Annotated in this window: 59 protein-coding genes (2 of these 59 running past the window's edge); 25 read left to right on the forward strand and 34 right to left on the reverse strand. The window is 68.9% G+C overall.

The genetic code is table 11. The features are described from left to right. On the reverse strand, positions 1-209 hold the start of the coding sequence (locus CVO96_RS07405; protein WP_103311675.1) for a cytochrome P450. The gene continues 1033 nt to the left of window position 1, outside the view; 209 of the gene's 1242 nt are visible here — the first part of the coding sequence; its start codon is at positions 207-209; the stop codon falls past the left edge of the window. Next, positions 206-736, reverse strand: coding sequence for a MarR family winged helix-turn-helix transcriptional regulator (locus CVO96_RS07410; protein WP_165795233.1), 531 nt, complete (start codon positions 734-736; stop codon positions 206-208). The genes CVO96_RS07405 and CVO96_RS07410 overlap by 4 nt, the downstream gene beginning before the upstream one ends. Before the next feature lie 104 nt (positions 737-840). Here CVO96_RS07410 and CVO96_RS07415 point away from each other — a divergent pair, with 104 nt between their 5' ends. Continuing rightward, positions 841-2037 (forward strand): cytochrome P450, encoded by a 1197-nt coding sequence (locus CVO96_RS07415; protein WP_103311677.1) that lies wholly within the window; start codon positions 841-843, stop codon positions 2035-2037. Positions 2038-2111: 74 nt separating this feature from the next. On the opposite strand, the gene CVO96_RS07420 is transcribed toward CVO96_RS07415, so the two are convergent. The 4 genes from CVO96_RS07420 to xpt form a co-directional block, all read right to left on the reverse strand. Beyond that, a complete protein-coding gene (locus CVO96_RS07420; protein ID WP_103311678.1) occupies positions 2112-2603 on the reverse strand; it encodes an AmiS/UreI family transporter in 492 nt (163 codons plus the stop codon). A gap of 304 nt (positions 2604-2907) precedes the next feature. Continuing rightward, positions 2908-4470 carry an acyl-CoA carboxylase subunit beta gene (locus tag CVO96_RS07425; protein WP_103311679.1) on the reverse strand — a complete coding sequence of 521 codons (1563 nt, stop codon included), beginning with the start codon at positions 4468-4470 and terminating at the stop codon, positions 2908-2910. Positions 4471-4545: 75 nt separating this feature from the next. Continuing rightward, a complete protein-coding gene (locus CVO96_RS07430) occupies positions 4546-5034 on the reverse strand; it encodes a YflT domain-containing protein (protein ID WP_103311680.1) in 489 nt (162 codons plus the stop codon). Positions 5035-5249: 215 nt separating this feature from the next. Further along, positions 5250-5831 (reverse strand): xanthine phosphoribosyltransferase, encoded by a 582-nt coding sequence (gene xpt, locus CVO96_RS07435; protein ID WP_103311681.1) that lies wholly within the window; start codon positions 5829-5831, stop codon positions 5250-5252. A gap of 146 nt (positions 5832-5977) precedes the next feature. Here xpt and CVO96_RS07440 point away from each other — a divergent pair, with 146 nt between their 5' ends. Together CVO96_RS07440 and CVO96_RS07445 are read left to right on the forward strand one after the other, a co-directional pair. Then, positions 5978-6907, forward strand: a complete 930-nt coding sequence (locus tag CVO96_RS07440) for a phosphotransferase family protein (RefSeq protein ID WP_103311682.1) — start codon at positions 5978-5980, stop codon at positions 6905-6907. 40 nt (positions 6908-6947) lie between these two features. Further along, positions 6948-7460, forward strand: coding sequence for a hypothetical protein (locus CVO96_RS07445; protein WP_103311683.1), 513 nt, complete (start codon positions 6948-6950; stop codon positions 7458-7460). Positions 7461-7554: 94 nt separating this feature from the next. On the opposite strand, the gene CVO96_RS07450 is transcribed toward CVO96_RS07445, so the two are convergent. The 4 genes from CVO96_RS07450 to CVO96_RS07465 form a co-directional block, all read right to left on the reverse strand. Continuing rightward, on the reverse strand, positions 7555-8490 hold the full coding sequence (locus CVO96_RS07450; protein WP_165795234.1) for a quinate 5-dehydrogenase: 936 nt from the start codon (positions 8488-8490) through the stop codon (positions 7555-7557). A 35-nt stretch (positions 8491-8525) separates the two neighbouring features. Beyond that, a complete protein-coding gene (locus CVO96_RS07455) occupies positions 8526-9350 on the reverse strand; it encodes a cytochrome c oxidase assembly protein (protein WP_103311684.1) in 825 nt (274 codons plus the stop codon). After that, positions 9347-10018 carry an SCO family protein gene (locus tag CVO96_RS07460; RefSeq protein ID WP_243398208.1) on the reverse strand — a complete coding sequence of 224 codons (672 nt, stop codon included), beginning with the start codon at positions 10016-10018 and terminating at the stop codon, positions 9347-9349. The genes CVO96_RS07455 and CVO96_RS07460 overlap by 4 nt, the downstream gene beginning before the upstream one ends. A gap of 76 nt (positions 10019-10094) precedes the next feature. After that, positions 10095-10670, reverse strand: coding sequence for a copper chaperone PCu(A)C (locus CVO96_RS07465; RefSeq protein ID WP_103311686.1), 576 nt, complete (start codon positions 10668-10670; stop codon positions 10095-10097). A 162-nt stretch (positions 10671-10832) separates the two neighbouring features. Here CVO96_RS07465 and CVO96_RS07470 point away from each other — a divergent pair, with 162 nt between their 5' ends. The 6 genes from CVO96_RS07470 to cax all read left to right on the forward strand — a co-directional run bounded on the left by CVO96_RS07470 (position 10833) and on the right by cax (position 18787). Beyond that, positions 10833-11840 (forward strand): LacI family DNA-binding transcriptional regulator, encoded by a 1008-nt coding sequence (locus CVO96_RS07470; RefSeq protein ID WP_103311687.1) that lies wholly within the window; start codon positions 10833-10835, stop codon positions 11838-11840. 151 nt (positions 11841-11991) lie between these two features. Further along, a complete protein-coding gene (gene lexA / locus CVO96_RS07475; protein ID WP_103311688.1) occupies positions 11992-12687 on the forward strand; it encodes a transcriptional repressor LexA in 696 nt (231 codons plus the stop codon). Beyond that, the gene (locus CVO96_RS07480) at positions 12684-13892 is read left to right on the forward strand and encodes a Y-family DNA polymerase (protein WP_103311689.1); all 1209 of its coding nucleotides are present in this window, start codon (positions 12684-12686) and stop codon (positions 13890-13892) included. The genes lexA and CVO96_RS07480 overlap by 4 nt, the downstream gene beginning before the upstream one ends. Before the next feature lie 4 nt (positions 13893-13896). Then, positions 13897-14142: a DUF6504 family protein gene (locus CVO96_RS07485; protein ID WP_103311690.1), complete on the forward strand. Its 246-nt coding sequence runs from the start codon at positions 13897-13899 to the stop codon at positions 14140-14142. Between the two features lie 354 nt (positions 14143-14496). Further along, positions 14497-17619, forward strand: coding sequence for a DNA polymerase III subunit alpha (gene dnaE, locus CVO96_RS07490; protein WP_103311691.1), 3123 nt, complete (start codon positions 14497-14499; stop codon positions 17617-17619). Between the two features lie 28 nt (positions 17620-17647). After that, positions 17648-18787 carry a calcium/proton exchanger gene (cax, locus tag CVO96_RS07495; protein WP_103311692.1) on the forward strand — a complete coding sequence of 380 codons (1140 nt, stop codon included), beginning with the start codon at positions 17648-17650 and terminating at the stop codon, positions 18785-18787. Here cax and CVO96_RS07500 read toward each other — a convergent pair. Continuing rightward, entirely contained in the window at positions 18768-19547 is a 780-nt protein-coding gene (locus CVO96_RS07500) for a HepT-like ribonuclease domain-containing protein (protein WP_103311693.1), read from the reverse strand. The genes cax and CVO96_RS07500 overlap by 20 nt on opposite strands. Before the next feature lie 38 nt (positions 19548-19585). Here CVO96_RS07500 and CVO96_RS07505 point away from each other — a divergent pair, with 38 nt between their 5' ends. The 3 genes from CVO96_RS07505 to CVO96_RS07515 all read left to right on the forward strand — a co-directional run bounded on the left by CVO96_RS07505 (position 19586) and on the right by CVO96_RS07515 (position 21631). Next, the gene (locus tag CVO96_RS07505) at positions 19586-19969 is read left to right on the forward strand and encodes a 4'-phosphopantetheinyl transferase superfamily protein (protein WP_103311694.1); all 384 of its coding nucleotides are present in this window, start codon (positions 19586-19588) and stop codon (positions 19967-19969) included. Between the two features lie 257 nt (positions 19970-20226). Continuing rightward, on the forward strand, positions 20227-21051 hold the full coding sequence (locus CVO96_RS07510; RefSeq protein WP_103311695.1) for a Cof-type HAD-IIB family hydrolase: 825 nt from the start codon (positions 20227-20229) through the stop codon (positions 21049-21051). Positions 21052-21085: 34 nt separating this feature from the next. Continuing rightward, positions 21086-21631, forward strand: a complete 546-nt coding sequence (locus CVO96_RS07515) for a hypothetical protein (protein WP_103311696.1) — start codon at positions 21086-21088, stop codon at positions 21629-21631. Here the strand turns inward: CVO96_RS07515 and CVO96_RS07520 are convergent. From CVO96_RS07520 to CVO96_RS07575, 12 genes are all read right to left on the reverse strand, one after another. Beyond that, positions 21613-22008, reverse strand: a complete 396-nt coding sequence (locus CVO96_RS07520; protein WP_243398209.1) for a hypothetical protein — start codon at positions 22006-22008, stop codon at positions 21613-21615. The two genes, CVO96_RS07515 and CVO96_RS07520, sit on opposite strands and share 19 nt — an antisense overlap. Positions 22009-22079: 71 nt before the next feature. Then, on the reverse strand, positions 22080-23312 hold the full coding sequence (locus CVO96_RS07525; RefSeq protein WP_103311698.1) for a class I SAM-dependent RNA methyltransferase: 1233 nt from the start codon (positions 23310-23312) through the stop codon (positions 22080-22082). Positions 23313-23493: 181 nt separating this feature from the next. After that, the gene (locus tag CVO96_RS07530) at positions 23494-24024 is read right to left on the reverse strand and encodes an N-acetyltransferase (RefSeq protein ID WP_103311699.1); all 531 of its coding nucleotides are present in this window, start codon (positions 24022-24024) and stop codon (positions 23494-23496) included. 31 nt (positions 24025-24055) lie between these two features. Further along, positions 24056-24508 (reverse strand): GNAT family N-acetyltransferase, encoded by a 453-nt coding sequence (locus CVO96_RS07535; RefSeq protein ID WP_103311700.1) that lies wholly within the window; start codon positions 24506-24508, stop codon positions 24056-24058. 150 nt (positions 24509-24658) lie between these two features. Beyond that, complete coding sequence (locus tag CVO96_RS07540) at positions 24659-25186, reverse strand: GNAT family N-acetyltransferase (protein WP_103311701.1); 528 nt, start codon at positions 25184-25186, stop codon at positions 24659-24661. 70 nt (positions 25187-25256) lie between these two features. Then, a complete protein-coding gene (gene argH, locus CVO96_RS07545; RefSeq protein ID WP_103311702.1) occupies positions 25257-26654 on the reverse strand; it encodes an argininosuccinate lyase in 1398 nt (465 codons plus the stop codon). Further along, positions 26651-27196 carry a GNAT family N-acetyltransferase gene (locus tag CVO96_RS07550; protein WP_103311703.1) on the reverse strand — a complete coding sequence of 182 codons (546 nt, stop codon included), beginning with the start codon at positions 27194-27196 and terminating at the stop codon, positions 26651-26653. Before CVO96_RS07550 ends, argH begins: the two co-directional genes overlap by 4 nt. Beyond that, entirely contained in the window at positions 27193-27678 is a 486-nt protein-coding gene (locus CVO96_RS07555) for a GNAT family N-acetyltransferase (protein WP_103311704.1), read from the reverse strand. Before CVO96_RS07555 ends, CVO96_RS07550 begins: the two co-directional genes overlap by 4 nt. Then, positions 27675-28112, reverse strand: coding sequence for a DinB family protein (locus tag CVO96_RS07560; protein ID WP_103311705.1), 438 nt, complete (start codon positions 28110-28112; stop codon positions 27675-27677). The genes CVO96_RS07555 and CVO96_RS07560 overlap by 4 nt, the downstream gene beginning before the upstream one ends. Then, on the reverse strand, positions 28112-29338 hold the full coding sequence (locus CVO96_RS07565) for an argininosuccinate synthase (protein ID WP_103311706.1): 1227 nt from the start codon (positions 29336-29338) through the stop codon (positions 28112-28114). The genes CVO96_RS07560 and CVO96_RS07565 overlap by 1 nt, the downstream gene beginning before the upstream one ends. 258 nt (positions 29339-29596) lie before the next feature. Beyond that, positions 29597-30064 (reverse strand): hypothetical protein, encoded by a 468-nt coding sequence (locus tag CVO96_RS07570; RefSeq protein WP_243398210.1) that lies wholly within the window; start codon positions 30062-30064, stop codon positions 29597-29599. A 75-nt stretch (positions 30065-30139) separates the two neighbouring features. Beyond that, complete coding sequence (locus CVO96_RS07575) at positions 30140-31258, reverse strand: pyridoxal phosphate-dependent aminotransferase (protein WP_103311708.1); 1119 nt, start codon at positions 31256-31258, stop codon at positions 30140-30142. 103 nt (positions 31259-31361) lie between these two features. Between CVO96_RS07575 and CVO96_RS07580 the strand changes: the two genes are divergently transcribed. Continuing rightward, the gene (locus CVO96_RS07580; protein ID WP_103311709.1) at positions 31362-31667 is read left to right on the forward strand and encodes an EthD family reductase; all 306 of its coding nucleotides are present in this window, start codon (positions 31362-31364) and stop codon (positions 31665-31667) included. 60 nt (positions 31668-31727) lie between these two features. On the opposite strand, the gene CVO96_RS07585 is transcribed toward CVO96_RS07580, so the two are convergent. Then, on the reverse strand, positions 31728-32969 hold the full coding sequence (locus tag CVO96_RS07585) for an MFS transporter (protein ID WP_133161762.1): 1242 nt from the start codon (positions 32967-32969) through the stop codon (positions 31728-31730). A 293-nt stretch (positions 32970-33262) separates the two neighbouring features. On the opposite strand from CVO96_RS07585, the gene CVO96_RS07590 reads away from it, so the two are divergent. Further along, complete coding sequence (locus tag CVO96_RS07590; protein ID WP_103311711.1) at positions 33263-34375, forward strand: GGDEF domain-containing protein; 1113 nt, start codon at positions 33263-33265, stop codon at positions 34373-34375. Positions 34376-34390: 15 nt separating this feature from the next. Here the strand turns inward: CVO96_RS07590 and CVO96_RS07595 are convergent, their stop codons facing one another. Together CVO96_RS07595 and CVO96_RS07600 are read right to left on the reverse strand one after the other, a co-directional pair. Continuing rightward, positions 34391-35197, reverse strand: coding sequence for a CPBP family intramembrane glutamic endopeptidase (locus CVO96_RS07595; protein ID WP_103311712.1), 807 nt, complete (start codon positions 35195-35197; stop codon positions 34391-34393). Beyond that, the gene (locus CVO96_RS07600) at positions 35194-35694 is read right to left on the reverse strand and encodes a winged helix-turn-helix domain-containing protein (protein WP_103311713.1); all 501 of its coding nucleotides are present in this window, start codon (positions 35692-35694) and stop codon (positions 35194-35196) included. Before CVO96_RS07600 ends, CVO96_RS07595 begins: the two co-directional genes overlap by 4 nt. A 145-nt stretch (positions 35695-35839) precedes the next feature. Between CVO96_RS07600 and CVO96_RS07605 the strand changes: the two genes are divergently transcribed. From CVO96_RS07605 to carB, 4 genes are all read left to right on the forward strand, one after another. Continuing rightward, positions 35840-36106, forward strand: coding sequence for a BrnT family toxin (locus tag CVO96_RS07605; RefSeq protein WP_103311714.1), 267 nt, complete (start codon positions 35840-35842; stop codon positions 36104-36106). 4 nt (positions 36107-36110) lie between these two features. Continuing rightward, a complete protein-coding gene (locus tag CVO96_RS07610; RefSeq protein WP_103311715.1) occupies positions 36111-36446 on the forward strand; it encodes a CopG family antitoxin in 336 nt (111 codons plus the stop codon). 119 nt (positions 36447-36565) lie between these two features. Then, positions 36566-37027 carry a tetratricopeptide repeat protein gene (locus CVO96_RS07615; protein WP_103311716.1) on the forward strand — a complete coding sequence of 154 codons (462 nt, stop codon included), beginning with the start codon at positions 36566-36568 and terminating at the stop codon, positions 37025-37027. Between the two features lie 56 nt (positions 37028-37083). Continuing rightward, on the forward strand, positions 37084-40278 hold the full coding sequence (carB, locus tag CVO96_RS07620; RefSeq protein WP_103311717.1) for a carbamoyl-phosphate synthase large subunit: 3195 nt from the start codon (positions 37084-37086) through the stop codon (positions 40276-40278). A 5-nt stretch (positions 40279-40283) separates the two neighbouring features. Here carB and CVO96_RS07625 read toward each other — a convergent pair whose 3' ends face one another. Then, positions 40284-42926, reverse strand: coding sequence for a TrlF family AAA-like ATPase (locus CVO96_RS07625; RefSeq protein WP_103313349.1), 2643 nt, complete (start codon positions 42924-42926; stop codon positions 40284-40286). A gap of 222 nt (positions 42927-43148) precedes the next feature. On the opposite strand from CVO96_RS07625, the gene CVO96_RS07630 reads away from it, so the two are divergent. After that, positions 43149-43415: a hypothetical protein gene (locus CVO96_RS07630; RefSeq protein ID WP_133161763.1), complete on the forward strand. Its 267-nt coding sequence runs from the start codon at positions 43149-43151 to the stop codon at positions 43413-43415. A 3-nt stretch (positions 43416-43418) separates the two neighbouring features. Here CVO96_RS07630 and CVO96_RS21050 read toward each other — a convergent pair whose 3' ends face one another. From CVO96_RS21050 to CVO96_RS07645, 3 genes are all read right to left on the reverse strand, one after another. Beyond that, on the reverse strand, positions 43419-43592 hold the full coding sequence (locus tag CVO96_RS21050) for a hypothetical protein (RefSeq protein WP_165795235.1): 174 nt from the start codon (positions 43590-43592) through the stop codon (positions 43419-43421). After that, positions 43589-44014, reverse strand: a complete 426-nt coding sequence (locus tag CVO96_RS07640; protein WP_103311720.1) for a type II toxin-antitoxin system VapC family toxin — start codon at positions 44012-44014, stop codon at positions 43589-43591. The genes CVO96_RS21050 and CVO96_RS07640 overlap by 4 nt, the downstream gene beginning before the upstream one ends. 124 nt (positions 44015-44138) lie before the next feature. Continuing rightward, a complete protein-coding gene (locus CVO96_RS07645; protein ID WP_133161764.1) occupies positions 44139-44519 on the reverse strand; it encodes a helix-turn-helix domain-containing protein in 381 nt (126 codons plus the stop codon). Between the two features lie 159 nt (positions 44520-44678). Between CVO96_RS07645 and CVO96_RS07650 the strand changes: the two genes are divergently transcribed. Next, complete coding sequence (locus tag CVO96_RS07650; protein ID WP_103311722.1) at positions 44679-45296, forward strand: hypothetical protein; 618 nt, start codon at positions 44679-44681, stop codon at positions 45294-45296. Positions 45297-45430: 134 nt separating this feature from the next. Here the strand turns inward: CVO96_RS07650 and CVO96_RS07655 are convergent, their stop codons facing one another. Then, positions 45431-45754: a hypothetical protein gene (locus tag CVO96_RS07655; RefSeq protein ID WP_103311723.1), complete on the reverse strand. Its 324-nt coding sequence runs from the start codon at positions 45752-45754 to the stop codon at positions 45431-45433. A 107-nt stretch (positions 45755-45861) separates the two neighbouring features. Here CVO96_RS07655 and CVO96_RS07660 point away from each other — a divergent pair, with 107 nt between their 5' ends. The 3 genes from CVO96_RS07660 to CVO96_RS07670 all read left to right on the forward strand — a co-directional run bounded on the left by CVO96_RS07660 (position 45862) and on the right by CVO96_RS07670 (position 48745). After that, the gene (locus tag CVO96_RS07660; RefSeq protein WP_103311724.1) at positions 45862-47322 is read left to right on the forward strand and encodes a glycoside hydrolase family 5 protein; all 1461 of its coding nucleotides are present in this window, start codon (positions 45862-45864) and stop codon (positions 47320-47322) included. A gap of 158 nt (positions 47323-47480) precedes the next feature. Then, complete coding sequence (locus CVO96_RS07665) at positions 47481-47897, forward strand: excalibur calcium-binding domain-containing protein (protein WP_103311725.1); 417 nt, start codon at positions 47481-47483, stop codon at positions 47895-47897. A gap of 89 nt (positions 47898-47986) precedes the next feature. Next, positions 47987-48745 (forward strand): DsbA family oxidoreductase, encoded by a 759-nt coding sequence (locus CVO96_RS07670; RefSeq protein WP_103311726.1) that lies wholly within the window; start codon positions 47987-47989, stop codon positions 48743-48745. Positions 48746-48814: 69 nt separating this feature from the next. Here CVO96_RS07670 and ftsH read toward each other — a convergent pair whose 3' ends face one another. Then, a complete protein-coding gene (ftsH, locus tag CVO96_RS07675; protein ID WP_165795236.1) occupies positions 48815-50680 on the reverse strand; it encodes an ATP-dependent zinc metalloprotease FtsH in 1866 nt (621 codons plus the stop codon). Positions 50681-51030: 350 nt separating this feature from the next. Here ftsH and CVO96_RS07680 point away from each other — a divergent pair, with 350 nt between their 5' ends. Then, positions 51031-52758, forward strand: coding sequence for a copper amine oxidase (locus tag CVO96_RS07680; protein ID WP_103313351.1), 1728 nt, complete (start codon positions 51031-51033; stop codon positions 52756-52758). A 184-nt stretch (positions 52759-52942) separates the two neighbouring features. Beyond that, on the forward strand, positions 52943-53890 hold the full coding sequence (locus CVO96_RS07685) for a DUF808 domain-containing protein (RefSeq protein WP_103311727.1): 948 nt from the start codon (positions 52943-52945) through the stop codon (positions 53888-53890). 69 nt (positions 53891-53959) lie between these two features. On the opposite strand, the gene CVO96_RS07690 is transcribed toward CVO96_RS07685, so the two are convergent. Next, complete coding sequence (locus CVO96_RS07690) at positions 53960-54373, reverse strand: pyridoxamine 5'-phosphate oxidase family protein (RefSeq protein WP_103311728.1); 414 nt, start codon at positions 54371-54373, stop codon at positions 53960-53962. Positions 54374-54482: 109 nt separating this feature from the next. Next, positions 54483-54851, reverse strand: the end of a protein-coding gene (der, locus tag CVO96_RS07695; RefSeq protein ID WP_103311729.1) for a ribosome biogenesis GTPase Der. The gene runs 957 nt beyond the window's last position; the window shows 369 of its 1326 coding nt (coding positions 958-1326); its start codon lies beyond the right edge, outside the window — the gene reads right to left on this strand; its stop codon occupies positions 54483-54485.

The following is a 54851-nucleotide window of genomic DNA, read 5'->3' on the forward strand; positions in this document are numbered from 1 at the left end:
TGCACCAAGCCCTCGGAGCGCAGCACCTCGCGGGCCACCTTGAAGTCGTGCACGCGGTAGATGTCGCGCTCGTCCTGCGCTATGGGCGCGCCCGGGGGGGTGGCGACCTCGGGCCGGCGGGTCAGCGAGACGGCGCCGTGGGGAAACGGGCACCGGCCCTGGGAGGTCGGGCCGGTGGCGGACTGGCTTTCTGGGATGGCGCTGGTCATGGGGTCTCCTTGGGGGCAAGGTCGGTGGGCAGGGCGCTCTGGCTCAGCGAGGCGAGGCGTTCGAGGCCGGCGGTCAACGGCTCCAGCCCCGGCCCGAGCGCCTGCAGTGACGGCTGAACCAGGGTGGTCACGGTCTGCAGTGCGGCGTCCCAGAGGCTCTGCCCGGACAGCGTGACCTCCAGGCGGCGCGAGCGGGCATTCGCCGGATCGGTGGTACGGGTGATGGCCTGCAGCCCCGTCAGGCGGTCGAGAATGCGGGTCATCTCGTAGCGGGGCACGTCCAGCACGCGCGCCAGCTCGCCCGGCGAGGTCGGGGCGCCCTGCACATAACTCAGGGCAATGAAGGCCCGCAGGTCGAGCCCGTGCAGGCGCAGCAGTTCGCCGTTCACACGGCCCGACAGGCCCTGCCACACCGCCCAGTAGGCGTTCAGGAAGCGCAGGGGCTGGGAGCTGGGCAGCTGGGGGCTGGGCGGCTGGGCACTGGGATCGGGCGGTCGCCCTGAGCGTGGATCGGCAGATGGAGGCACCGTTGCAGTATGCAACTGTCGGGCCGGGACGCCTGCCCCCGGCCGCAGCCCGGTGGGGGCACGGCGCCGCGCTTCCCGCCTACACTGGAGGCTCAGGAGGACATATGACGGCTCCCCGCGCTGCTCTCCCCGCCGGCCTCTTCGCCCCGGACATCCTGGCCGATCCCTACCCCATGTACGCCGACCTGCGCGCCCGGAGCGGCGCCTTCTGGCAGGCGCACCCGCAGGGCGAGGGCGGCATGTGGATGTTCACCCGCCACGCGGACGTGGAACAGGTGCTGAAAGACACGCGGCTGACCAAGGACGCCAGCAGGGTGCGCGACGTGGGCGCCCAGGCCATGCCCGGCCACATGCTCGACCGCGACCCGCCGGACCATACCCGGATGCGGAAGCTGGTGGCCCACGCCTTCACGCCGCGCGTGATCGAGGAGCAGGAGGGGCACATCCGCGACATCGCCCGCACGCTGCTGGAACAGGTGGCGCCGGGCGAGCCCTTCGAGGCCATGACGGGCTACGCCATGCCCCTGCCGGTGATCGTGATCGCGGAGCTGCTGGGCGTGCCCCCGGAAGACCGCGAGCTGTTCCGCCGCTGGTCCGGCGACTTCATCGACGGCGGCGACTTCGCCACCGCCACGCCGGAGTCGGCGGCGCGGGCGCAGCAGGGGATCATGGCGCTGGGGCAGTATTTCGGCGAACTGGTCGAGACACGCCGCGCCCAGCCCAGGGACGACCTGATCAGCCACCTCGTGCGCGCCGAGGACGAACTGGGCGCCCTGCGGCCCGGCGAGCTGGTGTCGAACTGCCTGCTGCTGGTCATCGCCGGGCACGAGACGACCGTGAACCTGATCGGCAACGGCCTGAAGGCCCTGCTCGACCACCCGCAGGAGCTGGAGCGCCTGCGCGCCCAGCCCGCGCTGATGCCCGGCGCCATCGAGGAGATGCTGCGCTACGACCCGCCCGTGCAGCGCGCCCTGTTCCGCGCCGCGCTGGAGGACGTCGAGATCGGCGGCCAGCACGTGGGGCAGGGCGAGCAGGTCAGCGCCATCATCGGGGCTGCCAACCGCGACCCGGCCGCCTTCGTAGAGCCCGACCGCTTCGACATCGGGCGCAGCCCCAACCGCCACCTCTCGTTCGGGCGCGGCCTGCACTTCTGCCTGGGCGCCCCGCTGGCGAAGCTGGAAGCCCGCGTGGCCTTCGAGGAAGTCCTGAAGGTGTTTCCGCGGATGGAGCTGAAGTCGTTCACCCGCCGCCCGAGCACGATGTTCAGGGGGCTGGGGGAGTTGTGGGTGGAGTCGGGTTGAGCCCAGAAGGGGAGGAGGGAAGCGCCTGAAGTGATCGCCTCCCCCTCCGCTTCCCGTGGCCCTCCTGTGGAGCTTTACCAGCGGCCGGTCAGCATCATGAACGATGGCAGTACCAGCGCGCCGAAGACCACGGCCAACGTGTAGAAGCCGGTGATCTGCTGCAAGGACTTTCCAAAGGCCAGCACGGCGGCGAACAGCACGAACAGCACGCCGTAGCTGAGAGACATGGCCGCCAGCCGTCCATCGGCAGCCAGGACGTTGAAGGCGAACAGCACGCACACGATGGCGCCGAAGATCGAGTAATAGCCCGCCGTGGCCGCCGAGTAGCCCCACACCAGTGCCGCCCCGACCAGCAGGTACACGATGGCGAAGGTGCCGACCAGCACTGCCGCGAAGGTGGCTCCGCCCTTGGGATCGGAGGTGAAGATGAAGAACGCGGCCAGGATACCCAGCACACCGGCGATCAGGTTCATGGGGCCGACATCCTTACCCTCCAGCCGGCCCAGCAGGAACAGCGCGTTGATGAACAGCACGGCGGCATACAGCATGAGCGCGATCGGAACCATGTCAGAGTCTCCTTGTGTCTGTAGGGCACGGAGCTACAGGGCGGTTCCCGGGCCATGACAAGACCGGGGAACTCGTCGGCCAGCGGGCAGCTGGTCTGCACACATCCAGAGTCTGGCCCGGACGCGAACCTGACCAGAGTTACAATTTGAGGCTTCTGTACGTTATGACACAGTTGGTTGGAAGCACGTTGGTCGGGGCAAGCCCCTCCGCCCCAGCCTGCGCCCGGGGATCGACAGCCGAGGAGGCATCAGGGCTGCCCAGTCACCCTCTCGGATGGCCGCACCGAACCCCTCTCATACCCGTTTACAGCGGCATATTTCCGTGCTTCTTGTACGGCCGAGCCTCTTCCTTGTCCTTCAGCATGGCAAAGGTCTGGATCAACCTCGCCCGCGTCTCCTCCATCGGGATCACGTCGTCGATGTAGCCCTTGGCGGCGGCGATGTAGGGATTGTCGAAGGTCTCCTTGTAGTGCGCGACCAGTTCCGCGCGGGTGGCGGCCGGGTTCTGGGACTCCTTGATCTCCTTGCGGTACACGATGTTCGCGGCCCCCTCGGCGCCCATCACGGCCACGGCGGCGGTGGGCCAGGCGTACACCACGTCGGCGCCCATGTCGCGGGAGTTCATGGCGAGGTACGCGCCGCCGTAGCTCTTGCGGGTGATCAGCGTGACCTTGGGCACCGTGGCCTCGGCGTAGGCGTACAGCATCTTGGCGCCGTGGCGGATGATCCCGCCGTATTCCTGGGCGGTGCCGGGCAGGAACCCGGTCACGTCCACCAGGGTCAGCAGGGGGATGTTGTAGCAGTCGCAGGTGCGGATGAAGCGCGCGGCCTTGTCGGAGGCGTCGATGTTCAGCGTGCCCGCCATCTGCTTGGGGTTGTTGGCGACGATACCCACCGGCTCGCCGTTCAGGTGCGCGAAGCCCACGATGATGTTCCTGGCCCAGTCGGGCTGGATTTCCAGGAACTCGCCGCTGTCGATCAGCTCGTGGATGACGTCGTGCATGGCGTAGGGCTTGCGCTGATCCGGCGTGACGAGTTCCAGCAGGCGGTCGTTGCGGCGGCTCGCGGGGTCGCTGCACTCGCGGGTCGGCGGCTTCTCGCGGGCGTTCTGCGGCAGGTATTTCAGCAGGTCGCGGATGCCCTGCAGCACGGCCTCGTCGCCGTCATAGGCGAGGTGGGCCACCCCGGACTTGCGGGTGTGCACGTCGGCGCCGCCCAGGGTGTCGAAGGTGACGTCTTCGCGGGTCACGCTCTTGATAACTTCCGGGCCAGTGATGAACATGTAGGAACTGCCCCGGCTCATCAGCACGAAATCGGTCAGGGCGGGCGAGTACACCGCGCCGCCCGCACACGGCCCCAGGATGGCGCTGATCTGCGGCACCGAGCCCGAGTAGATGGCGTTGCGGTAGAAGATCTCGCCGTAGCCGGAGAGCGAGTCCACGCCCTCCTGAATGCGCGCCCCGGCCGAGTCGTTCAGCCCGATCACCGGGCAACCGGTCTTGGCGGCGAGATCCATGATCTTGGTGACCTTCATGGCGTTGCGCTTGCCCAGGGAACCGCCCAGCACGGTGAAATCCTGGGAGAACACGAAGACCTGCCGGCCGCCGATGGTGCCCGAGCCGGTGACCACGCCCTCGCCGGGGGCCTCCACGCCGTCCATCAGGCGGTTGCGGGCGTGCTGGACGAAGGTGCTCATCTCCAGAAAAGAGCCGGGGTCGAGCAGCTTGTCGATGCGCTCGCGGGCGGTCAGCTTGCCGCCCTCGCGCTGCTTGCGCTGCCGATCCTCGCCGCCGCCGAGTTCCACCTTGGTGCGGCGCTGTTCCATGGCCGCGATCAGTTCCTGAAGCTCTACGCTGGGCTGGGTCATGCCCCACTGTAGCGAAAAGGGCGCCGCTGCCAAACGCTCGTTTGGTCAGCGGCGTGACCCGCTTGGAGACAACCCTCAGCGCGCCGGCATGGCGCCCAGCAGCGCCCGGGCCTGTTCGGCCACCGCCGCGTCGGCCAGCAGCACGTACTGGTCGGCGCGCATCCCGCCGATGGACGTGAAATCGCGCCGTCCGCCCGACATGGCGTAGCCCACCAGACTCCAGGCCAGACCGGTGATGGCGCCCATCACGATGCCGTAGCCGATGGCGTACAGCAGATTGCCGCCGCCCAGCCCCAGCAGCCCGAACAGCAGCCCCACGAACAGCCCGATGCCCATGCCCTGGCCGAAGCCCAGGGAGGCGGCGCGCCCCCAGTCCAGGCGGCCCGTGACCTGCTCGATGGTCTTCAGGCCCTCGCCCACGATGGCCATGCGCTCCACCGGGAAGCGCTGGTCGCTCAGGTAGTCCATGGCCCGCTGCGCCTCCGGGTAGGTGGCGTAGGTCGCCACGCTCACGCGGGCGGACTGGTCGGGAATCAGGGCGGCGCGGGGGTCGGGCTGGGTCATGGGGTCACGTCCTTTGCTCCAGCGTAGGCAGCGCCGCCGCCGGTCGTCTGAGGAGAGGGTTGAAGGGTCTTTAAAGCAGTCGTCCGAACTCCAGCGTCCGGCAAAGAGCGTCCGACGCTTCCCTTCTGTGCCCAGCAGCCTGACCGGTTCCCTGTGCCCGGTGAACTTCGCTCGTGGCGCCCGGCCAGAGCGGACATCTCTTCATGGCCGACGCTTCAGCGCCCCGCCTCCACCACGATCCCCTCCGCCTCGCTCATGCGGACGATGTTCGCCAGGGTGTGGATGGGCACGTTCAGGTCGGCGAGTTTGGCGCGGCCCTCCTCGAACTGCTTTTCCACCACGCAGCCCAGGCCCAGCAGCGTGGCCCCGCTCTGGGCGATGATCCCCGACAGCGCCCGCAGCGTGCCGCCCGAGGCCAGGAAGTCGTCGATGACCACCACCCGGTCGCCCGCGCCCAGGAACTCGGACGAGATGAACAGGTCGACCGTGCCGCCCTTGGTGCGGCTGACCGACTGGGCCGTAAACGCGGGCTCCTTCATGGTCAGCGGCTTCTTCTTGCGGGCGTACACCATCGGCACGCCCAGTTCCATGGCCGCCGAGATGGCCGGCGCGATGCCGCTGACCTCGATGGTCAGCACCTTGTTGGGGGCCAGCGGCCTGAAGCGCGCGGCGAACTGCTGCCCCATCTCGCGCGTCAGGTGGGGCAGCAGTTGATGGTTGACCAGCCCGTCGACCTTCAGGAAACCGCCGGGAAGGATGACGCCCTGCTCGCGGATGGCCTGCACCAGAGACTCCATGGGGGCGAGTGTAGCGGGAGAGACGCGCCCTGGACTGAGGAGTGGGCTCTGGACCCTGAAAGGGATCAGTTTCATACCTCATAGCCCATAGCCCAAAGCTCATAGCCATCTGCCATCCGCCATCCGCCATCTGCCATCCTCCCCCCATGCCCGACCTCCCCGACCTGACCCCGGCCGAACTGGACGCCTTCACCCGCCTCTATGGCCTGCAGGGGCCGCTGGAGCGGCTGCCGTCGGTGGGCATCGTGAACCGGGTCTACGCGGGGACACTCCGGGGGGCGCGGGTCGTGCTGCGGGTGCCCATGCCGGGCGACCACGACGACACGCTGACCGAGAGCGCCGCCGTGCCCGCCGCCTTCCAGGCCGGCATCCGCACGCCCGAACTGCTGATCTTCGACGACGAGCGCCGTGTGGTCGACGCGCCCGTGACCGTCTATGCCTTCGCCGAGGGCCGCAGTCTGGAGGGCTACGGCTGGGCCCCCGGCGACCGGCGCCTGACCCGTGCCTGGAGGGAGGCCGGGCGTGAGCTGGCGGCGCTGCACGCGGGCGTGACGGCCGCGCCCGATCCGCACGGGCGGCTGGAGGTGATCGCGCCCGTGAACACCGGGCGCACCCTCCAGCGGGTGACCCAGGGTGGCCACCTGGCCCGGCAGGAGGCCGAGTGGGCGACCTGCACGGTGGCCCGGCTGCTGCAGGAGAATCCTCCCCCCACCACCCCCGCCTTCCTGCACAACGACCTGCACGCCGGCAACCTGATGGTGACGGAGGGCGGCGAGGTCACGGCGCTGATCGACTGGGGCGACGCCGGCTGGGGCGACCCGGTGCTCGACCTGTGTTACGCCGGGCCGCTCGCCGCGCCCGATCTGCTGCGCGGCTACGAGGACGTGACCGGGCTGGACGGCGGCGCCCGGCTGCGCCTGCTGGCCTACCTGCTGAACGACGCCACCCGCCGCCTGACCACGCCCCCGAACCCGGACGCCCCGCAGCTGTGGTACACCCACCCCGGCACGGCCCTGACGCAGCTCCTGCGCGTGGCACCGCAATTCCCCCAGTGGGCAGCGGAGCTGGGGCGCTGAGCTTTCCACACGACCTGCCCGCCGAGTCATGATGTTCCCCATGAAGCCTGCCCTTCTGGCCCCCGCCCTGAGCCTGCTGCTGGGCGCCGCCCAGGCCGAGCGCGTGGAGCTGGCCGGCACCAGCCTGAGCCTGGAGGTGCCGGCCGGCTTCACGAAGATGCCGCAGGACATCATCGACCTGAAGTACTCGCGGGGCCGGCCGCCGAGCACGGTCTATTCCACGCCGGGGCCGAGCTGGGCGGTGAACATCGCCTTCGACCGCCGCGACGTGGCCGTGAAACCCGAGCAGCTGAAGGAGATTCAGGGCGTGCTGGAGAAGTCCGTGCAGGGCGTCGCCGGCCTCCGCTGGGTGAAGCGCGGCCTGCAGACCAGCCACGGGCGCCCGTGGGTCGTCCTGCAGTTCTGGGTGCAGGGCCTGGACACGACCATCTACAACGATCTGCGCGCCACTTCCGACGGCGGGAAGCTGCTGCTCGTGACCGCGAACGTGACCAGGGAGCTGTATCCGCAGTACGTCCGAAGTCTGTCGGCCGCGATGGACAGTCTGAAATGAGGCTCTGGGCTTTGAGCTGTGAGCTGTGAGCTCTGAGCGAAACTTCTTTGTCAGAGCCCACAGCTCAGAGCTCACAGCCCCTCGCCCCTGACCCCTACAGCTCGTTGATCTCCGGGCGGAAGCCCACCTCGCGGATGTACTTCAGGTATTCGGCCTCGCTCAGCGCCGCCTTCTTCCCGCTCAGGGCCACGAACATCGCCTCCAGCACGTTGGTGGCGAAGTTGCGGCTGCCGATGCGGGGCGTGGTGGTGATCAGGCGGGCCACGCCGCGCTCCTTCATCCAGGTTCGGTCGGCCCCCGTGATGGTCTGGGTCAGGATGGTCTTGCCCTTCAGGTCGCCTGGGGCGTAGCGCTTGGCGTAGTGGGTGTCTCCGGCGATCACGTCGGCCCAGGCGTAGTACCTGGTGCCCTTGCCGGCCACGGAGGTCTCCTGCTTGGCGCCGGTCGGGTAGAACCAGTCCTGCGGCAGCTTGGTGATCACCGGCAGCACCAGTTTCGCCACCCGGCGCAGCGCGGAGATCGAGCGCAGCGGGATGTCCAGGTTCAGCCCGAACACGATGTCGCCGTACACGACGTCCGCGCCGTGCTGCGCGAGGGCCTCGGCCATGCCGAAGCGGTCGACCGCCGAGACCATCAGCACCTTGCGGGCACGCCAGCCCAGCACCGGGTCGAGCTGCGCAATGGCGTCGCGCTCCAGCGTGTTTTTCAGGCCGGAGCCGTCCAGCACGGGCGTGACTTTCGCGTGGGCGACCAGCTTCTGCACGTTGCCGAAGAGGTAGCGCCGGCCGTCGGCGATCACGTACAGGTCGGCGCCGCCCAGCCCGAAGGCGTCGATGCGGCCGTCCAGCGCCTGGAAGAGAGAGGCCGCCTTCTTCGCGTCGGCGTCGGTGCCGATCCGCTCCAGGATGAAGGGCTGGCCCAGCAGCGTGATCTCCTCGCGGGCGTTGCGCTTCGAGCTGCCCAGGCTGACGCTGACGACGTGTTTGTAGCCGGCGGGGGCGGGCTGCCAGCCGCTCAGGGGATCGGTCATATGGGGGGCATTCTAGTCGCCCCCGCCTCGTCCGCTCAGGCGGGGCGTTCCGGGGGGGGGCCCTCGGTGAGCCCCACCAGCCACTGGAAGAGCTGGATGAACGCCAGCGCCAGCGCTGGCAGCCCGGCCAGCATCATGATCCAGCCCGAGAGCTGCTGGTTGTCCAGCGGGGTCAGGTTCCACAGGCACAGGGCGTTCACGTAGGGCGTGTACAGCACGCGCGGCGAGTACAGCCACACGGCGGCCACGCTCATCATGGGCAGGGCGGCGAGCAGGCCGAACCAGCCGCGCGAGCCGATCGAGGCCGGTTGCACGGCGCTCAGGGGCCGCAGGATCACCGCCCAGACGAGCAGGCTGCTCAGCAGGTAGAGCGCCGGCAGCAGCGCCCCGGCCGTGTTGGCGACGATGCTGGCGTTGAAGCCGGCGGGCACGTTCCAGTACACGATCACCGCCGTCCAGACCGCCAGCGCCAGCCAGGGATCGAGGAGCACGCCCAGCACGCGGCCCAGTCCACGCCGCGCGTCCAGCGCCACGCCACGCGGCACGCCCAGCACGAGCAGCGGCGGCACGATCTCGGCCAGCATCATCAGGCGGCCCATGTACAGCGCCATGGAACTCTGGGTCAGGGTGGCGGCACGGCTCTGGGTGGTCAGCAGCAGGAGCACCATGCCCAGGCCGAACAGCACGGCCCGCCAGACCGGCCAGCGCTCCCGGCCCTGCGGGCTGCGGCGGGCCTGCACGAAGCGCCAGCCGTACCACGCGCTCGCCAGGATCATCAGCGCCAGGGGCAGCGGCTGGGGGTTCAGGGCCAGCAGGTCAGCCAGCGTGGGGTTCAGGTTGACGGCGCCAGGCAGGCTCATGGGGTGGGGGTCTCCAGGACGTAGCGCACGTCGGCCAGCACGCGCTCCACCTGCGGAAGCTGGGTGTAGTCCCAGAGCACGCGAACCCTGCCGGCGCGGTCGATCAGATAGGTGGCGGTGGTGTGGTTGATCTGGTACCCGGCGCCCTTCACGTCCACCTTCTGGTAGGCGACCCCGTAGGCCCGGGCGACTTCGCCCAGCGCCGGCTCGGGAATCCGCACGCCGGTGCCGCTGCCGAAGAAGGGCACGTACCCGGCCAGCCGCTCCGGCGTGTCGCGGGCCGGATCGACGCTGACCAGCACGATATCGAGTTGCTTCTTCTCCTCAGGGCTCAGGCGGTCGCGCACCTTGTTCAGGTACGAGAGGGTCAGCGGGCAGATGTTCGCGCAGTGCGTGAAGCCGAAGAACAGCGCGGTGGCCCTGCCCCCCTGCCCCGGCGTGAAGGCGTAGGGCCGCCCCGTGTGTGCCACGCCCTGAAACCCGCTGGCCCGCACCCCCTGGGAGGCCGTGCCGTAGAAGGGGTATGGGCTCTGCCAGCGCGCGAAGGCCCAGACGGAGAGCAGCAGCAGCGTCACCCCGGCCAGCGCCAGCAGCGCCGAGGCGTACCAGGGCCGGGCCGTGGGCCCAGGAAAAGCGGGCGCGGCGTCGGTCGGCTCAGGCGCGGTCACCTGCGGCCGGGTCAGCTCAGGCCCTGTCAGCTCAGGCCCTGTCAGCTCAGGCCCTGTCAGCTCAGGCCCGGTCATCTCAGGGCTTCCTGACGGCGGCGCTGAGCACCAGACGGCGGCCGTCGGTGGAGTGGAGGGTCACGCTGATCGTCTCGCCCGGCTTCAGCGGCCGCTTCAGGCCCATCAGCATGATGTGGGCGCCCAGGTCGCCCAGCACCAGGTGCCCGCGGGCGGGCACGGTCAGGGTTCGGGCCGCTTCCATGCCGGTCATGGTGCCGGTGGTGACCGTATTCATCAGCATGGCGTGGGCGGCCAGCGGGGCGGTGGCGCTCCTCAGGACGACCGGCCGGGCGCTGGTGTTGGTCAGGGTGCCGAACACGCTGGTCTCCCCGGTGCCCGGCGGCACCGCCACCACCCAGGCACCCGTGGCGCGCAGGGGCAGGGCCGGGGGCTGAGGAGGACGGGCCTGCGCGGGGGACACCCGTAGCGGGGTCGCCTGCCGGGCCGACGCCGACCAGCCAGGGACAGCCCAGCCCACACCGATCCAGCCCAGACCGACCCAGCCCAGCACCCAGCCACCCAGCACCGAGCCACCCAGCGCCGCGCTGACCAGCAGGGGCAGCAGCTTCGGGCGGAGGTGGGGGGCATGGGGCATCGGGACGACTCCTCGGGAGGGCGGGGCGACAGGCAAGGCCGCGACGGCCTGACCTCCAGGCCCGCAGTCTAGGCGCCTGCGCCGGCCCGATTGTCCCCACCATCCGGCCGGCTCCAGACTGATGGAACCATTTCCAGCGCACGGGGTATCCTGACGGTGTCCATGCGTAAACCCACCATTCAGGATGTGGCACGTCAGGCTGGCGTCGGCGTCGGCACTGTTTCACGGGTGCTGAACAACCACACGGCCGTCAAGGGCCTGACCCGCGAGACCGTGCTGCGTGCCATCGCCGAGCTGGACTACACGCCCAACCCACACGCCCGGCGCATCGCGGGCGGCAAGAGCTATACCATCTCCGTGCTGCTGCCGGTGCTGACCACCGAGTTCTACGCCCGGCTGCTGGACGGCCTGGAAACCGCCTTTCAGGAGGCGCGCTACGACGTGGCGATCTTCCCGCTGCTCGACCGCTCGCGGCTGGAGCGCTACCTGGGCTCGCACACCCTGGCCTACCAGGCCGACGGGCTGGTCATGGCGACCTACAACCTGACCCAGATGTTCCACGAACGCCGCCTGCGGACCCAGCAGCCCACCGTGCTGGTCGACGCCTACGCCGACAACGTGGACTGCTCGTTCATGGACAACGTGGTCGGCGGGCAGCTGGCGGGCGAGTACGCCGCCACCTTCTCCGGCGCGCTGTACGCCGTGTGGGTCGAAACGGAGCTGGATCAGCTGTTCACCACCCGCGTCTTCGAGGATCGCCGCGCCGGCTTCACCCAGGCCGTGCAAGACGCCGGACGCTGCGTGCAGGCCGAGTACACCTCCAGCTTCGATACCCTCGCCGCGCGCAACACCGCCGCCGCCCTGCTCGACGCCGCCCAGGCCGACCCGGCGGGGCTGCCCTGCACGGTCTTCGCCTCGGCCGACCTGCTGGCCGGCGCCCTGCTCGACGAGGTGCGCGTGCGCAGCCTGACCCCCGGACAGGACGTGCGGATCATCGGCTTCGACGATCAGCCCTGGGCCGCGAGCCGGGGCCTGACCACCCTGCACCAGCCGGTCGAGAGCATGGGCTACGAGGCGGCGCAGCTCCTGCTCTCGCGCCTGGGCGGCTTTAAGGGCCCGGCCCGTGCCCGGCGCTTCGAGCCCAGATTGATCATCCGCGACACGGCCTGAAGAGGTCTAACAGTCGAACCGTCGAACGGTCGAACAGAGCCGGCGCCCCTCTGCGCCAGTGGCCGCTCGTCGACCCTTTGACTCTTAAACCCAGCCCTTCCTAAAGATCGGGGGGCTTGCCAGGGCTTTGGGACGAGGCTTACAGTGCAGCATGTCACGTGACATGCTCCGCGAATCCGGACGGGCCCAGCGGCCGCCCGCCGGCCTGACGCCCCGCCAGTGGGACGTCCTGCGAACCGCCCTGAGCTGCCAGCCCGACGAGGTGGTCAGCGCGTCGGTGCTGGCCGAGACCCTGGGGCTGGCCCGCCAGAACCTGCGCGAGCACCTGCTGGCGCTGCAGGCGGCGGGCTGGCTGGAATACCACGCCCGGCCGCGTCAGGCGGCGCTGATCATGCTCAGCTCACGGGCCCGCGCGCTGCGGGGAGGCCCGGCGCCCGCGCCCCAGGGCTTCCCACTGCTGGGCGAGGTCGCCGCCGGCCCGCCCACCCTGGCCGAGCAGCAGGTGGAAGGGCTGATTACCCGTCTGGATGACCTGCTGACCATGCGCGACGGTGATTTCCTGCTGCGCGTGCGCGGCGAGAGCATGACCGGCCTGGGCATCTTCCCCGGCGACGTGGTGGTGATCCGCCCCGCCGAGGTGGCGCAGAACGGCGACCTGGCGCTGGTGCTCATTCCCGGCGAGGAGGCGGCCACCCTGAAACGCTGGCAACGGCGCGGCACGGCGGTCACGCTGCACAGCGAGAACCCGACCTTCGAGCCCCTGCGCTACGCACTGGCCGAGGTGCGCGTGCAGGGCCTGCTGGTGGGCCATGTGGGCAGCGTGGACGCCCGGAGGCAGCGGGCATGAGCGCGGGCACCGTCCAGACCGCGGCCCTGGTGCTGGAGCCCTTCGCGCTGTGGGCCGCCGGACGCGGCCTCCCGGAGGGGGTGCCCCTGATCGTGACCGAGGGGGGCCGGGTGCGCCACGCCGACGATCTCGCGCAGGCGGCGGGTATCACGCCAGGGATGCGCGTCTCGGGCGCCCTCTCGCGGCTGCCCACCCTGCACGCGGTTCCCTTCAGCGCGCCGCAGGTCGCCGCCGCCTGGACGCAGGTCGTGCAGGATCTGCCCGCCTTCAGCCCACGCGTGGAGCCGCTGGGCGTGGGCCGCGCCCTGCTGACCCTGCGCCCCCCGCTGGGAGCGCAGCTCGCGGCCGCGCTGCAGGGCCGGGTGGGCCTGGCCCCGACCCGCGAACTGGCGCTGCTGGCCGCCCTGAGCGCCCGGCCCGGCACCGCCACCGTCGTGCGTCCTGGCGAGGAGGACGACTTCCGGGGCGCCCTGCCGCTCTCTGCCCTGCTGGGCATCGGCCTGAGCCCCGCGCTGGCCGAGCGCCTGGGCTGGCTGGGCCTGCGCACGGTGGGCGACCTGCTGCGCTGGAGCCGCGCCCAGCAGGCCGCGTTTCTGGGCGCCGAGGACGCCCTGCTGCGCCCCTACCTGCACGGCGCGAAGTCCGGAGGGGTCGCGCAGGCCACCCAGGAGCGCACCGTTCAGGCCACCCTGAACTTCAGCGAGCCGCTGTACGAGCCGCGCGACCTGGAACCCGCCGCCGCCGAGCTGGCCCAGACCCTGCTGGCCGCGCTCGCTGGGCGCCGCGCCGGCCGCGTGACCCTGCGCGCCCAGGTCGCCGGCCTGAGCCTGAGCGCCACGCGCGAGGTCAAGGAGGACGTGCGGGAGCCCTCCTGCCTGCGCCGCGCCCTCCTGAGCGCCCTGCACGACAGCGGCGCCGCCCGCCACGGCATCGAGGGCCTGGAGGTCACGCTGGGCGCGCTGGAACGCCCGGCCGTACAGGGCGACCTGTGGGGCCGCGCCCAGGCCCGGGACGCCGCCGCGCAGGCCGAGGCCCGCTTTCCCGGCACCACGCGGCGCGTGCAGTGGATGAACATCTTCAGTCTGGCCCCCACCGCCGCCTTCCAGTGGGTGCGCGTGGCCGATGCCCAGGCCGCGCCGGTTCCGGCTGGCGCGGAGCCCACCCGGAAGGCGACCCCCTCTCCCCCGCCCAGGGTGACGGCGTAACCCCATGCGCGTGGTCAGCGAGCCGGTGCAGGTGCAGGTGCGCGGGGGAACCCCCCAGGCGCTGCTCTGGCGATCCCGCCGCTACGCCGTACGCAGCGTGCTGGACGAGTGGCGCGCCGCCGGCCGCTGGTGGCTCCACGAGGCCCCGCGCGACTACTGGCTGCTCGACACCCCCGCCCTGACCGCCGAGGTCTACCGCACGAGAACACAGACCGGCTTCACGTGGATGTTGTCGAGAATCGCGGATTAGGGAGGGGGTCAGGCGAGGTTTAGATGAATTGAAACGTGAAATGAGCCGGCACCCCTTCCTCCCGAAAAGCACGACTCCGACCTCCCCACCAGGAACGTAAAGAGCCGAAGCGTCCCACTCCTCATCTCCAACGAAAGCCATCGTGCGCGCAGCGCGCGGGCAACGACGCGCTACTGCAACAGGCAAGTCCGCAGCCCTCGCCAACGAAGCCACGACGCAGAGCCGGTGAAGAGACCGTGGCGACCACATGCCGAGCGCAGCGCCTCGCTCCCCCGTCCCCCCTGGGGATGGGGGCTGGGGGGTGGGGAAGCCCGCGGCCGGCGCCCCCCTTCCAACCCTCCCGACCCAGCCCCCATGAGCGACCCCCGACCCCGCCTGAACACCCTGCTGGACGTGCGCTCCTACTTCACGCCCGGCGGCGGCGTGTGCAGCCCGACCACGCTGATGCGCGAGGCCGCCCGCCGGGGCTTCTCCGGCCTGGGCCTGAGCGACGACACGGGCACGGCCGGCTCGGTGGAACTGTGGCGGGCCGCGCGGGCCCAGAGCCGCAGACCGGTGATCGGCACGGCGCTGCGGGTGAGTTTCCCCGCCGGCACTTTTCCCCTCCGTCTGCTGGCCGGCAGCCGGGAGGGCTTCGCCGGCATCAACGAGCTGCTGACCCTGGCGCTGGCCCGCGAGGGCCGGGCCGTCACGCTGGCCGAGCTGCTGGCCCACGCGCCGGACGTGTTCCTGCTGACCGGCGGGCGCGACTCCTTCCCGGCGCAGCTCCTGGCCCAGCGGCGCATGGGCGAGGTGCTGGGCCTGCTGGACACCCTGCGGGGCGCGTTCCCCGGCCGGCTGTTCGTGCAGCTCTTCCACGGCGGCTATCCGGGCGACGGCCGGCGGGCGCGCGCGCTGTGGCTGCTGGCCCGCGAGGCCCGGCTCCCTTCGGTGGCCGCCCCGCTGGTGCAGCTGGCCCGCCCCGCCCAGTTCCCCCTGCTGGACGCGCTGTGCTGCGCCCGGCTGGGCATCGACCTGAACACGCCGCACCCGGAGCGCCCCCGCAACGACTCGGCGGCGCTGCGCACGCCCCTGGCCTGGGGCCGCCTGCTGCCCTTCCCGGACGCGCTGGCGAACGCCGACCGGCTGGCCGCCGAGTGCCGCCTGGAGCTGCTGGAGGGGGGCTTTTCCGTGCCGCCCCCGCACCTGCCGCCGGGCGTGGAGGCGCACGCCCACCTGCGGGAGCGCTGCCTGCGGGAGCTGCCCCGGCTCTACCCCACGCCCCAGGGGCAGCACACCGCGCGGGAGCGGCTGGAACACGAGCTGGCGGTGGTCGAGCAGCATGGGCTGGCGGGCTTTTTCCTGGTGGCCGCCGAGGTCACCGACTACTGCCGGGGCGAGGGCATCCTGGCGGCCGGGCGGGGCAGCGCGGCAGCCTCGGTGCTGTGCTACCTGCTGGGGGTCACGAACGCCGACCCGCTGCAGCACGACCTGCTGTTCGAGCGCTTCCTGCACACCGGGCAGACCCTGATGCCCGACGTGGACATCGACATCGCCTCCCACCGGCGGCGCGAGGTGCTGAGCTGGGTTGAGGAAAGATTCAGAGGGGGCGGCAGCGGCGAGGCGATGGTCGCCAACCGCATCACCTACCGCCTGCCGGGCGCGGTGCAGGATCTGGGCCGCGCGCTGGGCCTGCCGCCCGAGTGGCGCGACCGCCTGACCCGCTCGCTGGGCCGCGACTTCCGGCACCTGCCGCCCCACGAGGCCCATAAAGCGGCGCCCGCCTTCGACGAGGTGCTGGGCGAGGCCCCGGTGCGCGCCACGCTGCTGGAGCTGCTGCACCTGATCGAGCCGGGCTTCGTGCGCCACCTCGCGCCGCATTCGGGCGGGGTGGTGCTCAGCGCGCGGCCCCTGACCCGTTACTCACCGCTGACGACTTCCTCCGGCGGCATCCGCATGCTGCTGCTGGACAAGGACGACGCCGAGGACGCCGGCCTGATCAAGCTCGACCTGCTGGGCCTGCGCACCCTGTCGGCGCTGGAGCGCGCCCGCGAGGAGGTCGTGCGGCTGGGTGGGCCGTACCTGGATTTCGGCGCGCTGCCCGACGAACCGCGCGTGTGGCGGCGCATCGCGCAGGGGGACACGCTGGGCATCTTCCAGATCGAGAGCCCCGGTCAGACGCGCCTGAGCACCCAGCTGCGCGCCCGCAATCGCCTGGAGCTGGCCCACCAGATCGCGCTGTTCCGCCCCGGCCCGATCCAGTCGAACACGGTTCACCCGTATATCCGCCGGGCACGCGGGCAGGAGGCGGTGCCCCCCCTGATGGAGCCGCTGGACTCGCTGCTGCGCGCCACCCACGGCGTGATTCTCTTTCAGGAACAGATCCTGCGGATCGCGCACCACTTCGCGGGGCTGTCCTGGCTGGAGGCCGAGCGCCTGCGCAAAGCGCTGGGCAAGACCCGGCCAGGCACGCCCGAGCGCGATCAGCTCCGCCGCGCCTTCGTGCTGGGCGCCGCGCAGACCGTGGGGGCCTTCCCCTTCGAGTCCGAGGAGGTGTTCGAGTGGTGCGCCGCCTTCCAGGGCTTTGGCTTCGCGGAGAGCCACGCCCACGCCTTCGCCTTCCACACCTACGCCTCGGCCTGGGTGCGCGAGCACTGGCCCGCGCCGTATCTGGCAGGCCTGCTGGGCGAGGCGCCGGGGATGTGGCCCGCCGCCACGCTGGCCCAGGAGGCCGGGCGCTGGGGCGTGCGGCTGCGCCCCCTGTGCATCAACGCCTCGCACCTGCGCCCGCGCGCCGAGGACGCCCGCCACGTGCGCGTGGCCCTGGGCGGCGTGACCGGGCTCAGCGAGGACGAGGCCCGGCGAATCGTGCTCGCGCGCCATCTGGACGGCCCGTACCGCGACCTCGCCGACCTGCACGCCCGCGTGGAACTCCCCCGCGGCGCGCTGGATGCCCTGGCCCAGGCCGGCGCCTTCGACACGCTGCACGCCCGCCGCGAGGCCATCTACCGCGCCGGGGTGCTGGCCAACGCCCTGCCCGCCGGCCAGCGGCCCCTGCTGCAGCCGGTGGGCGAGCCCCCCACCTTTCCTCCTTTAAGCGACACCGAGCGCCTGGAGTGGGATCACCGCCGCAAGGGGTATTCGGAAGGCGGCCTGCACCCCATGACCCTGCTGCGCGGCGCGCTGAACGACCTGGGCTGCACCCCGCTGGCGCGCGTCCGGGCGGGCCGCACCCTCACGGCGGGCCTGATCATCTCGCGCCAGCGGCCCCCCACGGCGCGCGGCTACGCCTTCTTCGTCATCGAGGACGGCCCCTGCCGCGCGCAGGTGGTCATCCACCCCGAGCTGTGGGAGGCGCACCGGCAACTGCTGCGCGACGCCCGCGCCCTGATCGTGACCGGAGACGCGGTGCGGGGGGGCCTGCACCTGACCCTGCGCGCCGAGGCGCTGGCCGAGGTGGAGACGCCCTACCGCGAGCGCGGCTACGAGTACGCCTGAGGCCCCGCCGCGCGCTTACACTGCCCTCATGTTCATGAACGCGCTCCTGGCCTTCATCCCCATCAGCCTGCTGCTGAAATACGCCTTTCAGGCACCGCCGCTGTGGGTGTTCGCCACGGCCGTGCTGGCGATCGTGCCGCTGGCCGACTGGCTCCGCAAGGCGACCGAGCATGTGGCGGTGCACGCCGGGCCGACCATCGGCGGGCTGCTGAACGTGACCTTCGGGAACATGGCCGAGCTGATCATCGCCATCTTCATCCTGATCGGCGGCAACACGCAGGTCGTCAAGGCGCAGATCACCGGCTCGATCATCGGGAACGCGCTGCTGGGGCTGGGGCTGGCGATCGTGGTGGCGGGTTTTGCCAACAAGGGCGCGCGGCAGAAGTTCAACGCCGCCAACGCCGGGCAGCTGTCCGCCATGCTGTTCCTGACGGTCATCACCCTGACCCTGCCCGCCATCTTCGACTACACCGAGCAGCTGCCGGGCTTCGCCGCCTCCTCGGCCGACCGCGCCAACCTCGACGAGCGCCTGAGCCTGGGCGTGGCGGTCATCCTGATCGTGGTCTACCTGCTGAACCTCGTGTACACGCTGGTCACGCACAAGGACGTCTTCGCGGTCGAGGAAGGCCACGGGCACGGCCCGGAGAAGCCCTGGACGCTGCCGGTCGCGCTGGGCGTGCTGCTGGGCGGCACCGCGCTGATCGCCCTGGAATCCGAGATGCTCTCGGGCGCGCTGGAGGCCACCGCGAGCACCCTGGGCCTCAGCGAGTTCTTCCTGGGAATCATCGTGCTGGCGGTCGTGGGGAACTTCGCCGAGTACATCGCGGCCATGTATTTCGCGCGGCGCGGGCAGATGGATCTGGCGGTCAACATCGGCATCGGGGCGACCGTGCAGGTGGCGCTGCTCACGGCGCCGCTGCTGGTCATCATCGGCTATTTCCTGGGCCACCCCATGAACCTGGTGTTCAGCTCGCCGCTGGAACTCATCGCCATCATCGCGGTGGCGCTGATCGTGACCAGCGTGACCAAGGACGGCGAGACGACCTGGTTCGAGGGCGTGCTGCTGCTCGCGGTGTACCTCGCGCTGGCGCTGGCCTTCTTCTACGTCACGCCGCGCGGGGACGAGCCGGAGGCCGCGCTGCACCTGTTCAGGGCGCTGACGGGCTGAGCCGGTCGTCGTCCGCTTCGTCTGCCACGTCATCGTCTGGCGCGTCGTCGTCTGGCGCGTCGGCGATGGCCTGCAGCGCAGGGCGCAGGGCGGGCAGCTCGACCGTCGCGGTCTGCCACACCAGCGCCGGCTCGATGCCGAAATAGTCATGCGCCACGAGGTTCCGGATGTCGCGCAGCAGCGCCCAGGGCACCTCCGGGTGGGTGTCCTGTACGGACTGGGGGATGAACTTGGTGGTCTCGCCCAGCCGGGTGAGCAGGTGCAGGGCGGCGTCCTGCGTGCGCTCGTCGCGCTGGAAGGTGGTCAGGCTCAGGCCGGCGGTGTGCCCGGCGAGCCGGTCGAGGATGGCGAGCAGCCCCACGACCCGCCAGCGCCAGCGTTTGCGGCGGTGCGTGCTGGGCGGCGGCGTGGGCACGGCCAGCACGTCCACCGCGTCCTCCAGAATCTCGCTCCGCAGCGGCGGGCGCAGGGCCGCCTGGGTCACCACGTCCACCCGGCGCTCCAGCAGGTCTTCGAAGACCTCACGGGCGCGCATCAGCCCGAGCAGGCCGCGCGCCGGGCCGGGAGAAAACTCGATCAGCAGGTCGATGTCGGAGGCCATAGTCGCCTCGCCCCGCGCCACCGAGCCGAAGACCCACACCCGCGCCACGCCCACCGCCTGCCAGCGGGCCTGCCCCTGACGGATCAGGGCGGCGATGGTCGGCAGGCGGATGTCCGGGAAGAGGGACGGAGCCGGTTCGGGCTGGGGCGGCGGGGTCACGGCAGAAGCATAGGGCGCGCGGCCCGTATGCTGGGCAGGTGATCGTCGCCATTGGACACGACCTGATCGAGATCGAGCGCATCCGTGGCCTGCTGGCGCGCGAGGGAAGGCGCGCCGAGAAGCTGTTCGCACCGGGCGAGCTGGCCTACTGCGCCCGCCTGGCCGATCCCGCCCCCAGCTTCGCCGCCCGCTTCGCCGCCAAGGAGGCCTTCCAGAAGGTCTGGCCGCGCCCGCACCGCTGGCAGGACGTCTGGGTCGAGCGCGAGCGCACCCCGGGCGGCCCCTTTCCCTTCGCCCCCCCGGTGCTGGGCTTCGTGCCCGAGATCGCCGCCGAGATGGCCCGCCACGGCTGGGTCGCCCACCTGACCCTGACGCACACCAAGGAACACGCCTCGGCCGTGGTGGTGCTGGAGGCGAGGTGAGGGGATGAGGTTCCTGGGGGGTGGCGGCATGAACCCCTCTGCTTCGCAGCTCTGCAAGTCAGTCCGTGGATGGAAGTAGGCGGGCTCGTCGCTGAGCCGCCCCCTCACCCCAGCCCTCTCCCACGAGGGGAGAGGGAGCAAAAAACGAAGCGTCCCACCCTGCCCCTCTGCTTCGCAGCTCTCCGAGCCTGGGGGATGGGCTGGGGTGAGGGCTGCCCGCCGCCGGCGCCCACCCAGAACCCCTACCCTGAGACTCCATGCCCATCCGCCTGATCGCCACCGACCTCGACGGCACCCTGCTACGGAGCGACCTGAGCGTCAGCGCCCGCACGAGAACGGCGCTGGACGCCGCCCGAGCCGCCAGGATCGAGGTCGTGCCCGTCACGGCCCGGCAGCCCCGTGGAGTCCGACGAATTGCCGAGCAGGCCGGCTTCACGGGCTGGGCGCTGTGCGGCAACGGGGCCCACGGCGTCCACCTGGGCACCGGAGAAACGCTGTTCGAGGCCCACGTCCAGGCCGATGTCCAGACCGCAGTGGCCCACGCCCTGATCGAGCGTCTCCCCGGCGTGCTGTTCGTCTCCGTGCGCCAGGGTGGTGAGGTCTTCGTGGCGCAGGAGGGCTACGCCGCCCTCGCCCACTTCGAGGATCACAAGCGCGAACCCGCCGACATGGGCGGGCACCCGCTGGACGCCGTGCTGGAATATCCCAGCCTGAAATTCATCATGCGGCATCCGGCCTTCACGCCGCGCGAGCTGCTGGCCCATGTCCACGCCCTGAACCTGCCGGGCTTCGCCGTCACGCATTCCGGCGCCCCCTTCCTGGAGGTGCTGGCCGAGGGCGTGAGCAAGGCCTGGGGCCTGGAGCGGCTGTGCGCGCACCTGGGCATAGCGCGGGACGACGTACTGGCCTTCGGCGACGCCCCCAACGACACTGAAATGCTCGCCTGGGCCGGGCGCGGCGTGGCGGTGGGCAACGCCGACCCGGAAGCGCTGGACGCCGCCGATGAGCTGACCTTGACGAACGATAAAGACGGTGTGGCGGCGGTCATCGAAACTCTGCTCGCCCAATCGTCAGCGGGCTGACATCCCGGCGGGGCCAGGGAGCGCACCGTAGATCATGAACCGCATCCTCCGGGTGGTGACCCTGGCCCTGACCCTCGTTTTCCCCGCCGCGCAGGCGCAGGCAGGCGCGCCGACCGCTCGCCCAGAGACGACCGCCCGCAGCGCGGCCGAGACCTTCGCCCTGACCCGGGGCCGGGCGCTGATGCTGGAGTTCTACGCGGTCAGGCTCGATGGCCTGTGGGACGCCTTCACGCCGGGCGTGCGCGGGCAGTGGGGGGATCTGCCAGGCTTCCGCGCCTTCCGGGAGACCGGCGTGCGGCAGTACGGCAGGGAAACCCAACTGGTCGAGGAACGAACTTTCGTCCGCGCCGGGGAAACCTTCTACGTCCGCAGCGCGGTCTTCGAGGGCGCCCCGCAGCAGGTCTGGGCGCTGGTGATCGGCTTCACGGGCCTGCGGGTGACCACCTTCGCCATTGGGCTGCAGGAAGACCGCTCGGGTGATCAGGTCGCCTGGAGCGCGGCCCGCATTGCCGAGTCATTCAGCATGGGCGGAGGATCAGGACTGACGCACGGGCCGGGCCTTCACGAACCGCTGCTCTGACGGGCCAGCGGCCGGCCGTCCGGGCCGCTGACCGTGAAAGTGTAGGCCCGCGCGTTCAGGCTGAGCCAGTTGATGCGCTGGGCGACGCAGGTATCGGGCACCTCCAGTTGCGCCGGGGCCGGGTAACGGCGGTCGATAGAGTTCTCCCGGTAGGTTTCCAGGGTGCGGGTCAGGTCGTTGGCGCAGTTCTGGGCGCTGAGCTGGGCCTCGGAGACGGTCGGCCGGTCGGCGCGCGCCTGGGCGGCCCGGAGCACCTGAAGCTGCGCCTCCAGCGCCGCGACCCGGCGGGTCAGCTCGGCGTTCTGCGCGCGTGCCTGGGTGTCCTGGCAGGCCGTCAGGACAGGAAGGAGCAGCAGCGGCAGCAGACGGATGGTCACGCGGGGCAGGCTAACGCGCGGGCGTGACCCCCTCATGAATGCAGGCTTCACCGGCCCCTGGCCTGATGGGGTCAGCGCTCCAGCACGCTCAGGATCTCGACGTGGCTGGTCTGCGGGTAGAAGTCGTGGGGCGTGACCTCGCCCAGCCGCCAGCCGCGCCGGGTCAGGTCGCCCACGTCGCGCGCCCAGGTAGCGGGGTCGCAGGACACGTAGACCAGGCGGTCGGCGGTGGAGTCGTGCAGGTGGTCGCGGGCCTCGTCCTCCAGGCCGGCGCGCGGTGGGTCGACCACGATCACATCGGTGCCCAGTTCGCTGAAGCGGGCCGCGTCGCCCAGCCGGTACGAGACGTTGCTCTCGCCGCTCTGGGCCACGTCCTGGCGGCCACGGGCCAGCGAATCCGCGTCGGAGTCGAGCACGGTCACGCGGCGGAAATTCTTCGCCAGATGCCGGCCGATGGCACCCGCCCCGCCGTACAGGTCGACGGCATGGTCGCCCTTGCCGGCCAGCTCGGCGGCTCGGCGGTAGGCCAGGGTCGCCGCCGGGGGGTTCACCTGCGCGAAGCCCGTGGCGCTGATGCTCACCTGCACGTCTCCGAACTGCTCGCGGATGCCGGCCTCGCCCGCGATCAACCTCACGCCCGCACTGAAGCGGCGCCCGGCTGGCTGCGCCAGCGAGACGCCCACCACGCCGGCGTCCATCAGGTGGTCGCTGGCGCGCAGGAACTGCCGGGGCTCGCCCGCGCCGATCAGCGCGGCCACGACCTCGCCGGTCAGGTCGCTGGCACGCAGGGCCACCTCGGTCGCCGGGTCGAGCAGCTCGGGGCTCAGCTTCCCCACCAGTTCGGTGATCTGGCTCATCACCAGGGGGTCGTCGGCGAACACCTGCGGCTCCCGGCCCCGGCGCTCACGGTAGGCCAGGCCCGAGGGCGTGATCAGGTACTGCGCGGCGTTGCGGTAGTGCCACTCGCGCGGGCTGGCCACGGTCTCCCCCACCTCATGCCGCAGCTTGGCGATCCGGCTCAGGGCCTCCTCCACGAAGGCGCGCTTGTACCCCAGCTGCGCCGCGTAGGAGGCGTGCGCCAGATCGGCGGTGGGCAGATCGGGGGCGGCCACCCGATCCGGGCTGGCGCGCAGGATCTCCTGTACCAGCCCCTGGCGCACGCCCTTGCCGCTGCGGAGGCTGGCGGTCACGCGCTCGCCGGGCAGGGCGCCGCGCACCAGCACCACGCCGGAGTCGTCGCGCGCCAGGCCCAGCCCCCCTGCGACGAGTTTCTCGATTTCCAGCGTGATGAGCGGTTCAGACATAACGGACAGACTAGCGCCCGGGGGGGGCGGAGCGGGAGCACTGGCTTTCAATGGCGCGGAACTCCGGGCCAGGGAGCGGGAGCAGTCACCCCCGAAGCGTCGTCAGGCACACGAAGATCTCTCCACGGCAGAGGACTCCATCTCACAGACCCGCACGTCTGCCCGCCCCCGCCTGTTCCGCTCAGCTCAGCTCGCGCAGCATGGCGATCTCGTTGCAGTTCTCGAAGAAGGCGCAGCGCTGGCACTCGCTCCAGACCTTGGGGTGCAGATGGGTCTTGTCGATGCGTGTGAAGCCGCATTTCTCGAAGAAACCCTGCTGGTAGGTCCAGGCGAACAGGGCGGGCAGGTCGATGGCGCGGGCTTCTTCCTCGCAGGCCGCCACCAGCTGTCTGCCCAGGCCGCGCCCCTGCATGGCGGGGTGGATCGCCAGGCCGCGCACCTCGGCCAGATCGGGGGCCAGCATGTGCAGGCCGCACACGCCCGCCAGCCCGCCGACTCTGTCCTCGTGCGGCTCGGCCAGCACCAGATGGAAGTCGCGGATGGTCTCGGCTAGCAGGGCGCGCGACCGCACCAGCATCTGCCCGCGCGTGGCCCAGTAGCCGATCAGCTCGTGAATGGCCTCGATGTCGGAGAGCCGGGCCTTGCGCGTGCTCAGCGGCGCCTGCGGATGGATGTCCGGCACGGCGATGGAATCCAGGCTCAGCAGGGTCACGCCGGCACCTCCAGGCGGCGGGCCGCCGGGCTCAGCTGCTCAACGGCCGCATCCAGGTGGTGCCGCCGGGCCGCTCGCCCCGGTCGCGGTAGGCCCTGACCTGCGGGGCGTCGGGGAGGTCGCCCATGACCACGGCCAGCGGCACCTGCTGAAAGCCGAAGGTGCCCCAGTCGCCGCCCTTGGAGAACATGTAGATGGCGCGGTCGCCGCGTCCCTGCGCGTACTCCAGCGCGCTCATGACCAGCCGCCGGCCCAGGCCGCCCCCCCGCGCCGCCGGGATCACGGCCGCGCCGCGCAGCAGGCTCACGCCCTGGCCGTGCTCCAGGCCGATGGCGCCCACAGGCTGCCCGCCCCGCTCCATCACCCAGTAGGTGGTGCCGTCGGCCAGCGCGGCGTCGGTGTCCAGGCCCGCCTCCTGAAAGACGCGGGTCACGGTGTCGCGGTCGGCGCTCTGCGCCATACGGATGTTCACGGATTCGGTCATGGGTGGTTCCTCCGGAATGAACGGGGTGAGCGGCGTCCCTGGGAACGCCCGCAGCACTCAGCTTGAAAGTTCCGGCAGAATACACCGCCCGCGCCCGGCTGGGGAGAGGGGCGCCCATTCCCTGAACCATCCCCCTGATGATCCCGTGGGTCATCCCCGGGCACCCGGCCCTGGCTCCAGGGCCAGCTCCAGAGAGCGTTTCCAGGCCTGTTCCTCGTGAATCCAGCCGCGCAGCAGGCCGCTGCGAACCTGCGGGGCGTCCGGCAGCGCGCCCACGATCTCGCCGGGGGGCACGGGCTCGAAGCCGAATCTCCGCCAGTATTCGCCCGCTTCCTCGGAAAACAGGTACACGGCGTGGTCGCCGCGCAGGCTGGCCTGGGTGAGCGCTGAATTGACCAGCGCCCGGCCCAGCCCCTGCGAGCGGGCCCCCGGCACCACCGCCGTCGAGCGGATCAGCGAGACCCCGTCGCCGTGCTCCAGCCCGATACAGCCGCCGGGCACGCCGTCCAGGTCGGCGATCCAGTAGGTGTGGCCTTCCGGAGTCACGGAGCTGGTGTGCAGCCCGCAGCGCGTGAGCAGGTCGTGGATGACCGGCAGGTCACCGCTCCCGGCCTGGCGGAGCTTCACATGCATGTCGCTGAGGGTCACGGGGGGCGGGGTCTGTGGCGTCAGGCTCATCGGGGCACCTCCAGAGGAATGGGCAGAGGGGGTGATGGACGGAACGACGGGACGGTGGGGCACGGGCATCTCACTCCTCCAGCCTTCGTCGCGCTGCATCGATGGCCTCCCGCACCCGCTCCGGCGCCGTCCCGCCGAAGCTCCGGCGGGCCTTCACGCTCTCCTCGACGGTCAGCGCCTGCGCCACCTCGGCGCTCAGCAGCGGGTGGGCGGCGCGCAGTTCGGCGTCGGCCAGTTCCCAGAGCTGCCGGCCCGAGCGGCTGGCGAGGCCTACCAGCCCGCCCACGACCTCGTGCGCCTCGCGGAAGGGCACGCCCTGGCGGGCCAGGAAATCCGCGACGTCGGTGGCGGTGGAGTAGCCCCGCGCCGCCGCCGCCCCCGTGGCCTGGGCGTGCCACACGGTTTTCGGCAGCATATCGGCGTACAGCCGCAGCACGATGCTCAGGGTGTCGTAGGAGTCGAACACGCCCTCCTTGTCTTCCTGCAAGTCCTTGTTGTAGGCCAGCGGGGTGCCCTTGACGACGGTCAGCAGGCCCATCAGGTTGCCGAAGACCCGCCCCGCCTTGCCGCGCGCCAGTTCGGACACGTCCGGGTTCTTCTTCTGCGGCATGATGGAGGAGCCCGTGGTGTGCGAGTCCGGCAGCGTGATGAAGCCGAACTCGAAGGTGGAATACAGGATCAGTTCCTCGCTGAGCCGCGAGAGGTGCGCCGAGAGGATCGCGCAGGCACTCAGGAATTCCAGCGCGAAGTCGCGGCTGCCCACGCCGTCCAGCGAGTTGGCGGTGGGGCGCGCGAAGCCCAGCGCGGCGGCGGTGGCGTGCCGGTCGATGGGCCAGGGCGTGCCCGCCAGCGCCGACGAACCCAGCGGCGACTCGTCCATTCGCTCAGCGGCGTCCCGGAAGCGGCCTTCATCGCGTTCCAGCATCGCCACGTAGGCCATGAACCAGTGCGCGAGCAGGATGGGCTGGGCCACCTGCAGGTGCGTGTAGCCGGGCAGGACGACCCCGGCGTCCAGATGCTTCGCGGCCTCGTCCAGCATCACCGCCCGCAGCGCCCGCGTCTTGCCCGCCAGATCGAGCGCGGCCTCCTTGGTGAACAGCCGGAAATCCACCGCCACCTGATCGTTGCGGCTGCGCGCCGTGTGCAGCTTGCCCGCCACCGGCCCGATCCGGTCTCGCAGGGCGGCCTCCACGTTCATATGCACGTCCTCGCGGTCGAGGCGCCACTCGAAGGTACCGGCGCGGATGTCGGCCAGCACGGTGTTCAGCCCGTCCGTGATCTGCGTGACCTCCTGGGCCGTCAGGATGCCGACCCCTCCCAGCATCGCCACGTGGGCCAGCGAGCCGCGGATGTCCTGCTCGGCCAGGCGCTGGTCGAAGGACACCGAGGCGTTGAAGAGTTCGACCAGCCCGTCGGTGGCCTCGGCGAAACGGCCGCCCCAGAGTTTCCTGTCAGGTGATGTGGTCATGGATGGGCATCCTCGGTGGGGGTCGGGCGGGGGTGGGGGTGCGCGTCGTCCAGCGCGGCGGAGGGCAGCACGGCCTTCACCAGCACCACCGGGGGCGGGCTCGCCGGGTTGGCGTGGGCGTAGACGGCGTCCGGATCAACCTCGTAGCCCAGGTGCTCGTAGAAGGGAACGGCGTCCAGATTGAACTGCGAGACCGCCAGCAGCACGCGCCCGAAGCCGCCCGTGCGGGCCACGTGCTCGACCTGCCAGACCAGCGCCCGGCCCAGCCCCGTGCCCCGCGCCCCCGGCAGGGTCGCCAGCTTGTTCAGGGTCAGCGTCTCGTCGCCGTCCGGGCGGTAGCCGACGCAGCCCAGCGCCTCTCCCCCAGCGCCGACGGCCAGGAAGCCCCCCGAGCCGGGCGAGAGCAGCGAGCGCTCCAGGTCGGCCAGGGTGGTGCGGTTCCAGTTGCTCCGGGCGTCCATGCCGGCGGCCATCATCACGGCATGGAAGGCGGGGAGGTCGTCCGGGTTCACGGGGCGCAGGGTCGCGGCGAGCGGGGTCATGCGCCCACCTCCACACCCAGCCGCAGCTTCATTTCCGGCATGGCGGTGAATCCCAGCCTTTCATACGTGGGCCGCCCCGCCTCCGAGGCGGTCAGGGTCACGATCTCGACGCCGCGTGAGCGGCACTCGTCCAGCGCCGCCTGCACGAGCTTGCGCGCCAGCGCCTGTCCCCGGTGCGCCGGCTCGACATACACGTTGAGCAGGTAGGCCCGCACGGTGCAGCCCGTGTCCGCGTTGGGCGGCAGGTCGTTCCAGAGGAGGCCCACGCCCGCCACGACCTGACCCCCGGCCTCGGCCAGCAGGCCGCTGTAGCGCCCGGACGCCAGCATCCGGCGGTGCCACTGGACGCCCAGCTCATGCACCCGCGCCAGCTTCGCCGGATCGGAGCCCATCTCGGTGAACATCGCCGTCCGGTGCGACTGGATCAGGGCCGCGTCCTGAACTGTGGCGGGGCGCAGGCCATAGCCGGGGGGCAGGCTCATCCCACCCGCCCCGGAATCTGCGCCAGATGGTGAAGCTGGTGGGCCACGTAGTCCTGGGCGACAAAACCCAGCGTGACGCGCTCGCCGCCGCCGATGCTCAGGGTGTGCGAGAGGCTCCCGGGCGGCAGGCCGGCGATGACCCGGGCGATCTGCCGCTGGTACGCCTCCCACAGCGCCAGCACCTCGGCCCATGACCGCTCCTGATAGCCGCCCGCCGCGACCCAGGCCGTCTGGTCGTAGCCGGGGAGTTCAAGGCCGTCTTCCCCACTGGCCCGCACGAAGCGGGCGTGGTTGTTCACGCCGGAATCGATCAGGTGGCCCAGGATCTGCTTCGCGCTCCAGACGCCGGGAGCGGGCTGCCGGGACGCCTGGGCCTCGGTCAGCCCTCCGAGGTACGGCAGCTGATCCGAGACAACCTCAGTGAGCGCCGCCATCAGACCTTCGCGGGTTCCTTCTGCGCGGCCCTGGCCGCCACCCGCGCCTGCACACGCATCCGCAGGGCGTTCAGCTTGATGAACGCGCCCGCGTCGTGCTGGTTGTAGTCACCGCCGGCCTCGAAGGACACCAGATCCTTGTCGTAGAGGCTCTGGGGCGCCTTGCGGCCAACCACCGTAGCGTTCCCCCGGTACAGCTTCAGGCGGGCGGTGCCGGTCACGCTGCTCGCCACGTGGTCGAAGTACACCTGCAGGGCCTCGCGCTCGGGGGCGAACCAGAAGCCGTTGTAGACGAGTTCGGCGTATTTGGGAGCGAGCTGGTCGCGCTGGTGCAGCACCTCGCGGTCGAGGGTCAGGCTCTCCACGGCGCGGCGGGCGTGGTAGAGCAGCGTGCCGCCGGGCGTCTCATACACCCCGCGCGACTTCATGCCTACGAAGCGGTTCTCGACCAGATCCAGGCGCCCCACGCCGTGCCTCCCGCCCAGTTCGTTGGCCCGTTGCAGCAGGGCGGCGGGGCTCAGCGTCTCGCCGTTGATGGCGACCGGATTGCCGCCCTCGAACTCGACTTCCACGTACTCGGGCTCGGCGGGCGCCTCGGTGGGATCGACCGTCAGCTTGAACATGTGGGCGGGCGGCTCGGCCCAGGGGTCTTCCAGGATGCCGCCTTCATACGAGATGTGCAGCAGGTTCGCGTCGGTGCTCCAGGGGTCTTTCTTGGTGGTGGGCACCGGGATGCCGTGCTCCACGGCGAAGGCTTCCAGATCGGCGCGGCCCTGGAAGGCCCAGTCGCGCCAGGGGGCCACGGTCACGATGTCGGGGTTCAGGGCGTAGGCGGTCATCTCGAAGCGCACCTGATCGTTGCCCTTGCCGGTCGCGCCGTGCGACACTGCCACCGCCCCTTCCTTCTGTGCAATCTCGACCATCTTGCGGGCGATCAGCGGGCGGGCGATCGAGGTGCCCAGCAGGTAATAGCCCTCGTACAGCGCCGAGGAGCGGAACATCGGGAACACGTAGTCGCGCACGAACTCCTCTTTCAGATCGAGGGCGTAGGCCGCCACCGCGCCGGTGTTCAGCGCCTTCACGCGGGCCTCCTCGACCTCGTCGCCCTGGCCCAGGTCGGCGGTGAAGCACACCACGTCGTAGTCGCGCTCGGTCTGCAGCCACTTGAGGATGATCGAGGTGTCGAGGCCGCCACTGTAGGCGAGGACGATCTTCTGCTTGTCCATGGTTCAATTCTCCCGTGTGAAGGCCGTGTTCCGTGTGAGGAGGTCGGGTGAAGGCAGCGCAAGACCCCCCAGCAGCCCGAGCCGCCTGAACCCCTGTTGTGGGTCAGGCCAGGCTCAGCGTCGGAGGGTCGGGGTCGGCATAGGATGTATGGATATACGTGTTTCACGTATAGCTATGCAGCCAGGGTAGCAGGGGACGATGCAGGGGTCAAGAAAGGCCCGCCCCCGGACGACGGGAGCGGGCGGCGGGCCTCCGCCTCAGCGGAAGCGGTAGTTCACGCCCAGGCGGGCGCCGTAGCCCAGCCCGAAGGAGGAGGCCGAACCCACGCCGATGCGGGCGCCCAGGCTGCCCTCGACGAACACGCTGAAGGGATCGGTCAGGTCGAAATTCAGCCCCACGATGCCGTGCGGGTACACGGACACGCCGGTCGACTTGCCCACCGACACGTACGCGCCCAGGCCCGCGCCGTAATAGGGCGCGAAGCCGCTGGTGGTGCCCCCGAAGTCGTTCAGGTAGGCCACGTCCCCGCCCACGGCCAGGGAACCCCCGGAGAACAGGTTGATCAGATCCAGGTTCAGGCTGTAGCGCAGGGCGTTGGAGCTGGACAGATCCTGTACGTACTGCAGACCATTGCTGGTGCCGATGTGCGCGCCGAACTTGTCGGCGGCAGCGGTCGAGGTCGTGGCGGCGGTCGCGAGGGCCAGCAGGATCAGCATCTTTCTCATGGCTCCGAGCATAAACCATGTGGATTGGATTACTTTCATCGCTCAAGGAACACTCAGCTTCGCGGCCGGCGCACCTCAGACCCGGACGCGCTGGAGCCGTCCCAGCGCGGTCTCGATCTCGACCCGCGACTTGCAGAAGGCCAGCCGCAACAGGCCCGGCGGCGCCACGTGCCGGGCGTAGAAGGCCTCGCCGGGAATGACCGCCACGCCCGCGTGCTCGACCAGTTCCTCGGCCTTCCATTCGGGGTGCAGGGCGGTCAGGAAATAGGTGCCGCTGGGGGTGAACACGGTCGCGCCCAGGTCGCGCAGGCCACCGGCCAGCAGGGCCATGCGCCCGGCGTATTCCTGGCGCAGCCCCTCGTAGAAGCCCTCCGTACGGGCCAGGGGAAGGGCCGTCGCCACCGCCGCCTGCAGGGGCGTGGGCGAGCAGAACGAGCCCTGCTGCCGGATGCCCGCGACCATGCCGGAGAGCCCCGGCGGGCAGGCGATCCAGCCCACCCGCCAGCCGGTCGCCTCCAGGCGCTTGCCCGCGCTGCCCACCGTGAAGGTGCGCTCGGGCGCCAGGGTTCGCAGGCTCGTGGGCCGCTCGCCGAAATACAGCTCGTCGTAGACCTCGTCGGAGATGATCCACAGGTCGTTCTGGCGGGCCAGGGCGATCAGGGCCGAGAGTTCGTGGGGCGAGAACACCGTGCCGGTCGGGTTGTAGGGGCTGTTGAGCAGCAGCGCCCGCGTGCGGGGCGTGAGCGCCGCGCGCACCTCCTCCAGATCCAGCGACCAGCCGGAGAGCGGGTCGAGGCGCATGGGCACCGTGACCGCCTGGGCGCCCGAGAGCCGCGCCTGGGGCAGGTACACGTCGAACACGGGTTCGAGCATCAGCACTTCATCGCCCGGCCCGTACAGCGAGAGCGCCAGCACGTTCAGCGCCTCGGTGGCGCCGCAGGTGATCACCACGTCGGCGCCGTCCACGCCCAGGTCGGCGCCCACGGCGTCCCGCAGCGCCGGCAGCCCGGCCGGGGGGCTGTACTGGTCGAGGGTGCCCACGGCGCGGCGCGCGGCCTCCAGCAGGAAGGCCGGCGGAGCATCGGCCGGGAAGCCCTGGCCCAGGTTCACGGCGCCGTGCTGGACGGCCAGCCGGCTCATGCGGGCGAACACGCTCTCCTGCGAGGCGCGGGCACGGGGCAGCAGTTCGGGCATAGGGGCAGTCTGGGCGCCCGGCGCGGCCCCCGGGGCGGGGCAGGTCATACGACCGGGGAGGCGGCGTACCATGCAGAGCGCACGACATCCCACAGGAGAGCCCATGATCAAGCTCACGGTGCTGTACCCAACGCCCAGCGACCCCGCCGCCTTCGACGCCTACTACCACGGCACGCACGCCGGGCTGGCCGCCCAGATTCCGGGGCTGGAGCGCATGGAACTGGCCCGCGGCCTCTCGATGATCGACGGCACCCCGCCCGAGCACCACCTGATCGCCGAGCTGTATTTCGCCGACATGGCCGCCTTCCAGGCCGGGCTGGGCAGCCCCCAGGGCCAGGCCACCGCCGGGGACGTGCCCAACTTCGCCACGGGCGGCGTGACCATGCAGCTGTGCGAGGTGCTGGACTGAACACATGGAGATGAAAAAGGGGCGGGACGCGCCAGACACGTCCCGCCCCATCTTCTTGAATCAGAGATCAGCCGGCCTGGACGCCGTGACCCGCCCCGCCCGCCCCAGCAGCGCCAGCGTGGGCAGCCGCACCAGCGCCGCCAGGGCCAGCGCCGCGCGCACGCCCCAGAGGTTGCCCGCCAGCCCGAACAGCGGCCCGCAGCCCACCTGTCCCAGCGCGTCGGCCTGCGCGGCGAAGGAATTTACGGTGGCCCGCGTGCGCGGGTCGAGGCCCAGGTTCAGCCAGGTGGAAGACAGCGGCGAGTACAGCCCGGCCAGCACGCCGTGGATGGTCAGCGCCGCCGCCGCCCAGGCGAAGCCCGGGGCCAGCGCGAAGGCCAGCAGCGCCGCCACCGAGCCCAGCAGCACCAGCCGCAGCGCCCCCGCCACCCGCGCGGCGTCCGACAGATCCAGGCGGCGGCGCAGGGGCTCGGTGACCAGCCAGCCCACCAGCGAGCCCACCAGCGCCAGCAGGGTGAACCAGTTCGCGGCGCTCAGCCCCCCCGGCAGGCCGGTCTCGCGGATCAGCAGGAACTGGTTCAGGCGATCCACCGCCTCGGTGCTCGCGCCATACAGCCCCGCCGCCGCGATCAGGAACAGCAGCGTGTGGCTGGCGCGCACCTCGCGCACGCCGTGGCGGAGGGTGCCGGTCAGGGCCGCCCAGGTGAACCGCTCCTGGGGCCCATCCTCTGGCGCGGGGCGCTGGAAGCCGCGCTCGGGCATCTTCAGGGCCAGGTAGGCGGCCAGGATCAACGCGCACCCACCCGCGACCACGATGGGCACCCCCACGCCGAAGCTCGCCAGCGCGGCCGTGGCCAGGATGCCCACGATGTCCGCCACGCGCCCGTACTGGCCGCCCAGCATGAGCAGGCTGCCCAGGCGTTCCTCGCCGGCCTCGTCGGCCAGCCAGGCCTGCTGGGCGCCGCTCAGGAAGCAGTAGCCGGCGGCGCTGACCACCTGCGCGGCCAGCAGCACGCCGAACACCGGGAACAGCCCCACCAGCAGCATCGCCACGCCCAGGCACACGCAGCCCAGGATGACCGACAGCCGCCGCGAATAGACGTCGGCCAGCACGCCGGTCGGGACTTCCAGCAGGAAGGCGCTCAGCTCCAGCGCGGCGCCGATCAGCAGGAGCTGCAGGGGCCGCAGTCCGGCCTCCTGCACGAAATACAGGCCCTGCAGCGTGAACGCCAGGGCGAAGGTGAAGGCCAGCCCGGCCTCCATGGTCAGGAAGACCCGCACGGGGTCACTCTTTTTGGTCACATCTACCTCGGGAACAACAGTCGGGACGCGCCACCCAGGGGGCGCAGGGTTTCAGGGGGTGGTCAGGCGACTGTTGGCATGGTGGATCACACCCCGAGGGTCTGGGGTAGGGGCAGCGTACTGAACGACCGGGGGGCTGCCATCGGCCGGATGGCGTACACGCGCACGCACCCGCCAGCGCACAGGGGGACAGGGTGCAGGGGCCAGCGGACAGGCGGGACGGACTGTCAGGGATACGAACCCTGCCCTAGACTGGCCTACACTGAAGCCACCATCTCTTCTCAGGAGGACGCTTGCCCGCACCCCTGCCCCCACCGCCCGCCCGCCGCTGGAACTGGCGCCTGCCGCCGCCCTCGGCCGAGCCGGAGCAGTGGAACGCCCTGGGCCGCCGCGCCTTCGTGTGGCTCTCGCCGCTGGGGGTGCTGGCCTGCGCGGCGGGCATCGGGGTGCAGTGGCCGGGTGTCAATCCGCTGGATCTGTGGGGCCTGAGCGCGCTGGCCCTGACCATCGCGCTCAGCGCCTCCCTGCTGCAGCTGCGCCGGCTGCCGGCCCACCGGGCGCTGGGCGCGGTGTATACGGTGGCGGCCCTGTACTTCCTGGCGACCCTGGCCAACGAACTGCGAACCAACGTCGGCCCCGATCAGCGGCTCACGGAGGCCACCTACTGGTTTCCCGTGATGTTCGCCACCGCCTTCCTGGCCTGGGAGGTGCGGCAGGCCTTCAGCATTGTGGCGCTGACCTACGCGGTCATGCTGCTGATCACGGTGCTGGCCGTGCCGCAGCTGCAGGCGGCCGGCGACTGGAGCGTGCGGCTGTTTGCCATCCTGCTGCAGTTCCTGCTGGCGCAGGGGGTCACGGTGGCGCTGCTGGGCTCGCTGGCCTACGTCAAGCAGCGGCTGGCGCAGGTGCGGACGCTGGCCTACATGGACGTGCTGACCGGCCTGCCCAATCGCCGCTACGCGGAGGAACACTGGCCCGCCCTGCGCCGGGGCGTGCGGACGGTCGTCCTGTTCGATATCGACCATTTCAAGCAGGTCAACGACCAGCACGGCCACCACGTCGGCGATGAGGTGCTGCGCGGCGTGGCGGCCCTGGTGCGCGAACTGAGCGGGAACAACTACCTGCTGGCCCGCTGGGGCGGCGAGGAGTTCCTGCTGATCCTGCCCGGCCAGCCCCCGGAACGCGCCGCCGCCCTGGTGGAGTTCCTGCGCGCCTCGGTGGCCTCGCAGCGCTTCGGGCCGGTGGAGCGGGTCACGGCGTCGTTCGGCCTCACGCACGGCGAACACACCCACTCCCTGCACGACTGCGTCCAGCGCGCCGACGCCGCCATGTACCGCGCCAAGCAGTCGGGCCGCAACCGCGTGATGCACGACGTCCAGGCCAGCTCCGGCAGCTTCGTGAACTGAGCGCCGAGCCCAGGCTCAGGCCAGCGCCGCCAGCCCCAGCCCGATCAGCGTGACGGTCACGTGCCAGGACGCGTGCGCCACCATGGCGGTTTCCAGGGTGCGCCGCCAGTACAGCCAGCCGAAGAGGGTGCCGACCAGCGCGTTCAGGCCGACCGTGCGGAGGATCACCGCCGGGGTCAGCGCGACCAGGCTGCCCGCCGCGCCCAGGTGGCCCAGCCCGAACACCACGGCCGAGAGCAGGATCGCCCCGCACATCAGCCCCGGCCGTACCGCCCCCTGGCCGCGCTGGAAGAGCCGCCAGCCGGCCCACACCAGCAGCGTCATCACGCCCCAGCGCAACAGCAGTTCCTCGGTCACGCCTCCGTAGAGCACGCCCACCAGGGTCTCCGGCAGGCCGCGCGGCTGGCTCAGGCTCAGGGCCGCGCCGGCCTCGCCCAGCAGGGGCCGGGTCAGGGCGTCCAGCGCGACCAGCGCGGCGCCACTGAACACGCCCGACAGCACGCCCAGGCCCAGGTCGCTGCGGCTCAATCGAGCCGTGCCCGCCAGCACCGAGCGCAGCCCCACCTTCGGCGCCAGCACCCCGCCCAGCACCACCGCGCCCACGGTGAGCAGGCCCGGCTGAATCAGCGCCAGCGCGGTCACGGCGTCCAGCGGGAGATTCGCCGGAATCCGCGCGGCCGTCTCCGGGCGCTCCAGCAGGCCGCGCACCAGCTCGCGCGCCGTGGGAAAGAGGGCCGCCACGCCGATCAGGCCGGGCACCGCGAGGCGCAGCAGGCCGATCCAGGGGCGGGGCGAGCGGGCAGGAGGGGCAGCAGTCGTCATGGGTCTCCTCTCTCGCCGTCCAGCGGGCTGAGCACGGCGACGCCGACGAAACAGGGGTCGGCCCGGGGGGTCTGGCGGGCGGCGTAGCGGGCCACCACCGCCGCCAGTTCGGCGTGCAGGGCCAGCCGGTCGGCGTCCGCGAGGTGCAGGCGCTCCTGCAGGGGAGGCAGGCCCCCCGGCGGGGCGGGCGAGGGCGGCGGGGTCAGGCTGTCCGGGTCGGCCTCCGGGCGCAGGCGCAGGGTGGGCGAGATGCCCACGTTCAGCGCCGTGGCGCGGTAGTGCTTGCCGGTGTCGTCGTGGCGCACGACCTCGATCAGCCCCAGCTCCAGCAGTTGGCGAAGGTGGTAGAGCGTCAGGTTGGGCTTCAGGCCCAGCGCGCGGCCCAGCTGGGTCAGGGTGCCCTCGCGCCCGACCAGCAGCCGGAACAGCAGCATGCGGGTGGGGTCGGCGAACTTTTTGAGTTCCTCCGGCGTGCTCAGGACGCGCTGCAGTTCCATCCGGCCTCCCAATGCGGCCGATCCCGCATGTTCAATTTTTTAGCACTGTTTCAATTTTATTGCAAGAGGGAGATGAGGTGATGTGTCCCGGCATGTTCAGGGTTCGGCTGTATTTCGTACCAACAAAAGCCGCTACACTATATCCATGTCCTTCCAGTGGGATGACGCCAACGAAGGACATATCGCGCGGCACGGTGTCGAGCCCGCCGAGGCCGAAGACGCCCTGAGCGACCCGGACGCTGTCCCCGCCTTCGCGCGACCCGCCAACGATGGCGAATGGCGCGGCGCCCTGGTCGGGCAGACCGAAGACGGACGGTATCTGACCGTGATTTTCACCTACCGGGCAGACCTGATCCGTGTGGTCACCGCCCGCGACGCCACCGACACCGAAAAACGCCGTTACCGGAGGTAAGCACATGACCACACTCATCCTCATCAACGATCCCAGCGACATTCCGACCTTCGCCAGCGAGGCTGAGGAAGCCGAGTTCTGGGCCACCCACGAACTGGGCGATGGGCTGTTCGATCTGGCCGCCCGGAACCCTGAGGCTGCCGACCTGCTGGCCCGCCTGCCCAAGCGTTCACGCCACGCTGGCCGACAATCCAAGTCCACCAGCCTGCGCCTGAGCGCCGATCTGGAGCGGCGGCTGCGGCACCTGGCCGAAGTGAAGGGCACCTCGTACCAGACCCTGCTGAAAGAATTCGTGCTGGAGCGGGTCTATGAGGAAGAGAAGCGGCTGAAGATCGTGTAGGGGGCGGAGACGTCACCCTGAGTGGAGCGCTTATTGACAAACCAAGACAGATCAGACGACAAAAGAGTAGAACTCCGCTCTATGCAGGAGGCTCGCAAACGTGTGGCTATAGTTCCGCCATGACCCTTCCCGCAGAGCTGAGCGATGACCTTCATGCAGAAGTGACTCGGCTGTGTGCCGAAGGGGACGACCTTGCCGAAGCGGAGCAGTTCGACGCCGCTCTTGCCACCTACCAGCAGGCGCTCGACCTCCTGCCGGAACCCGTTGACCATTGGGACGCGACCTTCTGGCTCTACACCGCGATAGGGGACGCCCACTTTCTGAGGGGTAGCTACGAGGATGCCTGGCAGAGCTTCAATCGGGCTCAGCTGATTGGCCCGCTGGACAACGCATTCATCCACCTCCGCATAGGGCAATGCGCCTTCGAGTTGAGCGATATGCGCCGGGCAGGCAACGGGCTCATGGGTGCCTACGCCCTGGCCGGGCCGGAGATCTTTGATGGAGAAGATCCCAAGTACCTGAGCTATCTCTCGACCATTGCCCTGGACATAGACACGTCTGCCCTTCCTCCCTCTGCATAGTCATACATCCGGCCTCACGCCCCTCTCCCCTTTCCGTGACATACTTCCTCTCTGGAATGCCCAAGCGTACTGATCTGAAAACCATCCTGATTCTCGGCAGCGGCCCCATCCAGATCGGGCAGGCGGCCGAGTTCGACTATTCGGGCACGCAGGCGCTCAAGGCCCTGAAAAGCGAGGGCTACCGCGTGGTGCTGGTGAACTCCAACCCGGCCACGATCATGACCGACCCCGATCTGGCCGACGCGACGTACCTGGAGCCGCTGACGCCCGAGTTCGTGCGCAAGGTGATCGAGAAGGAGCGTCCCGACGCGCTGCTGCCCACGCTGGGCGGCCAGACCGCGCTGAACCTGGCGATGGATCTGAACGCCAGCGGCACGCTTGCCGAATTCGGCGTGGAGCTGATCGGCGCGAATGCCGAGGCGATCCACAAGGGCGAAGACCGCGAAGCTTTCCAGGCGGCTATGAAGAAGATCGGTATCGCCACCGCCAAGGGCCGGATGGTGCACTCCATGGACGAAGCCGTGGAGTATCAGAAGGAGATCGGCCTGCCCATCGTGATCCGGCCCTCCTTCACGCTGGGGGGCACGGGCGGCGGCATCGCGCACACCTACGAGGAGTTCCTGGCGATCACCGAGGGCGGCCTGCGCGACTCGCCGGTCACCTCCGTGCTGCTGGAAGAGAGCATCCTGGGCTGGAAGGAATACGAGCTGGAGGTCATGCGCGACACCGCCGACACGGTGGTCATCATCACCTCCATCGAGAACTTCGACCCGATGGGGGTGCATACCGGCGACAGCATTACCGTGGCCCCGGCACAGACCCTGAGCGACGTGGAATACCAGCGGCTGCGCGACATGAGCCTCGCCATCATCCGCGAGATCGGGGTGGACACGGGAGGCAGCAACATCCAGTTCGCGGTGAACCCCAAAGACGGGCGCGTGATCGTGATCGAGATGAACCCGCGCGTGAGCCGCTCCTCTGCCCTGGCGAGCAAGGCCACCGGCTTCCCCATCGCCAAGATCGCCGCGCTGCTGGCGGTCGGGTACCACCTCGACGAGCTGACGAACGACATCACCCGCGTCACCCCGGCCTCCTTCGAGCCCTCCATCGACTACGTGGTCACCAAGATCCCGCGCTTCGCCTTCGAGAAGTTCCCCGGTACGTCCGACGCGCTGGGCACGCAGATGCGGAGCGTGGGCGAGGTCATGGCGATCGGGCGCACCTTCAAGGAGAGCCTGCAGAAGGCCATGCGCTCGGTGGAGTCCGACGTGCGCGGGGCCTTCGCCGCCATGAGCGTGGAGGAACTGCGCGGCCTGCTGTACGGTAATCCGCGCCGCCTGGAAGCCGTGCTGGAGCTGCTGCGCCGCGACGAGACGGTGGCCGACCTGCACGAGGCCACGAAGATCGACCCCTGGTTCCTGTGCCAGCTGAAGGAGATCATCGACGCCGAGCGCGAGATCCTGGAACTGGGGCCGATAGCAGAGTGGAAGTACGAGATCTGGCGCGAGGTCAAACGCCTGGGGTTCAGTGACGCGCGGCTGGGCGAGATCGTGGGGCTGAGCGCGTCGTCCGCTTCCGTGTCCGCCTCCGGAACAGCGCCGGAGTCAGCCACTCCAGCTCCCGACGCTTCCATGGCGGCGACTCACTCCGTTCGGGACGGGAAGGCACCGTCCACCGCTATGAGCGAGCTAGAGGTACGCGGCATCAGAAAGGCCGCCCGCGCCACGCCGGTCTATAAAACCGTGGACACCTGCGCCGCCGAGTTCGAGGCGCACACGCCGTACCACTACTCGACCTACGAGTGGGAGGACGAGGTGCGGCCCACCGACAAACCCAAGGTCATGATCCTGGGCTCCGGCCCCAACCGCATCGGGCAGGGCGTGGAGTTCGACTACGCCACGGTGCACGCCGTCTGGGCGCTGCAGGAGGCGGGCTTTGAAACCATCATGGTGAACTCGAACCCCGAGACGGTCTCCACGGACTACGATACCGCCGACCGCCTGTACTTCGAGCCGCTGACCTTCGAGGACGTGATGAACATCGTCGAGCACGAGCAGCCCATCGGCGTGATCGTGCAGCTCGGCGGGCAGACGCCGCTGAAGCTGGCCAAGCGGCTGGCCGACGCTGGCGCCCCGATCATCGGCACCAGCCCCGAGACGATCCATGAGGCCGAAGACCGCGCGAGCTTCAACGCCCTGTGCGAGCGCCTAAGCCTGCCGCAGCCGCTGGGCAAGGTCGCGCAGACGCCCGATCAGGCCGCCGCGCTGGCCGAAGAACTGGGCTTTCCGCTGATGGCCCGGCCCTCCTACGTGCTGGGGGGCCGCGCCATGCGCACCGTGCGGAGCATGGCCGAGCTGACCACGTACCTCTCGGAAGTCTACGCCGCCGTGGAAGGGCAGCCGAGCATCCTGCTGGATCAGTTTCTGGAAGGGGCGCTGGAGCTGGACGTGGATACGCTGTGCGACGGGAACAGAGCGGTCGTCATGGGCATCATGGAGCATGTCGAGGCCGCCGGCATCCACAGCGGCGACTCGGCCTGTATCCTGCCGCCGGTCAGCCTGAGCCCCGAACTGCTGGCCCGCGTGAAGGCGGACACCGAACGCCTCGCGCTTGAGCTGGGCGTGCGCGGCCTGATGAACGTGCAGTGGGCGGTCAAGGACGACGTGGCGTACATCCTGGAGGCCAACCCGCGCGCCAGCCGCACGGTGCCCTTCGTGTCCAAGGCCGTGAACCACCCCCTCGCCAAGAGCGCCGCCCGGATTGCCGTGGGGCACACGCTGGATCAGATCGGCGTGCATGACACGCCCGTGCCCCTCATGTACTCGGTCAAGGAAGTGCACCTGCCGTTCCTGAAGTTCGCGGGCGTGAGCCCCGTGCTGGGCCCAGAGATGAAGAGCACCGGCGAGAGCATGGGCATCGACGCCGACCCGTACCTGGCCTTTTACCGGGCGCAGCTGGGGGCCAAGAGCAACCTGCCCACGGGGGGCACCGCCTTATTACTGGGCGAAGGATTGGATGACGTGGCCGCCGCGTTGGAAGGCGCTGGACTGAGCGTGCTCCGGGAGCAGGACGGCGATACACTGCCCGCACTGCTGATCGACGTGACGGGCTCGAAGCTGCTCCGCACCGCCCTGGAACGCGGCGTGCCGATCGTGAGCACGAGGGAGGCCGCCGAGTGGACGGCGAAGGCGATTGCCGCCGCGAAGGGACAGGTGCTGGGAGTGAAGAGCTTGCAGGAGTGGGTTAGATAGCCAAATCACCGTTTGTATCTGTTGAACCTTAGCTCTATCGCCTTTAATCCGCCTTCAAGTTGAGCAATTCTATCGTTTATTATTATGTTTTCCAAGCCTCCCTGAGCTTCAATGTAGCAACAGCGGTTTACCTCATCTCGTGACACCTTAATAACTTGGTCAGCGTCGGCAAGAACAGGAATGTTTGGATTATGAGTCACTATAACATATTGCTGACTTAACTTGCTAGATCTAATAGTTCCAATGATATTTTCAATAATATAATCATGGTCTAAGTCGTCCTCAGGCTGATCAAGAACAATAGGCAAGCCTGAGTTGATAGTTAAGAGCGGGAACACTGCACTCACCCTTTCGCCAATCGAAAGCTCATCGACATTATACTTCCTACCCATTTTTTCCAAGCCATATTTTGGGGCAAATACTGCCGTATGTCGGATCGCTTTCATACCAGAGGTACTTTTGAAAATTGGTATTAATACTAGCGAGTTCGCTTCAGAAATGCCAAGCTTTTTTACCCCCTCTATGTCATTTGCTAAAGCCAGTGCCACCATCTTTGAACTCGAAATTGTTTGAATTTTTCCAATTGTTCCTGTTTTATCTGACAAGCCTTTTGATTTCAGCAAATCGTCAAGAAACTCTTTGTACCTTTCTAGCGAATCAGCATAGTCGATGTATATATTCGCAGGTGTTTTAAGATTAATATTTTGTATATTTTCTTCGCGCCTTGTCCTGATTTCAGAACGCTTTACGTCTAAATCTTTTGACTTATCAATAATTTCTTGCTCAGTTTTAGATATCTTTAATATCTCTAACTTTTCCCTATCTATCTCCCTGGCTAACCTATCCCTTTCCTCTCTTAGTCTATTCAGACGCGGTAAGAGCATGTCAAGAGAGTCCTGGCCAGACTCGCGGACGATCTTCTCGTACGCCTGTTTCTCGGTTTCCAGTTTCGCTTGCCAATCTTTTCTATCTGCGGATTCAGAAAATTTCGGTATTGCGGAAAACGACATCAATTCAATGATCTCGGAAGACCAGCGACCAATAAATGAAAAAAACCTCTCAAACTCGTCAGATACAAACTCGTTTTGATTTGTGAATGAATTTCTTAGTTCGATCAAATCATTACTAATTGTTTTTCCGTTCTCACGCAAAATGTCTACTTTGTCAGCGACCAATCTTATGTATTTATTGGTTTCTATCTCCGCTTTATGCATCTTGCTATATTTTGAACCGTCAACTTCCTTTAGTAAACTCTCGTATCTATCAACTTCGGCAATGACTTCAGAATAACGTGCAGACTTTATTTCAAGCTTTTCCGAGATTTTTAAAAGGCTTTCCCTATTATTAATTAATCCATCTATCTCATCGGAAATAGATTCTTCCTCTCTTTTAGTGCGAATGACCATTTCGGAATAGTCATCACATATATCCCCGATTTGCTCAGATTGCGTAGTCAATTTCTCAATTTCTCTTTGAGAGTATATTATAAACGACACATTTGGCTTTTCGCAGTGAGAAAAATCCCCCGCTTCTAAAATAAACCACCTTTCGCTGGCAGACGCTTCATACTCGCGCCCCTTTTTCTGAATCGATAATGGCCTTATGCAGCTATAAATTCTACCATCAACTTCCATAAAGACTGAGATCGAATCGCCTTCTCTATATGTATTTGCTAACCTAGAAAGAATACCGCCGTCTCTGCTCAACAATTCCGCAGATGACGGCAGATCATTTAAGGTATAACGCAGAGTGTCAATAAGTATAGACTTTCCCGCCCCTCTTCCGCCAATAATTACGTTTAGACTGCTATTAAATCTAAATACAGTGTCTTTATAAATTCCGTGCTCACTATTTATTCGCATACCAAGAATCTTTATTTTACTTGAGAAGTTAGGCAACCTGAATTTTGGCTCGAATATAATCTGTTTCAAACTTGCAAAGGAAGCGCCATCAAGTCTCAGCCGGAAATTACTTCGCAATAAATCTGATTCCTGATGAGCGTCCGAACTCTGAACAAATGGTTTATTGATAATATCAGGCTTCTTACTCGAAATAGCTAGTACATTTCTCGCAAGATCTGCTTTATTTACTTCAAATACATCCACAATTGCATAGATATCCTCAAAATCTTTGCCTGATATTGTAAATAATCCTTTGGTCGAGTTGCAGTGAGCGGCTATAATAATCCCGCCCATTTTTGAAACTGCACTTCTTACTTCATCTATCCCGGCGATGCAATTAGCCTTCTCATTACCTCGGTCGCTTACATCTATTCTAATCTGGCTCAGAAAGTAATCTATATCGGCCGAACCCTTCTCTTCAGGGAAGACGCAGGTAAGGTGGACACCTCTAATTTCTATTTCGACTCCCGGTAATATAAGAGGCAAGGGCCTATCTCGGAATTCTATACGCTTTTTCATGTGCTTTTTCGCTTCGTTAAGTCGATCAATATATGACCCCGAGAAGTGATCAGTAATAGCAACGATTTCCAGACCGGCATCCCAAAAAGCTCGCAACAATTTAGGGGGATCATCCTCAGGCCACTTAGAGTCTTTAGATGCTGGAGTGTGTACGTGTAGGTCGACTCTAAATTCACGAAGGCCGTCTTTTGTTGACTGCATTTGGCTATACTGTTCGAGTAGATTCATAGCGGGTTGGGATTAGACTAGCTCAGATTTTCACCTTGCGCGACACATTTTGACTATTATTTTCGCAAACACAGAAAGAGTGAAGACTTTGACCACTGGCGGACTGCTCCTCGCTCCCGCTTCGGCTTTCGCCCGTAGTGGGGGCGGGCGGGGAGTTGGGGGAGCATCGCTGCTTCTCCCAGCGCCTTTACCGTATTGCGTTCTTTGCCCCTACACTCTGGTATGAGCGACGCGAAGCCCTATCTTCTGCCGCTGGGGCCGGATGGATCGGTTGCATTGCCAGCCGATGTGCTCACGGAATTTGACGTGGCCGAGGGCGACACACTGACCCTGCTGAAACGGCCAGATGGATATTGGCTTATCAAAGCCGTTCCAGACGAGGCAGACGTTACTGAGCAGCAACTAAAAATCCTCAACGTGTTCGGCACCGTAGACCCGCAGGACATGCTGACTGACGAAGAGATGCGAGCACAGCGCAAACGCTCCTAACCCTTACCAGTCTTTGCCGTCGCTGGACTCCAGGCCGTCCATGTCGTTCCAGTCGTCGAATTCCCTGTGTTCGCCGGAGCGGGCGTAAGCAGCGTATTCCTCTGCCAATGCCTGCTCCTCTGGGGTTAGCTCGGCAGGGCTGTTCTCTGCACGTTCCGGCTCCACCGGATCGGTCATGGCGTCCACACCTGCCCTGGCATCACGGCCTCGGCCACGCTCCGCAGGGTCAAGTCGAAGGTCATGAACTGAATGCCCAGCGGCGCTATCGCCTGGGCGGCGGCCAGATGCACGGCGTCATACGCACGCAGCGGGTGGGCCTGGGCCAGTCGGGCGGCGTCTTGCAGGAGTTGGTCGTCAGTAGCGATATGGCGAATGGTCAGCCAGTCGCTCTCGATGTCCCGCACGGCGGTCTGGTAGGCGCGGCCACTGATGGCCCTGCGCCGTTTTCGCCCGGCCAGCGCGGAGTGCAGTTCCACATAGGTGATGGCATGGGTAATGTCGCCACTGGCAGCGGCCTGTGCGGCACGAACCTTCTCGTGGCCCGGTTCCAGGGTGTACAGCCGGGCAAGAGCTGAGGTGTCCAGATACAGCAGCGTCATATGAAACTCAGCCGAGCCCAGGACGAGGCTGAGCGGAGCGAGCATGAGACAGATGCCGGACTGGAGCGGTGGAAAGGCATGCCGATCTGTCCACGGCATGTCCCGCACTCGCGTAGGTTCGGTATCAACTCTCTGGCCCACGGTGCTCGCGCAGAAGCTCCTCGATGGGTGGCCCGCTGACCTCAGCCAGCACGGCGGAACCGGCGGCCCTCAGGCCCCAGGGTTCGCCACCCAGCAGGCGCAGGGCACGCTCTCGGGCGGCCTGCTCGGCTTCGTCGGGCACGTCGATGACCTGCAGGATGTCGCCCACGTCGGCATTCACGCCCAGGCGGCGCAGACCGCTGACCAAATCGACCAGGGTGCTGACCTCGATCCGCTCCACGCGGGCATTGTAGATGGCGTTCACGGTGGCGGGGCGCATGTTGGCCGCCTGCGCCAGTTGCTTCTGGCTGAGGTTGTGCTGCCGCAGCAGTGCGGCAAGGTCGAAGCGCATCTGGGCTGTCACTCTTTACCTCCAGGCGAAAGACTCTTCCTCTCAGGAGTATAGAGCGGATCGGGGGGGCACCCCCTGTTGCCACGCCTCCCCCTGCCCCGACCTCCGCCCCCCCTGGGTGTCCGACCTTGGGCCATGGCGCACGGCGGTGCAAAGGCGTGCAATAGGGCCATGAAGATCACCCTGAAACGAGGACTGGCCGCCCTGGCCCTGAGCGCCGGACTGGCCTTCGCCGCCGCCGCCACCCAGACCGTCGAGGTGCTGAACGCCGATGGACGGGTGGTCGCCACGGGCGCCCTGAGCGGCCACCTGAAGGCCACGGGCGACCTGAAGGCGGGCCGCACCCTGCGGGTCACGGTGACCGTGAACGGCGTGAGCACCGTCAGAACCTTCGTGCTGGCCTCGCCCATCACCGCCCGCGAACCCGAGGCCGAGCGCCTGGGCGTGCGCGTGGGCGAGCGGGTGCTGCCCCTGGAAACCGCGCTGGACAACAGCGAGGCCCGCGGTCAGGAGCCCGAGGCCCGCCACGGGGCCGACGACGGAGCCGGGCACGATGCCGGAGACGACCACGGCAGCGGCGGCCACGGTGCAGATGATGGGGCAGACGACGGCGCAGGCCACGATGCGGGCGATGACCACGGCGGCAGCGGTGGTGGGCACGGCTCCGACGATGGCAGCGGCCATGACGGCGGCGACGACCAGGGTGGTGGCAGTGGCGGCGGTAGTGGTGGTGGCAGTGGTGGCGGCGGCTCGGATGACGGCGGCGGGCACGGCGGCGGCCACAAGTAGGCACCAGTCAGGCAGACCCTCCCGGTTCGGGCGCCTCATGCGTTCGGTCAACAGTCCCCCCACGGACATCAGGTCTGTGGGGGGAAGCTCTATCGCCCGTCAGGCAGAGCCCGTCAGTCAGGGCCCGGTCTGCCTCAGCTCGCCGGGCAGTTCTTGGCGCTCTGGGCCTTGACCAGTTCGGCGGTGCGCGCGTCGACCTTGGCGATCACGTCGCGGTTGTCCAGCTCGTTCACGACGGCGCCGGGCAGGAAGAACACGGCGAACAGCACGTTCTCCTTGCTCACGCCGCTCTTGCTCTGGGCCTCGCTCCGCACCGTGGCCAGCTGGCCCAGCTCGGTCTTGATTTCGGCGCAGCTCATGTCGGCCACGGGCTTCTGGGTGGCCGCCGTGTACTTGGGCGCGCAGGAGGCCAGGGCGAGGGACGCGAGCAGGATCAGGCCGAATGCAGGATTTTTCATACCCGTCCATAGTACAGGGGCAATTGTGCAGTGATGCACGATAGGTCAGGGGCTTCGTCTCCCAACTGACCTCACGTTCAACTCACCGCGCCTGCCTAGGGTGAAGGATGAACAGTCTGGCGGGAGCAGGGGTGGCGGCGGTGGCGCTGGTCGGTCTGGGCCTGATGGCGCCGTCCCAGGCGCCCCAACCGGGCCGGGGCGTGACCCTGCAGGTTCCGCCCGGCCGCGAGGCCGCGTTCCGGGCCAACGGCCTCCTGCGGCGCACCATCAACTTCGGCAACATGCTCGAGGCCCCGCAGGAGGGCGAGTGGGGCCTGAAGCTGGAGGAGCGCTTCTTCGATCTGGCGAGGTCGGCGGGCTTCACGGCCATCCGGCTGCCGGTGCGCTGGAACACGAGGGCGGGGGCGCAGGCGCCGTATACGGTCGATCCGGCCTTCTTCGCGCGGGTGGACTGGGCGGTCTCTCAGGCCAGGCGCCGGAACCTGGCGGTGATCCTCGATTTCCACCACTACGAGGAACTGATGCGGGAGCCGGCCGCGCACCGCCCGCGCTTCCTGGCCATCTGGGGGCAGGTGGCGGCGCACTACCGAAACCAGGGGCCGGAGGTGCTGTTCGAGGTACTGAACGAGCCGAACGGCAAGGTCGAGGCAGTCTGGAACGAGCTGCAGGCCCAGGCGCTGGCGGTGATCCGCAAGTCCAACCCGCGCCGGGTGGTGATCGTCGGGCCGGTCGGGTGGAATTCGGCCGAGCGGCTGGGCACGCTGCGGCTGCCCGCCGACGGACACCTGATCGTGACCTTCCACCACTACACGCCCATGGAATTCACGCACCAGGGCACCGACTTCGGCGGCCCGGCGCGGCCCACCGGCATCCCGTGGCCGGCGGGGGGCCTGCGCCCGGCGAACGGCTGGGCCAACTGGTCGTGGGACGTGACCCTCGCGGGCGGAGCGGGGGGGCTCACGGTGGCGCCGCAGAAGGCCTACGGGGCGCTGTATCTCCACCGCGACGAGCCGCTGACCGGCGTGAAGGAACTCGCCTTCGTGAGCGACCGGACGCTGGGCCTGAACGTGGTGTGCCTGGAGCGCAACGACGGCAAGACCAGCCCGCCGTCGGCCAGTATCACCGCGCAGGCGGGGGCGCTCACGCGGGTGCCGGTGGCGGCCTGCAGCGGCAGCGGCACCCTGCGCGACCTGTGGCTGATGCCGCAGGGCGAACAGGCGGCGGCGCCGTTTACCCTGCGGCGGCTGGACGTGGTCACGAGCGCCGGGGTGCGCCCGGCCCTGGGCAGCGCGCAGGACGAGGTCGCGGCGCCGATCCGTACGGCGGCCGCCTGGGGCCGGGCGAACGGCCGTCCGGTCTTCCTGGGCGAGTTCGGGGCCTTCCGGGCCGGGCCGCAGGCCGACCGGGCGCGCTGGGCCGCCTTCATGCGCGCCGAGGCCGAGGCGCAGGGGCTCAGCTGGGCGTGGTGGGAACTGGCCTCGGGCTTCGGGCTCTACGATCCGCTGAAGAACGTCTGGGACGACCCGGTGCTGCGCGCCCTGCTCCCGGACAGCCGGGTCGGGCGCTGATCCAGGCGTCCAGGCGAAGTGCGGAGGTCGGGGGGCTGCGCTATCGCTGGACACTTCAGCGCCCCTGAGGCCGCGTGTCCATCCAGCCGCCGCGCCGCCTCAGGGGCAACTCAGGAAGCGCTCATGGCACCCGTGGGGGCGCATGTCAGGCTGGCACCATGAGACTGTTTTCAGGACGTGTGGCGGGGAAGAAGGTGCTGGCGCTGGCGCTGGTCGGCGGGACGTGGCTGGGCTCGGCGCAGGCCGCCACGGCATATACCAGGGTGGAATCGAACCTGCGCCGGGTGGCCGCCCCGAACGGGCTGGTGGTGGGCGTGGTGCCCGGCGGCACGCTGCTGACCGTGGCGTGCAGCGGGCAGTGGTGCCGCACCTCGTATCAGGGGCGCGGCGGCTACGTCGCGCGCACGCTGCTGACGCCGTTCACGCGCAGCGCGCCGCTCTCCGGGGTGTTCTACGCCAGCTGCCGGGCCATGCGCGCGGCGAACAAGGCCCCGATCCGGCTGGGCCGGGAGGGCTACCGGGTGGGGCTCGACTCCAACTCGAACGGCGTGGCCTGCGACCAGGGCGACCGCTGAAGTTCAGAGCGCTGGCAGGCGGGTGAGGGGGCGGCGAGGATCGTGTGCGCCCCCTCACTCTGTTTTTTAAAGCGGGGCACAATGGGAGCATGAGCCTCCCCTCTCCCGCCGCTCCCTCCACCCTGCGCGTCGACGTCTGGTCGGACATCGCCTGTCCGTGGTGCTACATCGGCAAGCGGCGGCTGGAAGCGGCGCTGCAGGACTTCGCCGGGCGTGATCAGGTTGAAGTCGTGTGGCACAGCTTCGAACTCGATCCCAGTGCCCCGGCCCGGCAGGACGCCTCGATGGCCGAGATCCTGGCGCGCAAGTACGGCGGCGGCGCGGCGCGGGCCCAGGGCATGATGGCCCAGGTGACCGAGGTGGCCGCCCGCGACGGCCTGGACTACCGCTTCGACGTGCTGCGGCCCACCAACACCTTCCTGGCCCACCAGCTGATCCATCTGGCCGCCGAGCACGGGTTGCAGGACGCCATGAAGGAGCGGCTGCTGCTGGCCTACTTCACGCAGGGCGAACTCGTGGGCGACCCCGAAACCCTGGTGCGGCTGGCGCAGGAGGTCGGTCTGGACGCGGCCCAGACCCGCGCCGCGCTGGACGCCGGCACCTACGCCGACGCCGTGCGCCAGGACGAGGCGCAGGCCCGGACGCTGGGCATCAGCGGCGTGCCCTTCTTCGTGCTGGGCGGCCGGTACGGGGTCAGCGGGGCGCAGGAGGCGCAGGTGCTCCGGGGCGCGCTGGAGCAGGTCTGGGCCGAACTCCACCCCGCCCCGCTGACCCGCCTGGACACCCCCGTGGCCGAGGGCTGCGAGGACGGCTCCTGCGCGGTGCCGGAGACCCAGGGCGCGCGCTGAGATCACCGGGAGGAGCCGAACAAGCAAGGGGCCAGCGTCGCAACCGCTGGCCCCTCTGCTTTTGGGCGTTCAGGCCGGGCCGGGGGTCAGGCGGCCGGTGGGGGCGGGGGGATCGTCGCCGGGCCGGGGCGTCGGCTCCAGCGCCGGCAGGGTGCCGCCCGCGAGGACGGTCTGGACGTCCTCGCCGCTCAGCGACTCGCGGATCATCAGCTCGTCGGTGAGGCGGTGCAGGATGTGGGCGTGCTCGCCCAGCAGCGCCAGCGCCCGCTCGTACTGCCCGTTCAGGATGCGGCCCAGTTCCACGTCGATCTGCTCGGCCGTGTGGTCGCTGTAGATGCCCTGCTGCGGGCCGTAGCCCAGGTAGTTGCCGGTGTCCTGCGCCAGCGCCAGCTGCCCGACCTCGCTCATGCCCCATTCGGTGATCATGCGCCGGGCGAGGTTCGTGGCGACCTGGAAGTCGCTCGCCGCGCCGGTCGTGACCTGCCCGGTGGCGACCTGCTCGGCCGCGTGCCCAGAGAGCGCCACGCAGATCCGGTCGAGCAGCGCGGAGCGCGTGTGGTGCATGCGGTCTTCCGGGGTGTACAGCGCCGAGCCCAGGCTGCGCCCGCGCGGCACGATGGTCAGCTTGTGCGCCTTGTCGGCCAGAGGGAGCAGCTGAGCGGCGAGGGCGTGACCGACCTCGTGGTAGGCGGTGACCTTGCGGTCGGCCTCCCGCACCACCAGCGAGCGCCGCTCCGGCCCCATCAGCACCCGGTCGCGCGCCTCGTCCACGTCCCGCCCCGTGATCCGGTGCCGCCCCTCTCTGGCCGCCAGCAGCGCGGCCTCGTTCAGCAGGTTCTCCAGATCCGCCCCCACCATCCCCGCCGTCCTCCTGGCCACCACCCCCAAGTCCACCGAGACGTCCAGCGGCTTCTTGCGCGCGTGGATGCGCAGGATCATCTCGCGTCCCCGCACGTCCGGCGCGTCCACCACCACCTGCCGGTCGAAGCGTCCGGGACGCAGCAAAGCGGCGTCCAGCACGTCCGGGCGGTTGGTCGCCGCCAGGATGATGACCTCCTGGCCCGAAGAGAAGCCGTCCATCTCGACGAGCAGCTGGTTGAGGGTCTGTTCGCGCTCGTCGTTGCCGCCCTGCAGCGAGATGCCGCGTTTTCTCCCCACGGCGTCGATCTCGTCGATGAAGACGATGCAGGGCGCAGACTTGCGGGCCTGGTCGAACAGGTCGCGGACGCGGGCGGCGCCCACCCCCACGAACATCTCGACGAAGTCGGAGCCACTGATGGAGTAGTAGGGGACTTTGGCCTCGCCGGCGACGGCCTTGGCGAGCAGGGTCTTGCCGGAGCCGGGGGGGCCGACGAGGAGGACGCCGTGGGGGATGCGGGCGCCGAGGGAGTGGTACTTCTCGGGGGAGCGCAGGAAGTCGACGACTTCCTGCAGGTCGGCCTTGGCCTCGTCGCAGCCGGCGACGTCCTGGAAGGAGAGCTTGATCTGCCCCTCCGCGATCACCGCCGCCTTCGACTTCCCGAACGTGCCTGCCGCGTCGGAGCCGCCCCCCTGGCGACTGCGGAGGAGCAGGATGATCAGGCCCACGATCAGGGCCAGGGTCAGCAGGATGCTCAGCACGCCCAGCACGCTCAGGCGGGCGGGCGGCAGGTAGGACACGTTCACGCCGGCGGCCTGCAGGGCGTCGAGCTTCACGACCGGGTCGCCGATCAGGGTGCGCGTGGAGTAGGGCTGACCGCTGCGCAGGGTGCCGCTCAGCAGCGCCGTGCCGTTCTGGAAGGTGACGCGGGCTTCGCTGACCTCACCGCGTTTGAGGGCGGTGGTGAAGTCGGTCAGGTTCAGGTCGTTGCCCCCGCCGCGCGGCAGCATGAAACTCAGCACGAGCAGGGCCAGCACGCCCGCCAGCAGGCCCCAGATCCAGAGCGGACGTTTCACGGGCGCACTTCACCTCGGCTGGACATACTCCAGTGTATGCCTCGCCGCAGCTCATAACCTGAAAATCGCACGGTTCGGCCCCCGCCGGGCCGGGCGTTTCCGTGGGCGTTGGGAGGGCCTTAACACTCACGGGGGAGGCGGGCCGCGCTGGGACAATTCCGCAGACTCCAGTCAGCTTCGGCGGGCATACTTGCGCGATGCTGTCGTCTTCCCCCCGCCCTGGTATGCACTTCCCCCGCTTCCGAAGTCCGGCCCTCCTGACCACGCTGGCCCTGCTGTCGCCGCCTGTGATGGGCGGCACTGTTCTGGGTGGGATTGGTCTGGGCAGTACTGGTCTGGGCGCTTCCGTGATGGGCGCCGCCCTGCTGGCGCTGAGCGGCGGGGCGGCGCAGGCGGCGCCCGCGGCCGCGTCGGTGGGGTCGGTGCAACTGACCTTCAGCGTGGATCAGGCCGCCGTGTACGTCAACGGCGAGGCGACCCAGTGGAGCAGTCCTCCCCGGCTGGTGGGGGGCCGCGCCATGCTGCCCCTGCGCGACGCGGCGGCGCTGCTGGATCAGCCGCTGAACACCACCGGGGCCATCGGCAGCGGGCAGCTGCAGCTCGGGCGCCTGCTGGTGGACACCCGCCGCGTGAGCGGCGTGCTGGCCGGCGCGCCCCAGCCCGAGGGCACCGTGGCTGCGCTGGGCGGCGTGCTGTATGTCAGCGCGCGCACCCTGGCCGACGCGCTGAACGCCAACCTGGTCGCCGAGGGCGACGCCGGGCGCACCATGACCCTGACCGCCCTGCGCGACGGCGGCAACCCGCTGGCCCCGCAGGCCCGCTTCTCCACCGACAAGAACGTGTACGCCCCGGGCGAGCGGGTCGTGTACACCGAGTACGCCTTCGACCCGGACGGCGCGGACATCACCTCGCGCAAGTGGACGGGCCGCCAGGACGCCTACTTCCAGCCCGGCACCTACACGGTCACCCTGAACGTGACGAACAGCCGGGGCCTGCTGAGCCGGCCGTACACCCGCACCATCCAGGTCACGGGCGCCCCGATGGACTCGCCGCTGACCTACGCGCTGAAATACGCCTCGCCCGGCGACTCCTTCCCGGACCCGCAGGTGCTGAACTACCCGTCGGCGCTGGCGGTGCCGGTGGCCGGCGAGACCTCCCCGCTGATCTTCAGCGACAGCCCCGAGGTGCCCACCCAGAGCGGCATCCTGTACCAGGACACGGTGCAGGGCCGCGCCCGGATGCTGGCCTACCACCTGAACGGGCTGGGCCGCCCGGCGCGGCTGTACATCCTGGCCCGCAACCTCGACGAGCGCCCGGTGGACATCCGCACCACCCGCCTGGGCGAGACGGCGCCCACCCGCATCGAGGGCACGCTGGGTCAGGTCACGCTGATGGAGTACTTCGCCTCGACCGGCGGCAGCCTGCTGACCCTCAGTCCGGGCTCGACCGCCGCCGTGTATGCCAGCCCCACCCTGAGCCCCGGCAGCGGCGTGAACCTGATGCAGGATCTGGTGACCTCGGGGCGCGTGGAACTGACCATCCTGATGCTGGAGGACACCCTGCCCCCCAGCGCGCAGGTGGCCCAGCAGCTGCCCTACCTGAAGCCCGACGGCAAGCATGTGCGCGGCACCTTCCCGGGCGCCGTGCGGCGGCTGCGCGTGACCCTGGGCTCGCTGCCCACCCGCATCGTGATCGGCGACGGGCGGGTCGACCCGGCGCTGACCGGCACCGACGCCCTGACCGGCCAGAGCGTGAAACTGAGCGGCAACTACGGCGTGCTCTACGACCTGGAGGTGAACGGCGCGGCGGGCGCGGCCGTGGCCCTGAGCCCGCGCGGCGGCCTGTACCGGGGCGCCATGAACGTGCTGGACGGCCCCATCGTGCAGACCATCAAACTGCCGCGCGTGGGCAGCGCCCTGAAGCCCAGCGAGCCGACCCTGCTGTGGCGCGCCCAGTCCGACCGCCTGAACATCGACTTCGTGCCGGCCAGCGGCTCGAATCTGCCGATCAGTCTGGTGTTCTACCGGGCGCGCAGCCTGAGCGGCTTCGGCGGCGTGATCAAGACCTACCAGCCCTGAGGGGCCTTGCCCGCGCCGGGCGGCCGGACGGAAGGCCAGGCGGGAACGGAGGTCTGTGCAGAAAAGGTCAACAGCCCTGTGGCCCTTCCCGGGCAGCCGGCCGCTACCCTGAGACCCTGATGACTCCCTGGCCTCCTCTCCTGCCCCTGCGCCTCTCCCCCACCTGCAGCCCGGAGCGTCCGGCATGAGCGGCGGCCTGGTGGCCCTGCTGGACGACGTGGCGGCCATCGCGCGGATCGCGGCGGCGTCCATCGACGACATCGGCGCGGCGGCCGGCAAGGCCGGGGTCAAGGCGCTGGGCGTGGTGGTCGACGACACGGCGGTCACGCCGCGCTATGTCACGGGCTTCTCGCCCGACCGCGAGCTGCCGATCATCTGGCGGATCGCGCGGGGCTCGCTGCGCAACAAGGTCGTGTTCATCCTGCCGGCGGCGCTGCTGCTCAGCCAGTTCCTGCCCTGGGCCATCACGCCGATCCTGATGCTGGGCGGGGCGTACCTGTGCTTCGAGGGCGCCGAGAAGCTGTACGAGGCCCTCAGCGGCCACCACGAGAGCGCCGAGAGCAGCGAGGCCAAGCTGTCCAGCGCCGCGCACGAGCAGCAGATGGTCTCCGGCGCGATCCGCACCGACTTCATCCTGTCGGCCGAGATCATGGCGATCTCGCTGGCCGAGGTCGCCGATCAGGGCTTCGGCTCGCGGGCGCTGATCCTGATCGTGGTGGCGGTCATGATCACGGTGCTGGTCTACGGCGTGGTCGGACTGATCGTGAAGATGGACGACCTGGGCCTGCGGCTGGCCCGCAGCGGCACTGGCATCGCCCGCGCGTTCGGACGCGGCCTAGTGCGGGGGATGCCGGTCGTGATGGGCGCTCTGTCGGTGATCGGCACCGCCGCCATGCTGTGGGTCGGCGGGCACATCCTGATCGCCGGCCTGGAGACCTTCGGGATCGCCGGCCCCGCCCACGTCCTGCACGACGCGGCGGTCGCCACCAGCCGGGCCGTGGGCTTCGCGCCCGGGCTGGTGCAGTGGCTGGTGGACACCCTGGGCTCGGGGCTGCTGGGCCTGATCGTCGGCGGGATCATCGTGGCCGTGCTGCACGCCCTGCCCAGGAGGGGCGCGGCGACCCAGCACTGAGCGCTTCATTCCAGGCGTCAACGGCCAGGGCCACCGAGAAGTCTCCCGGTGGCCCTGGCCGTTCAGACTTCAGAGCTTGATCTCGCCCTGATCCTCGCCGTCCCAGTAATGCACGCGGGTCGCGTCGACCTGGATCATCACGATACCGGGGGTGTCCACGCCGTCCTTGAACCACTGCTCCAGTCCCTTCGTCCAGTGCTCCTCCAGGCTGGCCTTGTCGCGCATCAGTTTGGCCTTGCCCTCGACCGCCACCGAGAAGCCCTTCTCGCCCATGAAGGCCAGCGACACCCTGTCGTCCTTCTCGATGTCCTGCACCGTGCGGGTGTCCTCGTACGTGTAGTAGTACGAGGTGCCGTCGTACTCGACCTCGCCGTTGTTGCTCATGGGGCGCCCGGCGATGTTGCCGCCCGCCGTATGGGTCGAGAGCATGGCGATGTCGATCTTGCGCATCTTCTGGGACAGGTCTTGCAGGGTCTTGCTCATGGGGCCTCCAGGGGCTGAGAGAAGGGGGATCAAACAGGGCCAGACTGCCCGGCACAGGCAGTCTGGAGTGCCCCGCGCGCGCCGGCGCCAGAGTTGGGTAAATGCCGGTTTAGGCTTCGGCTTCCTCGCCCTTCTTGCCCCGCTTGTACGGCCCCTTCTCCTTCCACTTGAGCCGCACCGGGATGCCCGCCAGATCCAGATCCTCGCGGATGCGGTTTTGCAGGAAGCCCTCGTAGGCGCGGGTCACGAAGTCGGCGCGGTTGCAGAAGATGGCGAAGGTCGGCGGCGAGGTCTCCACCTGGGTCATGAAGTACAGCTTGAGCTTCTTGCCGTGGAAGTTCGGCACGCTCTGGCGCATCTGCCAGACTTCCAGCCAGCGGTTGAGTTCGGCGGTCGGAATGCGGCTCTGCCACTTGGTGTGCAGCTTCATGGCCTCGGCCAGCATCTCGTGGATGCCGTAGTCGTTGATGGCAGAGGT

Origin of the sequence: Deinococcus koreensis (genome assembly GCF_002901445.1) — a bacterium.
GTDB classification, from domain to species: Bacteria; Deinococcota; Deinococci; order Deinococcales; family Deinococcaceae; genus Deinococcus; species Deinococcus koreensis.

Coding starts and splice junctions, on each gene's coding strand:
- CVO96_RS07415 (WP_103311677.1), top strand. CDS start 841: ATGACGGCTCCCCGCGCTGCTCTCCCCGCCGGCCTCTTCGCCCCGGAC.
- CVO96_RS07420 (WP_103311678.1), bottom strand. CDS start 2,603: ATGGTTCCGATCGCGCTCATGCTGTATGCCGCCGTGCTGTTCATCAAC.
- CVO96_RS07425 (WP_103311679.1), bottom strand. CDS start 4,470: ATGACCCAGCCCAGCGTAGAGCTTCAGGAACTGATCGCGGCCATGGAA.
- CVO96_RS07430 (WP_103311680.1), bottom strand. CDS start 5,034: ATGACCCAGCCCGACCCCCGCGCCGCCCTGATTCCCGACCAGTCCGCC.
- xpt (WP_103311681.1), bottom strand. CDS start 5,831: ATGGAGTCTCTGGTGCAGGCCATCCGCGAGCAGGGCGTCATCCTTCCC.
- CVO96_RS07440 (WP_103311682.1), top strand. CDS start 5,978: ATGCCCGACCTCCCCGACCTGACCCCGGCCGAACTGGACGCCTTCACC.
- CVO96_RS07445 (WP_103311683.1), top strand. CDS start 6,948: ATGAAGCCTGCCCTTCTGGCCCCCGCCCTGAGCCTGCTGCTGGGCGCC.
- CVO96_RS07450 (WP_165795234.1), bottom strand. CDS start 8,490: ATGACCGATCCCCTGAGCGGCTGGCAGCCCGCCCCCGCCGGCTACAAA.
- CVO96_RS07455 (WP_103311684.1), bottom strand. CDS start 9,350: ATGAGCCTGCCTGGCGCCGTCAACCTGAACCCCACGCTGGCTGACCTG.
- CVO96_RS07465 (WP_103311686.1), bottom strand. CDS start 10,670: ATGCCCCATGCCCCCCACCTCCGCCCGAAGCTGCTGCCCCTGCTGGTC.
- CVO96_RS07470 (WP_103311687.1), top strand. CDS start 10,833: ATGCGTAAACCCACCATTCAGGATGTGGCACGTCAGGCTGGCGTCGGC.
- lexA (WP_103311688.1), top strand. CDS start 11,992: ATGTCACGTGACATGCTCCGCGAATCCGGACGGGCCCAGCGGCCGCCC.
- CVO96_RS07480 (WP_103311689.1), top strand. CDS start 12,684: ATGAGCGCGGGCACCGTCCAGACCGCGGCCCTGGTGCTGGAGCCCTTC.
- CVO96_RS07485 (WP_103311690.1), top strand. CDS start 13,897: ATGCGCGTGGTCAGCGAGCCGGTGCAGGTGCAGGTGCGCGGGGGAACC.
- dnaE (WP_103311691.1), top strand. CDS start 14,497: ATGAGCGACCCCCGACCCCGCCTGAACACCCTGCTGGACGTGCGCTCC.
- cax (WP_103311692.1), top strand. CDS start 17,648: ATGTTCATGAACGCGCTCCTGGCCTTCATCCCCATCAGCCTGCTGCTG.
- CVO96_RS07510 (WP_103311695.1), top strand. CDS start 20,227: ATGCCCATCCGCCTGATCGCCACCGACCTCGACGGCACCCTGCTACGG.
- CVO96_RS07515 (WP_103311696.1), top strand. CDS start 21,086: ATGAACCGCATCCTCCGGGTGGTGACCCTGGCCCTGACCCTCGTTTTC.
- CVO96_RS07525 (WP_103311698.1), bottom strand. CDS start 23,312: ATGTCTGAACCGCTCATCACGCTGGAAATCGAGAAACTCGTCGCAGGG.
- CVO96_RS07535 (WP_103311700.1), bottom strand. CDS start 24,508: ATGACCGAATCCGTGAACATCCGTATGGCGCAGAGCGCCGACCGCGAC.
- CVO96_RS07540 (WP_103311701.1), bottom strand. CDS start 25,186: ATGAGCCTGACGCCACAGACCCCGCCCCCCGTGACCCTCAGCGACATG.
- argH (WP_103311702.1), bottom strand. CDS start 26,654: ATGACCACATCACCTGACAGGAAACTCTGGGGCGGCCGTTTCGCCGAG.
- CVO96_RS07550 (WP_103311703.1), bottom strand. CDS start 27,196: ATGACCCCGCTCGCCGCGACCCTGCGCCCCGTGAACCCGGACGACCTC.
- CVO96_RS07555 (WP_103311704.1), bottom strand. CDS start 27,678: ATGAGCCTGCCCCCCGGCTATGGCCTGCGCCCCGCCACAGTTCAGGAC.
- CVO96_RS07560 (WP_103311705.1), bottom strand. CDS start 28,112: ATGGCGGCGCTCACTGAGGTTGTCTCGGATCAGCTGCCGTACCTCGGA.
- CVO96_RS07565 (WP_103311706.1), bottom strand. CDS start 29,338: ATGGACAAGCAGAAGATCGTCCTCGCCTACAGTGGCGGCCTCGACACC.
- CVO96_RS07570 (WP_243398210.1), bottom strand. CDS start 30,064: ATGAGAAAGATGCTGATCCTGCTGGCCCTCGCGACCGCCGCCACGACC.
- CVO96_RS07575 (WP_103311708.1), bottom strand. CDS start 31,258: ATGCCCGAACTGCTGCCCCGTGCCCGCGCCTCGCAGGAGAGCGTGTTC.
- CVO96_RS07580 (WP_103311709.1), top strand. CDS start 31,362: ATGATCAAGCTCACGGTGCTGTACCCAACGCCCAGCGACCCCGCCGCC.
- CVO96_RS07595 (WP_103311712.1), bottom strand. CDS start 35,197: ATGACGACTGCTGCCCCTCCTGCCCGCTCGCCCCGCCCCTGGATCGGC.
- CVO96_RS07600 (WP_103311713.1), bottom strand. CDS start 35,694: ATGGAACTGCAGCGCGTCCTGAGCACGCCGGAGGAACTCAAAAAGTTC.
- CVO96_RS07605 (WP_103311714.1), top strand. CDS start 35,840: ATGTCCTTCCAGTGGGATGACGCCAACGAAGGACATATCGCGCGGCAC.
- CVO96_RS07610 (WP_103311715.1), top strand. CDS start 36,111: ATGACCACACTCATCCTCATCAACGATCCCAGCGACATTCCGACCTTC.
- CVO96_RS07615 (WP_103311716.1), top strand. CDS start 36,566: ATGACCCTTCCCGCAGAGCTGAGCGATGACCTTCATGCAGAAGTGACT.
- carB (WP_103311717.1), top strand. CDS start 37,084: ATGCCCAAGCGTACTGATCTGAAAACCATCCTGATTCTCGGCAGCGGC.
- CVO96_RS07625 (WP_103313349.1), bottom strand. CDS start 42,926: ATGAATCTACTCGAACAGTATAGCCAAATGCAGTCAACAAAAGACGGC.
- CVO96_RS07630 (WP_133161763.1), top strand. CDS start 43,149: ATGAGCGACGCGAAGCCCTATCTTCTGCCGCTGGGGCCGGATGGATCG.
- CVO96_RS21050 (WP_165795235.1), bottom strand. CDS start 43,592: ATGACCGATCCGGTGGAGCCGGAACGTGCAGAGAACAGCCCTGCCGAG.
- CVO96_RS07640 (WP_103311720.1), bottom strand. CDS start 44,014: ATGACGCTGCTGTATCTGGACACCTCAGCTCTTGCCCGGCTGTACACC.
- CVO96_RS07650 (WP_103311722.1), top strand. CDS start 44,679: ATGAAGATCACCCTGAAACGAGGACTGGCCGCCCTGGCCCTGAGCGCC.
- CVO96_RS07655 (WP_103311723.1), bottom strand. CDS start 45,754: ATGAAAAATCCTGCATTCGGCCTGATCCTGCTCGCGTCCCTCGCCCTG.
- CVO96_RS07660 (WP_103311724.1), top strand. CDS start 45,862: ATGAACAGTCTGGCGGGAGCAGGGGTGGCGGCGGTGGCGCTGGTCGGT.
- CVO96_RS07665 (WP_103311725.1), top strand. CDS start 47,481: ATGAGACTGTTTTCAGGACGTGTGGCGGGGAAGAAGGTGCTGGCGCTG.
- CVO96_RS07670 (WP_103311726.1), top strand. CDS start 47,987: ATGAGCCTCCCCTCTCCCGCCGCTCCCTCCACCCTGCGCGTCGACGTC.
- CVO96_RS07680 (WP_103313351.1), top strand. CDS start 51,031: ATGGGCGCCGCCCTGCTGGCGCTGAGCGGCGGGGCGGCGCAGGCGGCG.
- CVO96_RS07685 (WP_103311727.1), top strand. CDS start 52,943: ATGAGCGGCGGCCTGGTGGCCCTGCTGGACGACGTGGCGGCCATCGCG.
- CVO96_RS07690 (WP_103311728.1), bottom strand. CDS start 54,373: ATGAGCAAGACCCTGCAAGACCTGTCCCAGAAGATGCGCAAGATCGAC.